General features: G+C 66.1%; 48 protein-coding genes, 3 tRNA genes and 2 pseudogenes (1 of these 53 only partly in view). 36 read left to right on the top strand and 17 right to left on the bottom strand.

The window, feature by feature from the left end; genetic code table 11:
- Positions 1-181: the 3' portion of a DUF305 domain-containing protein gene (locus CKJ84_RS06845; RefSeq protein WP_095536913.1), read on the top strand. 506 nt of this gene lie to the left of the window's left edge; the window shows 181 of its 687 coding nt (coding positions 507-687); the start codon falls outside the window, past its left edge; the stop codon is at positions 179-181.
- Positions 182-697: 516 nt separating this feature from the next.
- Here the strand turns inward: CKJ84_RS06845 and CKJ84_RS06840 are convergent.
- Positions 698-2257, bottom strand: coding sequence for a mechanosensitive ion channel family protein (locus CKJ84_RS06840; protein WP_095546342.1), 1560 nt, complete (start codon positions 2255-2257; stop codon positions 698-700).
- A gap of 314 nt (positions 2258-2571) precedes the next feature.
- On the opposite strand from CKJ84_RS06840, the gene CKJ84_RS06835 reads away from it, so the two are divergent.
- From CKJ84_RS06835 to ilvC, 3 genes are all read left to right on the top strand, one after another.
- Positions 2572-4461: an acetolactate synthase large subunit gene (locus CKJ84_RS06835; RefSeq protein ID WP_095546341.1), complete on the top strand. Its 1890-nt coding sequence runs from the start codon at positions 2572-2574 to the stop codon at positions 4459-4461.
- Positions 4462-4980 (top strand): acetolactate synthase small subunit, encoded by a 519-nt coding sequence (ilvN, locus tag CKJ84_RS06830; protein WP_095276115.1) that lies wholly within the window; start codon positions 4462-4464, stop codon positions 4978-4980. It abuts the gene before it with no gap.
- Positions 4981-5097: 117 nt separating this feature from the next.
- Positions 5098-6111: a ketol-acid reductoisomerase gene (ilvC, locus tag CKJ84_RS06825; protein ID WP_095535015.1), complete on the top strand. Its 1014-nt coding sequence runs from the start codon at positions 5098-5100 to the stop codon at positions 6109-6111.
- A 92-nt stretch (positions 6112-6203) separates the two neighbouring features.
- Here the strand turns inward: ilvC and CKJ84_RS12360 are convergent, their stop codons facing one another.
- The gene (locus CKJ84_RS12360) at positions 6204-6830 is read right to left on the bottom strand and encodes a hypothetical protein (RefSeq protein ID WP_198949246.1); all 627 of its coding nucleotides are present in this window, start codon (positions 6828-6830) and stop codon (positions 6204-6206) included.
- A 303-nt stretch (positions 6831-7133) separates the two neighbouring features.
- Here CKJ84_RS12360 and CKJ84_RS06815 point away from each other — a divergent pair, with 303 nt between their 5' ends.
- The 9 genes from CKJ84_RS06815 to CKJ84_RS06775 all read left to right on the top strand — a co-directional run bounded on the left by CKJ84_RS06815 (position 7134) and on the right by CKJ84_RS06775 (position 18402).
- A complete protein-coding gene (locus tag CKJ84_RS06815; RefSeq protein ID WP_095276120.1) occupies positions 7134-8030 on the top strand; it encodes a cation diffusion facilitator family transporter in 897 nt (298 codons plus the stop codon).
- 20 nt (positions 8031-8050) lie between these two features.
- Positions 8051-9886: a DUF262 domain-containing protein gene (locus CKJ84_RS06810; protein ID WP_095546340.1), complete on the top strand. Its 1836-nt coding sequence runs from the start codon at positions 8051-8053 to the stop codon at positions 9884-9886.
- Complete coding sequence (locus tag CKJ84_RS06805; protein ID WP_095546339.1) at positions 9864-10727, top strand: hypothetical protein; 864 nt, start codon at positions 9864-9866, stop codon at positions 10725-10727. Before CKJ84_RS06810 ends, CKJ84_RS06805 begins: the two co-directional genes overlap by 23 nt.
- Before the next feature lie 87 nt (positions 10728-10814).
- Positions 10815-12398 (top strand): phosphoglycerate dehydrogenase, encoded by a 1584-nt coding sequence (gene serA / locus CKJ84_RS06800; RefSeq protein ID WP_095546338.1) that lies wholly within the window; start codon positions 10815-10817, stop codon positions 12396-12398.
- 114 nt (positions 12399-12512) lie between these two features.
- Entirely contained in the window at positions 12513-13529 is a 1017-nt protein-coding gene (locus CKJ84_RS06795; RefSeq protein WP_095546337.1) for a 3-isopropylmalate dehydrogenase, read from the top strand.
- A 101-nt stretch (positions 13530-13630) separates the two neighbouring features.
- Complete coding sequence (locus CKJ84_RS06790; protein WP_233125525.1) at positions 13631-15088, top strand: cell wall-binding repeat-containing protein; 1458 nt, start codon at positions 13631-13633, stop codon at positions 15086-15088.
- Between the two features lie 41 nt (positions 15089-15129).
- Entirely contained in the window at positions 15130-17001 is a 1872-nt protein-coding gene (locus CKJ84_RS06785; RefSeq protein ID WP_095546335.1) for a DUF294 nucleotidyltransferase-like domain-containing protein, read from the top strand.
- A gap of 1 nt (position 17002) precedes the next feature.
- Positions 17003-17572 carry an exonuclease domain-containing protein gene (locus CKJ84_RS06780; RefSeq protein ID WP_095546334.1) on the top strand — a complete coding sequence of 190 codons (570 nt, stop codon included), beginning with the start codon at positions 17003-17005 and terminating at the stop codon, positions 17570-17572.
- Positions 17573-17610: 38 nt separating this feature from the next.
- Entirely contained in the window at positions 17611-18402 is a 792-nt protein-coding gene (locus CKJ84_RS06775) for a fumarylacetoacetate hydrolase family protein (RefSeq protein ID WP_095535166.1), read from the top strand.
- A gap of 12 nt (positions 18403-18414) precedes the next feature.
- Here the strand turns inward: CKJ84_RS06775 and CKJ84_RS12705 are convergent.
- Positions 18415-19823 (bottom strand): annotated as a pseudogene (locus tag CKJ84_RS12705) (isochorismate synthase MenF).
- 138 nt (positions 19824-19961) lie between these two features.
- Here CKJ84_RS12705 and gltX point away from each other — a divergent pair.
- From gltX to CKJ84_RS06725, 8 genes are all read left to right on the top strand, one after another.
- Positions 19962-21452 carry a glutamate--tRNA ligase gene (gene gltX / locus CKJ84_RS06760; RefSeq protein WP_095536899.1) on the top strand — a complete coding sequence of 497 codons (1491 nt, stop codon included), beginning with the start codon at positions 19962-19964 and terminating at the stop codon, positions 21450-21452.
- A 260-nt stretch (positions 21453-21712) separates the two neighbouring features.
- A tRNA-Gln gene (locus CKJ84_RS06755) sits at positions 21713-21784 on the top strand.
- A 35-nt stretch (positions 21785-21819) separates the two neighbouring features.
- A tRNA-Glu gene (locus CKJ84_RS06750) sits at positions 21820-21892 on the top strand.
- A 157-nt stretch (positions 21893-22049) separates the two neighbouring features.
- Positions 22050-23108, top strand: a complete 1059-nt coding sequence (locus tag CKJ84_RS06745; protein WP_369801170.1) for an ABC transporter substrate-binding protein — start codon at positions 22050-22052, stop codon at positions 23106-23108.
- 13 nt (positions 23109-23121) lie between these two features.
- Positions 23122-24744 (top strand): iron ABC transporter permease, encoded by a 1623-nt coding sequence (locus CKJ84_RS06740; RefSeq protein WP_095536897.1) that lies wholly within the window; start codon positions 23122-23124, stop codon positions 24742-24744.
- Complete coding sequence (locus CKJ84_RS06735) at positions 24741-25817, top strand: ABC transporter ATP-binding protein (RefSeq protein WP_095546330.1); 1077 nt, start codon at positions 24741-24743, stop codon at positions 25815-25817. The genes CKJ84_RS06740 and CKJ84_RS06735 overlap by 4 nt, the downstream gene beginning before the upstream one ends.
- A complete protein-coding gene (gene chrA / locus CKJ84_RS06730; protein ID WP_095546329.1) occupies positions 25814-27004 on the top strand; it encodes a chromate efflux transporter in 1191 nt (396 codons plus the stop codon). Before CKJ84_RS06735 ends, chrA begins: the two co-directional genes overlap by 4 nt.
- An 89-nt stretch (positions 27005-27093) precedes the next feature.
- Positions 27094-27166, top strand: a tRNA-Glu gene (locus CKJ84_RS06725).
- A 231-nt stretch (positions 27167-27397) separates the two neighbouring features.
- Here CKJ84_RS06725 and CKJ84_RS06720 read toward each other — a convergent pair.
- Positions 27398-28624 carry an IS1249 family transposase gene (locus tag CKJ84_RS06720; protein ID WP_095546097.1) on the bottom strand — a complete coding sequence of 409 codons (1227 nt, stop codon included), beginning with the start codon at positions 28622-28624 and terminating at the stop codon, positions 27398-27400.
- 357 nt (positions 28625-28981) lie between these two features.
- Positions 28982-30943 carry a metallophosphoesterase gene (locus CKJ84_RS06715; protein ID WP_158221679.1) on the bottom strand — a complete coding sequence of 654 codons (1962 nt, stop codon included), beginning with the start codon at positions 30941-30943 and terminating at the stop codon, positions 28982-28984.
- A gap of 145 nt (positions 30944-31088) precedes the next feature.
- On the opposite strand from CKJ84_RS06715, the gene CKJ84_RS06710 reads away from it, so the two are divergent.
- Positions 31089-32777, top strand: coding sequence for an alkaline phosphatase (locus tag CKJ84_RS06710; RefSeq protein WP_095546327.1), 1689 nt, complete (start codon positions 31089-31091; stop codon positions 32775-32777).
- Positions 32778-32791: 14 nt separating this feature from the next.
- On the opposite strand, the gene CKJ84_RS06705 is transcribed toward CKJ84_RS06710, so the two are convergent.
- Positions 32792-33505: an IclR family transcriptional regulator gene (locus CKJ84_RS06705; RefSeq protein WP_095546326.1), complete on the bottom strand. Its 714-nt coding sequence runs from the start codon at positions 33503-33505 to the stop codon at positions 32792-32794.
- Between the two features lie 49 nt (positions 33506-33554).
- On the opposite strand from CKJ84_RS06705, the gene leuC reads away from it, so the two are divergent.
- On the top strand, positions 33555-34976 hold the full coding sequence (gene leuC, locus CKJ84_RS06700; protein WP_095546325.1) for a 3-isopropylmalate dehydratase large subunit: 1422 nt from the start codon (positions 33555-33557) through the stop codon (positions 34974-34976).
- 40 nt (positions 34977-35016) lie between these two features.
- On the top strand, positions 35017-35607 hold the full coding sequence (leuD, locus tag CKJ84_RS06695) for a 3-isopropylmalate dehydratase small subunit (protein WP_095546324.1): 591 nt from the start codon (positions 35017-35019) through the stop codon (positions 35605-35607).
- Between the two features lie 5 nt (positions 35608-35612).
- Here leuD and CKJ84_RS06690 read toward each other — a convergent pair whose 3' ends face one another.
- From CKJ84_RS06690 to CKJ84_RS06680, 3 genes are read right to left on the bottom strand one after another with little or no spacing between them, the layout of a single operon-like run.
- A complete protein-coding gene (locus tag CKJ84_RS06690) occupies positions 35613-36068 on the bottom strand; it encodes a YbjN domain-containing protein (protein WP_095546323.1) in 456 nt (151 codons plus the stop codon).
- Entirely contained in the window at positions 36068-36577 is a 510-nt protein-coding gene (locus CKJ84_RS06685; RefSeq protein ID WP_095546322.1) for a YbjN domain-containing protein, read from the bottom strand. Before CKJ84_RS06685 ends, CKJ84_RS06690 begins: the two co-directional genes overlap by 1 nt.
- Before the next feature lie 14 nt (positions 36578-36591).
- Complete coding sequence (locus CKJ84_RS06680; protein WP_095546321.1) at positions 36592-37626, bottom strand: bifunctional NUDIX hydrolase/histidine phosphatase family protein; 1035 nt, start codon at positions 37624-37626, stop codon at positions 36592-36594.
- 141 nt (positions 37627-37767) lie between these two features.
- On the opposite strand from CKJ84_RS06680, the gene CKJ84_RS06675 reads away from it, so the two are divergent.
- Together CKJ84_RS06675 and CKJ84_RS06670 are read left to right on the top strand one after the other, a co-directional pair.
- The gene (locus CKJ84_RS06675; RefSeq protein ID WP_095546320.1) at positions 37768-38763 is read left to right on the top strand and encodes an NAD(P)H-dependent glycerol-3-phosphate dehydrogenase; all 996 of its coding nucleotides are present in this window, start codon (positions 37768-37770) and stop codon (positions 38761-38763) included.
- A 42-nt stretch (positions 38764-38805) separates the two neighbouring features.
- Complete coding sequence (locus tag CKJ84_RS06670; RefSeq protein WP_095546319.1) at positions 38806-39852, top strand: D-alanine--D-alanine ligase family protein; 1047 nt, start codon at positions 38806-38808, stop codon at positions 39850-39852.
- A 2-nt stretch (positions 39853-39854) separates the two neighbouring features.
- Here the strand turns inward: CKJ84_RS06670 and CKJ84_RS06665 are convergent, their stop codons facing one another.
- The gene (locus tag CKJ84_RS06665; protein WP_095546318.1) at positions 39855-40814 is read right to left on the bottom strand and encodes a DUF3515 domain-containing protein; all 960 of its coding nucleotides are present in this window, start codon (positions 40812-40814) and stop codon (positions 39855-39857) included.
- Between the two features lie 35 nt (positions 40815-40849).
- Here CKJ84_RS06665 and CKJ84_RS06660 point away from each other — a divergent pair, with 35 nt between their 5' ends.
- The 7 genes from CKJ84_RS06660 to CKJ84_RS06630 are packed head-to-tail and all read left to right on the top strand — an operon-like array spanning position 40850 to position 48020.
- Positions 40850-41815: a thiamine-phosphate kinase gene (locus tag CKJ84_RS06660; protein ID WP_095546317.1), complete on the top strand. Its 966-nt coding sequence runs from the start codon at positions 40850-40852 to the stop codon at positions 41813-41815.
- Positions 41812-42456 carry a uracil-DNA glycosylase gene (locus tag CKJ84_RS06655; protein WP_095546316.1) on the top strand — a complete coding sequence of 215 codons (645 nt, stop codon included), beginning with the start codon at positions 41812-41814 and terminating at the stop codon, positions 42454-42456. Before CKJ84_RS06660 ends, CKJ84_RS06655 begins: the two co-directional genes overlap by 4 nt.
- Positions 42457-42467: 11 nt before the next feature.
- Positions 42468-44069: a DAK2 domain-containing protein gene (locus CKJ84_RS06650; protein WP_095546315.1), complete on the top strand. Its 1602-nt coding sequence runs from the start codon at positions 42468-42470 to the stop codon at positions 44067-44069.
- A gap of 3 nt (positions 44070-44072) precedes the next feature.
- Entirely contained in the window at positions 44073-46175 is a 2103-nt protein-coding gene (locus CKJ84_RS06645) for an ATP-dependent DNA helicase RecG (protein ID WP_095546314.1), read from the top strand.
- Positions 46176-46207: 32 nt separating this feature from the next.
- The gene (rsmD, locus tag CKJ84_RS06640) at positions 46208-46798 is read left to right on the top strand and encodes a 16S rRNA (guanine(966)-N(2))-methyltransferase RsmD (RefSeq protein WP_095546313.1); all 591 of its coding nucleotides are present in this window, start codon (positions 46208-46210) and stop codon (positions 46796-46798) included.
- Positions 46795-47271, top strand: a complete 477-nt coding sequence (coaD, locus tag CKJ84_RS06635) for a pantetheine-phosphate adenylyltransferase (RefSeq protein WP_095534987.1) — start codon at positions 46795-46797, stop codon at positions 47269-47271. Before rsmD ends, coaD begins: the two co-directional genes overlap by 4 nt.
- Entirely contained in the window at positions 47268-48020 is a 753-nt protein-coding gene (locus CKJ84_RS06630; RefSeq protein ID WP_369801158.1) for a TSUP family transporter, read from the top strand. The genes coaD and CKJ84_RS06630 overlap by 4 nt, the downstream gene beginning before the upstream one ends.
- Before the next feature lie 18 nt (positions 48021-48038).
- On the opposite strand, the gene CKJ84_RS06625 is transcribed toward CKJ84_RS06630, so the two are convergent.
- From CKJ84_RS06625 to CKJ84_RS06610, 4 genes are all read right to left on the bottom strand, one after another.
- Positions 48039-48812: an amino acid ABC transporter ATP-binding protein gene (locus CKJ84_RS06625; RefSeq protein WP_304441709.1), complete on the bottom strand. Its 774-nt coding sequence runs from the start codon at positions 48810-48812 to the stop codon at positions 48039-48041.
- 3 nt (positions 48813-48815) lie between these two features.
- Positions 48816-49763, bottom strand: a complete 948-nt coding sequence (locus CKJ84_RS06620) for an amino acid ABC transporter permease (RefSeq protein WP_095276192.1) — start codon at positions 49761-49763, stop codon at positions 48816-48818.
- A 6-nt stretch (positions 49764-49769) separates the two neighbouring features.
- Positions 49770-50684, bottom strand: coding sequence for an ABC transporter substrate-binding protein (locus CKJ84_RS06615; RefSeq protein ID WP_095546311.1), 915 nt, complete (start codon positions 50682-50684; stop codon positions 49770-49772).
- Positions 50685-50772: 88 nt separating this feature from the next.
- Entirely contained in the window at positions 50773-51324 is a 552-nt protein-coding gene (locus tag CKJ84_RS06610) for a hypothetical protein (protein WP_095546310.1), read from the bottom strand.
- A gap of 160 nt (positions 51325-51484) precedes the next feature.
- On the opposite strand from CKJ84_RS06610, the gene CKJ84_RS06605 reads away from it, so the two are divergent.
- Positions 51485-52537 (top strand): HNH endonuclease signature motif containing protein, encoded by a 1053-nt coding sequence (locus tag CKJ84_RS06605; RefSeq protein ID WP_143340327.1) that lies wholly within the window; start codon positions 51485-51487, stop codon positions 52535-52537.
- A 71-nt stretch (positions 52538-52608) separates the two neighbouring features.
- Here CKJ84_RS06605 and CKJ84_RS06600 read toward each other — a convergent pair whose 3' ends face one another.
- From CKJ84_RS06600 to CKJ84_RS06590, 3 genes and pseudogenes are all read right to left on the bottom strand, one after another.
- Positions 52609-53781: an MFS transporter gene (locus CKJ84_RS06600; protein ID WP_198949245.1), complete on the bottom strand. Its 1173-nt coding sequence runs from the start codon at positions 53779-53781 to the stop codon at positions 52609-52611.
- Between the two features lie 121 nt (positions 53782-53902).
- Entirely contained in the window at positions 53903-54343 is a 441-nt protein-coding gene (locus CKJ84_RS06595) for a MarR family winged helix-turn-helix transcriptional regulator (protein WP_095546308.1), read from the bottom strand.
- A gap of 92 nt (positions 54344-54435) precedes the next feature.
- Positions 54436-56220 (bottom strand): annotated as a pseudogene (locus CKJ84_RS06590) (oleate hydratase).
- A gap of 583 nt (positions 56221-56803) precedes the next feature.
- Between CKJ84_RS06590 and CKJ84_RS06585 the strand changes: the two are divergent.
- Together CKJ84_RS06585 and CKJ84_RS12055 are read left to right on the top strand one after the other, a co-directional pair.
- Complete coding sequence (locus CKJ84_RS06585; protein WP_143340325.1) at positions 56804-57130, top strand: hypothetical protein; 327 nt, start codon at positions 56804-56806, stop codon at positions 57128-57130.
- Complete coding sequence (locus tag CKJ84_RS12055; protein ID WP_143340324.1) at positions 57127-57606, top strand: hypothetical protein; 480 nt, start codon at positions 57127-57129, stop codon at positions 57604-57606. Before CKJ84_RS06585 ends, CKJ84_RS12055 begins: the two co-directional genes overlap by 4 nt.
- Positions 57607-57671 lie beyond the last annotated feature (65 nt).

Below are 57671 nucleotides of genomic sequence, written 5' to 3'. Positions count from 1 at the left end.
CACCGAGGCCGCCCGCCTCTACCTGGAGCAGATGACCGCCCACCACGAAGGTGCGGTCGACATGGCCCGTGACGAGGTTGCTGACGGCCAGAATCCCCATGCGATCACCCTGGCCGAACAAATTATCAACGACCAGGAGGCCGAGATCGCTCAGATGCAGCAGATGCTCACTGACCTATGACAGGTCCCCGTCTTTTTCTGACCCCGAGGACAGGAATCTGAAAAAGAAGGGTAACCGTGACGATTGCCACCTGCTGCGGGCGATGGGTCGTTGTCACTGCAGCGGGTGCACCGGGGTGGATGTTTCTTCTCCTTCTGGTCGCACCACTGAGCAAAGGGGAGAGCTCCTGTGTCCAGACCCTTGGAGGACTACGCATTATTGTCCGATACTCACACGGCCGTAAAACACCCCGGCCGTATCCACCAAGTGCTCGGCACGGTCCTGGTCTCACCCGCGAGAGTTGAGCGCATCAACGCTTGCGCCGGCGGCATCGGCAATGATGGAGATGCCGTTCCTGTCGGCGGTAACAAGCGCGTCAATGTAGTCCATGCCCCACATAATAACCGCAACAAGCACCCCATGACCAGGGAAAACGGCAAAGTGCGAGAAGTATTCCAATATCGCCCCGAAACAGAACCGAGCCCCTGTTTCCAACGTCTAATACAGTTTGGGGCTTTTCAGCGGAGGGCGGTCGTTTTAAGGCTCGGTGGAGAGCGTTGCGGACTCAGTGACCTGTGGGAGTGCAGACTCAGAGGCGGTCGGGCTCTGAAGCGCGTCGCTGCTTCGGACGGTTTCGTCTGAGCTCGAGGTTTCCAAAGGTGTGTGCTCAGTGGACTGTTGGGCCTCAGTGGTGGGCTGGGCTGGGGCAGTAAACTCCGGTTCGGTTTGCTCGTAGGTGGGGGCGACGTCCTCAGCGTCCGGCACGGTCTCGGTCGTCTGCGCGGTGGTGCGGGCGGGAGGTGCGAGGAAGCCGCTGTTTGCCTCGCTTTCTTCGCCCGGTTGCACCATGAAGCCACGGATGAGCAAGAGGACGCCGAAGATCGCCAGCAATACGAGGGTAGACATTCGCATGATGCCGTTGAGTACCCGTTGTGGCGAAGAGAAGAACCAGGTGCGGTGGTCGCTGCCTGTATCGGTGCTGGGGGCGTCGTCAGTGCGCGCGTTGTCGCCGTGGGCAGCGAAGGAAGCGGGGTCAGACCGGGTGGGTGCTGCGGCCGGATCGTCTACAGGGTGTGGAGGGGTCGGGCTGTTCGTCGCTTCGGCGGAGGGCGACGGTGCTGGTGTTTCCGTCGTGTCTGTCGCATCCAGCGCATCGGGTGGACGTACAGTCGAGGGTGCCTTGGGCGTGATGCCGCGGGAGTGATGCGTGTGTGGAGGGGTGACGGGGGCGTCGACAAGCGTCCCGTCGAGCGTTGTTGCGGAGCCGTACTCGTTCCAAAATTCGTCGAGGATGGCGACGCGGATGGCGCGCTCGACCATCCACTGGGCCAGCGGGTCGACGCGCACGAGGAAGCGCATGTCCACGGTCCAGGGCGAGCCGACGGTAGCGGGCGGTGTGATGCCGACGGCGGGGTGGACCTGCAGCTCGTCGCGGACGGTACCGGCGATTTCCGGCTGGGCGAGGGCGCGGCGCGCGGCGCGTTCGGAGCGCGCGATGGCCTCGTCGGCGGAGCGGGATCCGAGCAGCGGGACGGGGATGACCACCATCGCGTTGGACCAGTAGTTGGATTGGTTGATGCACACGCGGGCGGTGGAGTTCGGGATGGAGACGGTCGCCTGCTCGATGGTGCGGATCTGCGTCGCGCGCATGGTGATCTGGATGACTTCGCCCTCGATGTCGACCCCGCTGCCTTGGAACGAGACGTAGTCGCCCACGCCGTATTGCTTTTCGGTGAGGATGAAGAAGCCGGCGAGGAAGTCCGCGATGATGCTCTGCGCGCCGAAGCCGACGGCGGCGGAGACGACGGTGGCGGGGATCGCGGCGCCGGCGAGCGAGAAGCCGATCTGCTGCAGCGCGAAGATGAGCAGGAGGAAGTACGCGACGATTTCGCCGATGTAGACCGCTACGCCGACGAGGGCGAGTCGGCTCTTGCCCTCGTCCACATCGGTCATGCGCGTGACCTGGCGCTCGAAGTAGCGGTTGATAAACCGTCCGGCGCGCGGCACCAGGAGCGCGAGGACGAAGAGGAGGGCGAGGTTGATGCCGGTGTCGGCGATCCAGTGCCACCACTCGAGCAGAATATATGTGAACGGCATAGTCTGTTTGAGTTTAGTCCGGGGCAGGGGGCCTGAACGGTGCCGTCGGTCACACTCGCGCGGCTTCCCAAAAAGTGGGATGTGAATTTTAATCAATGAAATCGGCGCGGTAGTCCGCCCGGCTGTGTAACGTAGCGCACATGATCACACAGCGACTAGTAGTACGAATTCCCTCGCGGCGCTTGCCGTAGCGGGTTCGTTTTCGTACGCCGCTGACACAAGCGCCCTCGACAGCACTCACGAGAAGTGCTCGCCGGGGGCTTTTGTTTTGATCACCCTCACAATCGACACATTGACCCAAGGAGTTTGGAAACGTGGCAGCTTCATCGAATGCGCCGGACAGCAACTCGCAACCGGCGCCGAGCGTCGAGCCGGAGCGAATCACAGGCGCGGACGCGGTCGTGCGAAGTCTTGAGGAGTTGGGCACCCGGTTCGTCTTCGGGTTGCCGGGGGGAGCGGTCCTTCCGCTTTACGACGCCCTGTTTCGGGCCGAGAAGCTGCGCCACGTGCTCGTGCGCCACGAGCAAGGCGCCGGCCACGCGGCGGAGGGGTACGCGGTCGCCTCGGGCCAGGTAGGCGTGTGTCTGGCCACCTCGGGCCCGGGCGCGACGAACCTGGTCACCGCGATCGCTGACGCGTACCTGGACTCCGTCCCGATGATCGCGATTACGGGCCAGGTCGGCTCGCCGCTCATCGGCACCGACGCTTTCCAGGAGGCGGACATTCGCGGCATCACGATGCCGATTACCAAGCACAACCTGATGGTCACCCGCGCCGAGGACATCCCGGCGGCGATCGCCGCCGCGCACCACATCGCGTCGACGGGTCGCCCGGGCCCGGTCCTGGTGGACATTCCGAAGGACCTGCAGGCCGCGGAGATCGAGTTCGCGTGGCCCCCGGTGGTGGACCTGCCCGGCTACAAGCCGAATACCAAGCCGCACAACCGGCAGATCGCGCAGGCGGCGAAGCTGATCGCCGCCTCGGAGCGCCCGGTGCTCTACATCGGCGGCGGCGTGGTGAAGTCGGGCGCGCACGAGGAGCTGCTTGCGTTTGCGGAGCGCACCGGCATCCCGGTGGTGACCACGCTCATGGCGCTGGGCGCGTTCCCGCAGTCGCACCCGCTGTACATGGGTATGCCGGGCATGCACGGATCCGTCCCCGCGGTCGGCGCCCTGCAGGAGGCGGATTTGCTCATCGCCATCGGCACGCGTTTCGACGACCGCGTCACCGGCGACACCAACACCTTCGCCCCCTACGCCAAGGTCATCCACGCCGACATCGACCCGGCCGAGGTGGGCAAGATCCGCGAGGCGGACGTGCCGATCGTCGGCGACGCGAAGAAGGTCCTGTCCCAGCTGTTCGATGCGTTTAGGGACGAGAAGAGGAACGCTGCGCCGTCGATAAGCAATTGGCTCGCGCGCCTCAACGACTTGAAGGAGCACTTCCCACGCGGCTACGATCCACAGTCTGACGGGAAGCTCTCGCCGCAGTACGTCATTGAAACGCTGTCGAAGACGGTGGGGCCGGACGCGATCTACGTCTCGGGCGTGGGGCAGCACCAAATGTGGTCGGCCCAGTTTGTTGACTTTGAACAGCCGCGGCACTGGATCAACTCCGGCGGCCTCGGCACGATGGGCTTCGCGGTGCCCGCGGCCCTCGGCGCGAAGGTCGCCTGCCCGGATAAAGAGGTGTGGGCGATTGACGGCGACGGCTGCTTCCAGATGACCAACCAGGAGCTCACCACCGCCGCGATGGAGGGTTTCCCGTTCAAGGTGGCGCTGATTAACAACGGCAACCTCGGCATGGTCCGCCAGTGGCAGACGCTGTTTTACGACGGCCATTACTCCCACACCAAGCTCGGAGGGGAGGAAGTCTACGTCCCTGACTTTGTGCAGCTGTCGCAGGCGCTCGGCGCGGAGGCGATCCGTGTGACCAAGGAAGAAGATGTCGTGCCGGCGATTCAGAAGGCGCGCGAGATCAACGACCGGCCCGTCGTGGTTGAGTTCATCGTCGGCGAGGACGCGCAGGTGTGGCCGATGATCGCGGCCGGCGCGTCGAATTCCGATATGCAGTACGCCCTGGGCATGCGCCCGTTCTTCGACATGGAGGAGTCCGCAGGGGAGACCCCGGAGGCGATCAACGAGGCCATCGAGGCTGTAGAAGCAACAGGGGCTGCCGTTACCACCACCCAGGAGGCAAAGTAGATGTCTGACCAAACCATTTCTCGCAACACGCTGTCGGTGCTGGTGCTGGACGTCGACGGCATCATCACCCGCGTCACCGCGCTGTTTACCCGTCGCGGCTACAACCTGGTCTCGCTCGTGTCGGCGAAGACGGAGACCGAGGGCATTAACCGCCTGACCATCGTTGTCGACGCGTCAGAGTACGCCATCGAGCAGATCACGAAGCAGCTGCACAAGCTGGTTCAAGTGCTCAAGGTCGCGCGCCTGGAAGACGACTCGATGATCGCGCGCCAGCTCATGCTGGTCAAGGTGGCCACGACGAACCAGAACCGCCCGCAGGTGGTGGACGCGGCGAACATCTTCCGCGCCCACATCGTCGACGTGTCGCCGGAGTCCGTGGTCATCGAGGCCACCGGCTCCCCCCAGAAGCTCAAGGCGTTCCTCGAGTTGATGGAGACTTTTGGCATCAAGGAGCTCGTCCGCTCGGGCAACGTCGCGCTGAGCCGCGGCCCGAAGACGATGGCGCCGACGAAGGGGTAGGCGGTGGCGTAAAGAAGCAATCGCTTGCCGACGCCACAAAATCCCCACACAAACACAAATCTGTGCCATAATATGAAATGGCCGTCCCACATAATAGGAAAGGTGAGTGTTTCACTCATGGCAATTGACGTTCTGTACGACAACGACGCGGACCTGTCCATCATCCAGGGCAAGAAGGTCGCCATCATCGGCTACGGCTCCCAGGGCCACGCCCACGCGCAGAACCTGCGCGAGTCCGGCGTTGAGGTGGTCGTCGGCCTGCGCGAGGGCTCCAAGTCCGCCGCGAAGGCCCAGGAGTCCGGCTTTGAGGTCAAGTCCAACGCGGACGCCGCGGCGTGGGCCGACGTGATCATGCTGTTGGCCCCGGATACCTCGCAGGCAGAAATCTTTAGCAAGGACATCGAGCCGAACCTGAAGGACGGCGACGCGCTGTTCTTCGGCCACGGCCTGAACATCCACTTCAAGCTGATCGATCCGGCCGACACCATCACCGTTGCGATGGTCGCGCCGAAGGGGCCGGGCCACCTGGTCCGCCGCACTTACGTCGACGGCAAGGGCGTGCCCTGCCTGATCGCGGTCGAGCAGGACCCGACCGGCAACGGCAAGGAGCTGGCGCTGTCCTACGCCGCCGCGATCGGCGGCGCACGCGCGGGCGTCATCCCGACCACGTTCGAGGCGGAGACCGTCACCGACCTGTTCGGTGAGCAGGCAGTCCTGTGCGGCGGCCTGGAGGACCTGATCATGAAGGGCTTCGAGGTGCTGACCGAGGCCGGCTACGAGCCGGAGATGGCCTACTTTGAGTGCCTGCACGAGATGAAGCTGATCGTGGACCTCATCTACGAGGGCGGTATCGCCAACATGAACTACTCCGTCTCTGACACCGCAGAGTTCGGCGGCTACCTGTCCGGCCCGCGCGTGATCGACGAGGGTGCGAAGGATCGCATGCGCGACATCCTGAAGGACATCCAGTCCGGCGAGTTTACCAAGCGCCTGGTGGCCAACGTCGAGGGCGGCAACAAGGAGCTCGAGGGCCTGCGCGCGAAGGTTGCAGAGCACCCGATTGAGAAGACCGGTGCGCAGCTTCGCGACATGATGACCTGGGTGAAGAACCCGCTGAACGAGACCGCGTAGACGCACGCGCGACAGCATCCGCACGAAAACACCGCCCCAGCATCCTGGTCAGTCCAGGAGCTGGGGCAGTGTTGTGTTGCGCTGTGGCGAAACTAGTTGGTGGCGCCGGAGATAGCGTCGCCAGCCTTGTCGGCCGCGTCGCCTGCAGCGTCCTTCGCGTCGCCCGCGAGGTCGCCAGCCTTGTCTGTTGCGTCGCCTGCAACCTCGCCAGCCTTGTCGGCCGCGTTGCCAGCGCCGTCCTTCGCGTCACCCGCGAGGTCGCCAGCCTTGTCAGTTGCGTCGCCTGCGGCATTGCCAGCCTTGTCGGTGGCGTCAGCCGCTGCGTCGCCGGCACCCGCGGTAGCGTCCTCGCTCGGGTCAGCGGTGACGGTCTCGCTGGTGGTCTCCGTAGCAACGGTGGAGGTCTCGGTGACGGCAGCGCCGTCCGAGTCGTCGCTGCCGCCGCTGAAGAGGCTGATCAGCAGCCAGACCAGCAGAGCTGCGACGATCAGGCCGAGCAGCCACTTCCACCAGCCACCACCGCCGTTGCCGGCGTCGGCTGCGGTGGTGCCGGAGGTTGCCTTCGTGGTGCCCTCAGTCTTGGACACGGTGGTGGAGCCGGTGCCGCGAACGCCGTCCACAGCGTCGCCAGCCTTGCCCTTTGCGGAGGTGAAAGTCTCGCCGGCCTTGTCCTTTGCGTCGTGTGCGTGGTCGCCGATGTGCTTCGCGGCCTTCTCCACGCGATTCGGATCCTTCGGGTTCGGGTTTGCGGAAGTGATAGTCGAATCCTTTCGTATGTGGCCCCATGCGAGCGGATGAACATTGCGTAAATTGGCTCACTGCTCGAGACCATTGTGCTATTGCGCCTATCAACGGTAGCAAAAGTTGTTGAGGCATCGCGCAAATAGTCAGCAACTTGTACGGTTGTGTGGGGTGGGCAGGGCGTAGCGTCGATAATGAGCCCTGCTCACCGCGTGTTTTTTGAAACCGGGAGCCGTTTTCATTTAATTGTCATTAACTGTGTGGCAGTTTAGGGTTGAGCTATGGCACACGACCACAACCACGATCACGCCCCGTCGAGCGATACTCCGCTGCGCGCGCTCCTCGTTGCGCTCGCCGTCACCGCCACGGTCTTCGTTGCGGAGCTGGTTGGGGGATGGCTCGCCGGGTCCATGGCGCTCATGGCGGACGCGATGCACATGCTTTCCGACGCCGCCGGGCTCATCATCGCCGTTCTCGCGGTGCTCGTGGGGCGGAAACGGGCCTCACGCCACGCAACGTACGGCTACCGGCGCGTGGAGGTGCTCGCGGCGCTGGTCAACGCGGTGCTCGTGCTCGCGATCTCTGTGTGGATTGTCGTTGAGGCGATCCGTCGCCTCCGCGAACCCGCCGACGTGCACGGCGGGACCATGCTTCTCATCGCCGTCATCGGTTTTGCGGCCAACGGCATCTCGGCGTGGGTGCTGCACGGTCACCGCGGCGACTCGATCAACGTCCGCGGCGCGTTCCTTCACGTGCTGGTGGACTTGCTGGGATCGGCCGCGGTTATTGTCGCGGGCATCGTGGTCATGGCAACCGGTGTGGCCGTGGCGGACGCCGTGGCCTCGCTCATCATCGCCGCGCTCGTGCTGCCGCGGGCGTGGCAGCTGATGCGCCAATCTGCTGGCGTGCTCCTCGAACAGGTCCCGGAGGGTTTCCGCACCGCCGAGGTGGAGGAGGCGCTGCGAGCGACCGCGGGGGTTGCAGACATCCATGACCTTCACCTTTGGAGCCTCGACGGCGTGAACGTGTTGGCTACGGTGCACGTGGTCGGCGCGGCGGGTACGGATAGTGGGCCGCTCCTAGATGCAGTACAGCACGCCCTGCGCGAGCTGGGCATCGAGCACTCCACGATCCAGATCGAGCGCCCGGAGCACGAATCGCACGAGCAGGTTTGCTGATTCCGTTCTAAGGTTGGGGCATGGGTTTTACAACGCCAAGCTATTCCTTGAAGGACTTGTTCGCCCGTGCTGAACGTGGCGAATTGCAGTTGCCCGACTTCCAGCGTGAATACATCTGGGATGTTGACAGGATTCGCACCCTGGTCACCTCAGTGCTTCGCGGTTACCCCATCGGTTCTTTCCTTGCCCTGGACACCCGAAACGCGCCCATGCGTTTCCGCCCGCGCCCGCTCGACGGTCTGACGACGGGGGATCGGGAGCCGGGGCTTTTGCTTCTCGACGGCCAACAGCGCCTCACCTCGCTCTTCTACGCCCTCAAGGGGGCCGGCGAGATCCCGACGGTGGACTACCTGGGCCGGCGCATCCGTCGCCGCTTCTTCGTCGACGTGCGCGCCGCGGTGGCCGCCGACCCGATGCCGGTCGAAGCGGTCTTTGCCGTCGACCCGGACGGTCAGGTGCGCTCCCACTTCGGCCCGCAGATCGACGGGGGCATCCACTCCCGCGAGGACATGTTGGCGCACGGCGTCGTGCCCGTTTCAATGCTGCTGTGGAAGGAAGGCAACGACCTCCTCATTGATATGGCCGCCGACACGGACGACCCGGAGATGCGCGCCGCGGTGAAGACCTTCCAGAACGAGGTCCTGCGCTGGCTGCCGGCGTACGACGTGCCTGTGATCCGGATTGACCGTGAAACCTCGCAGATCGGCGTCGGCCAGATCTTCGCGCACGCCAACTCCGCCGGTGTGCAGATGGATGTCTTCGAGCTGCTCACCGCCGTATTCGCCACTGAAGACCCCAACTTCCGCCTGGCCGACCACTTCGCGCACATCGAACGCACGCTGCGCCTGTACCCGGCGCTGGACGGGATCGGGCGCATCGAGTTCCTGCGTGGGCTGTCGCTCCTGATCACCAGCAGGAAGGGCAACGCGGTGGGGCACCGCGGCGACATCCTCAATATCTCGCTGCACGACTACCTGACCCACTGCGACGAGCTGGCCGATGCCTTCGTTGCCGCTGCCGAGTTCCTCGCGGAGCGCTGCATCCTGGCCATCGACCAGGTCCCGTACTCCTCGCAGATCATTCCGCTGGCCGTCATCCTCGCGCGACTGGCCGAGCAGCCCGGACTGCTGGACGAGAAGGAGCCGCGCGACCGACTCAACCGTTGGTACTGGTCCGGCGTGTTCGGCGAGCTCTACGGCGCACACGCGCCGACGATTCGCGCCGGCCTCGACGTCACCGAGGTCACCCCCTGGGTCCGCGGGGACACCGACGAGGTGCCGCGCACCGTGGGCGACGCGCAGTTCCACGAGTCCCGCCTGCAGTCCGCGACGGCGGAGAGCGGCGTGTACCGCGGGCTGTACTCCCTGCTGATGGCCCGCGGAGCGCTCGACTGGCGCACCGGGAAGCCGCTCAACCGCGACACCATCGCCGAGCTGCAGCCGCGCTTCCACACCGTCTTCCCGCGCGAGTTCTGCCTGCAGGCCGGCGCGACCGAGGAGCTGGCTGACTCCGTGCTCAACCGCACCCCGATGGGGCGGCGCACCGACGTGGTGATGGAGAACAACGAGCCGAAGCGTTACCTGCCGCGCCTGCAGTCGAAGTCCCTGATGGACGACGCAGAGTTCGACGCAATGCTGGAGGGCCACGAGATCCGCCCGGCCGACCTGTTGAACTCGGACTGGAACAGCTTTATCCATGACCGCCGCGACCGTTTCGTGGGCATCATCGAGTACGCGCTGGACAAGCCGGTCGTCCGCGACCTGGACGGAGCCCTCGGGGCCCTCGGTACGCGCACGGTGGACGCCTGCAGCACCAATCACGCAGACGGGGAGAATGGCAGCGAAGCAGAAAGCTAGCCGGGGCCTCGCCGCGGCGATGTGCTGCGTGGCGCTCGCCGTCGGCGGGTGCGCGGGCGAGGACACAAGTACCCCGTTGGACCAGGCCCGGGCCGCGAATCAGTCGCGGCACGTCTCCACTGCGTTTGATGATCACCCGGTTGTGCTCGATGACACGAACGGGCTTGTCAGCTCCGAGTACTTCTTCAACACGTCCGAGACGTTGGTGGTGTCGGATTCCAGCGTGGAGGCGCAGCTGCGGGCGGCGTCGATTGCCGCGTACGCGCACGCGCCGATGCTGGTCTACGACGAAGATCACCACGGGCAGATCACGCAGGAAGTGAAGCGTCTGAAAACGTTTACGCTGCTCACGGTGGGCGATGTGGCGATCGCGCCGGCGTCCGGGAGCGTGCGCGTCTACCGCGATCCGGGCGGGATCGACGCGCTGGGCAAGATGACCTCGGTACGGTTCCACGAACGGCCCGTGCACGACCCGGCGGACGCGCAGGAGGTGATCGCCGACCTGGATACGTCGGTGCCGACGTGGCTGCACGCCAATTGGGCGGAGCCGCAGGTGATGCCGAACGCGGTGACGAAGCCGTTCCCGGTCCATTCGCGCCGCGATGCGGATATGGCGCCGCAGGTGGTGGCCACGCGGGCGTCGTCAATTGCTTCGATTGCAAACGCCCGGGCGTTCGGCGCGCGGGTCACGATGGTGGACAACCCGGACCCCCGCGAATCCGAGGACACGCTGCTGGCGATGGCGGGCCTGGCGGACGCACCGCTCATCGCGCTCGGGACGCAATTCGAGCCGGCGAGCGACATTCCGGAGCGAATTATGCAGGCGGAAGAAAAATATTAGCGCGGATGGCAGACAAGCGTGCCTGCGGACATTAAAGTTACCCCCGTACCTATTCCTTTATTGAAATACCGCAGGAGACGATCCCCAGTGTCCAAACCGGTCGTGCTGATCGCAGACAAGCTGTCCCAATCAACCGTCGAAGCGCTTGGAGACTCCGTGGAGGTGCGCTGGGTCGACGGTCCGAACCGCGACGAGCTGCTCGCCGCGGTGCCTGAAGCGAACGCACTGCTCGTGCGCTCCGCCACCACCGTGGACCGCGAGGTGATCCAGGCGGCGCCGAACCTGAAGATCATCGGCCGCGCCGGCGTTGGGCTGGACAACGTAGACATTGACGCCGCGACCGAGCGCGGTGTCATGGTGGCCAACGCGCCGACCTCCAACATCCACTCCGCGTGCGAGCACGCGATCGCGCTGCTGCTGTCCACCGCGCGCCAAATCCCGGCGGCGGACAAGACGCTGCGCGACGGCGAGTGGAAGCGCTCGTCGTTCAAGGGCGTTGAGGTCTTTGGCAAGACCGTCGGCATCGTCGGCTTCGGCCACATCGGCCAGCTTTTTGCGCAGCGCCTCAGCGCGTTCGAGACCACCGTCATCGCCTACGACCCGTACGCGAATCCGGCGCGCGCCGCGCAGCTCGGCGTTGAGCTCGTGGAGCTGGAGGAGCTCATGGGACGCGCCGACTTCGTCACCATCCACCTGCCGAAGACGAAGGAGACCGCAGGCATGTTCAATGCGGACCTGCTGTCGAAGGCGAAGGAGGGGCAGATCCTCATTAACGCGGCCCGCGGTGGCCTGGTCGATGAGCAGGCGCTTGCCGACGCCATCGTGAACGGCCCCATCCGCGGTGCCGGATTCGACGTGTACGCCACCGAGCCGTGCACCGATTCGCCGCTGTTTGCCCTGGACGAGGTCGTCGTCACCCCGCACCTTGGCGCGTCCACGGTGGAAGCACAGGACCGCGCGGGAACGGACGTTGCGGACTCGGTGCTCAAGGCCCTGGCCGGCGAGTTCGTCGCCGACGCGGTGAACATCACCGGCGGCCGCGTGGGCGAGGAGGTCGCTCGCTGGCTGGAGCTGTCGCGCAAGCTTGGCCTGATCGCCGGCGAGCTGCTGGACGGCGCGCCGACGTCGCTGAAGGTGACCGCGCGCGGCGAGCTGTCCACGGAACAGATTGATTCGCTGGGGCTGTCCGCTGTGCGCGGCCTGTTCTCCGGCATCATTGATGAGCCGGTGACGTTTGTGAACGCGCCGCAGATCGCGCAGTCGCGCGGGCTGGAGTACTCGGTGGAGACGCAGACGGAGGCGCGGGCGCACCGCAGCGCGCTGGAGGTCCAGGTGGTCTCTGCGGCGGGCAACGCCGTGACGGTCACGGGCGCGCTCACCGGCCTCGAGGGCGTGGAGAAGATCGTGCGCATCAACGGCCGCGGCGTGGACATGCGCGCGCAGGGGCGCAACCTGTTCTTCCAGTACACGGACGCGCCCGGTGCGCTGGGCACGGTGGGCAGCAAACTGGGGAACAAGGGCATCAATATCGAGGCCGCCGCGCTCACGCAGGCGTCCAAGGGCGATGGCGCAATCCTGATTCTGCGCGTCGAGGCCGAGGTGCCGGAGGCCCTGGTCAACGAGATTGCACAGGAGCTCGGCGCCTCCGCGCTGCAGATCGACCTGGACTAGGTCGTTCCGGGCTGGACTCGGTCCTGAATCCTTTTCCGCGCAGCGCCGATTTTTCGCCGGCGGAGCTGCTACGCTATCCCGAAAGTCCAATATGTGGGAAAGGAATCTCAGAAAATGAAACTGGCTGTGATTGCTGGCGACGGCATCGGGACCGAAGTCATGGCGGAGGGCCTCAAGGTGCTCCGCGCTGTCCGCAACGACGTGGAGACCACCGAGTACGACCTTGGCGCGCGCCGCTACCTCCGCAACGGCGAGTTGCTCACGGACGCGGACCTGGACAGCCTGAAATCGCACGACGCGATCCTGCTCGGGGCGGTTGGCGACCCAGCCAACGTCCCCGCGGGCGTGCTGGAGCGCGGTCTGTTGCTGCCGCTGCGGTTCAAGCTTGACCACTACGTCAATCTGCGCCCGTCGCGGTTGTTCCCAACATCGAGGAGCCCGCTGGCCAACCCCGGCGACGTGGACTTCGTCGTCGTGCGCGAGGGCACCGAGGGGCTCTACGCCGGCAACGGTGGCACGCTGCGCCAGGGCACCGACCACGAGGTGGCCTCCGAGGTGAGCCAGAACACCTACTTCGGCGTGGAGCGCGTGGTGCGCTACGCCTTCGAGCTGGCCATGACGCGTCGCAAGAAGCTCACCCTGGTGCACAAGACGAATGTGCTGGTGAACGCGGGCGGGTTGTGGCAGCGTGTCGTCGATAAGCTTGCTTCGGAGTTTCCCGAGGTCGACGTGGACTACAACCACATCGACGCCGCCACGATCTACATGGTGGATGATCCGTCGCGCTATGACGTGATCGTGACCGACAACCTGTTCGGCGACATCCTGACGGACCTTGCGGGCGCCATCACGGGCGGCGTGGGGCAGGCGTGTTCCGGCAACATCAACGCCGCGGGCGAGTTCCCCTCCATGTTCGAGCCGGTGCACGGTTCGGCGCCGGACATCGCGGGGCAGGGGATAGCGGACCCGACCGCGATGATTCTTTCCGTGGCGATGATGCTGCGCTTCCTCGGCGATGAGGAGAACGCCACGCGGATTGAGCGCGCGGTTGAGGATGAGGTGGCTGCTCGCGACGGCGGCGCGGTGCGCACCGAGGAGGTCGGAACCCGGATCGCGGCAGCACTGCAGTAATCTGTCAAGCAGCTTTAGACAGATGAAAGGTGCACTCCCGTATGAGCGTTCCCGCGATGTCCGCCAGCACGAACCGAGCCGGTAGGAAGGTAATTGGGGCGGTGGGGCTGGCCGTAGTGCTGGCCTCCAGCCTCGCCCTGACCGCGTGCGGTGAGGGCGGCATCGGCGCGGCATCCTCGCCGCAGCCCGACAAGCTGGAGACGCATGGTGCCGAGGCGATTGACGACGCCGACGGCTCCGGCGTCGAAGTGTCGCGCCGGCTTTTTGACGCCGCCGACACCGCCGTGGTGTCCGGCCCGAAGCGTGAGGACCAGCTGAAGGCGGCGGCGCTCGCCGTGGACAAGGGGGCGCCGATGCTCGTGCGCTACCCGGCGACGGGCGACGCGGTGAGCGCGGAGCTGGAACGGCTCGGCGCCGACGAGGTCATCGAGGTCGGTGCGGGCGCGCAGGACACCGCCGACGACGCCACCGAGCCCGTGCAGAGCGACGCGCCGGAACAGGACATCGCCGCGATCGCCGCGCTCGATGCGCCGAACAAGGGCGAGCGCGAGCTCCCGCCGATGCTCGCCACCGCCGAGACCTCGCGCGCGGCGGCCGCGACGGCGCGCGCCGCAGGCGCTCACGTGCAGGTGGTGGCGTACCCGGATCCGCGTGTGACGTCGGAAAGCATGCGTACGGTCTCCGACCAGGACACGCTCGCGCTTGGCTTGCAGTGGGGCGGCACCGATGCGTTTGCGCACCGCGTGGAGCTGGCGGGCAACGGCGAGTTGCCGGGCGGCGGTGGCCTGGTCTTCCCGGGGCGCAGGATGATCGCGCTCTACGGCCACTCGTTCGCCCCCGAGCTGGGAGTGATGGGCGAGCAGCCGCCGCAAGAGGCTGCCGCGATGGCCAAGGACTACGCCAGCAAGTACCAGCCGTTGGCCGGGGAACCGGTCATTCCGGCGTTTGAGATCATCGTGACCGTGGCGTCCAACTCGCCGGGCGAGGACGGTGACTACTCCAACGAGGCGCCCGTGGAATCTGTCGTGCCGTACATCGACGCGATCACGGAGGCGGGCGGCTACGCCGTACTGGACCTGCAGCCGGGCCAGGGCGACTTCCTCCACCAGGTACAGATGTACGAGGAGCTGCTGAAGCGACCGAACGTCGGCCTTGCACTCGACGCCGAGTGGAAGCTCAACCCGGGCGAGGCGCCGCTGTCCCGCGTGGGCTCCGCCACCGCCGAGGAGATCAACGTTGTCGCCGATTGGCTCGCGGACCTCACGCGCGACAACAACTTGCCGCAGAAGGCGTTTGTGCTGCACCAATTCCAGGTACAGATGTTCCCCGACCGGCAGAACATCCGCACCGATCGCGACGAGCTCGCGTACGTGCTGCACGCCGACGGGCACGGCGACCCGGGGCAGAAGTTTGATACCTGGAACGTGCTGCGGGAGGGCCTGAACCCGCGCTTCTTCATGGCGTGGAAGAACTTCCTGGACGAGGACGCCCCGACCTTCAGCCCGGAGCAGACGTTCAACGACGTCCAGCCCCGCCCGTGGTTTGTGAGCTACCAGTAAAGCCGCTGATATTGTGCGCTGCCCCACGCTAGTGTTGGGGCATGAGCGTCGAACTTGAAGAAGTCGCAGGTTTCCTCGGCCAGCACGAGCCGTTCTCGCACCTGCCGGAGGAAGTGCTCGCCGGCCTGCCTGCGCAAATGACAGTGACGTACGTCCGTAGGGGCGAGACGATCGTGGCGCCCGGGCAGGTTAACGACGCACTCCACATCATCCGCTCCGGCGCGGTAGACATCGTCTCCGGGGACGGCGTGCTGCTGGACCGCCGCGATGCCGGCAAGAATTTCGGCTACTCCACGCTGGTCGGCGCGCGGGAATCGCAGTACGGCATGGTCGCGGTGGAAGACAGTTTGCTCCTGCTGCTCCCGCGCGCGTCGTTTAGCGAGCTCCTTGCCAGCTACCCGGACCTTGGGCGATTCTTTCAGTCCGCCTCGCGCCGTGTGCGCGCTGCTGCGGAGGAGATCCGGAGGTCGAGCTCCGCGGAGGTGCTGCGCACCGAGCTGGGCCAGCTGCTCCGCGACCGCAAGCTTGCCACCGTCCACCCCGGCACCTCGATTGCGGAGGCCGCCGCCGAGATGGACCGGCAGGGCGTGACGTGCCTGATCGTCGCCGATGCAACGGGGACGCAGCGGCCCGGCATCCTGACGGACCGCGACTTGCGCTCCCGCGTCGTGGCGCGCTGCGCGGACCCCCGCCGGCCGGTGCGCGAGGTGATGACCGCGCCGGTGCGCACGATCGGCGCGGACGCCCTCGTGTTCGAGGCGATGTTGCTCATGGGCGAACTCGGCGTGCACCACCTTCCGGTCACCGGCGCGGGCGGGATCGTCGGCGTGGTGACCTCCAGCGACATTATGCGCCTGCTCCAGGCGGACCCGATCTACCTCGCCGCCGATGTGGAGCGCAGTAGCCGCGCCGACCTCGACGGCGCTTTTCGCCGCGCCGCCGAGGTGTCGGCGCGATTCTTCGAGCGCGGGGCCACCGCCGCCGAGTCGCAGCGTCTGCTCACCTCGATCACTGACGCCATGGCGCGGCGTCTGTGCGTCCTGGCCATCGAGGAGCTCGGCCCGCCGCCGGTCCCGTTCGCGTTCGTCGCCGTGGGCTCGCAGGCGCGCGGCGAGATGGGGCCGGCCTCGGACCAGGACAACGCGTTGGTGTTGGGCAACGCGTACGACCCGGAGGCGCACGGCGAGTACTTCGCCGCCCTCGGGAGGTTTGTTTGCCAGGGGCTCAGCGAGGCGGGGCAGGCGCTGTGCCCGGGCGAGATGATGGCGTCCAACGCGGCGTGGCGGATGACGCAGGCACAGTGGGAGCGCACCTTCCACCGCTGGGTGACCGCGCCCGACCCCGACGCCTTGCTGCACGCGCAGGTCTTCTTCGACTTCCGCACCGTGTTCGCCTCGGACGACGCGGCGCGGGAGGTGGCCCGGGAGGTGCGCGAGTCCGCACTCGCGTCCGCGCACGGCTCGCGGCGGCTCCACACCCATTTGGCGGCGTTGGCCACGTTCCGCGAGCCGCCGATCGGGTTCTTCCGCGGGCTCGTCGTCGAGCGCGGTGGCGAGTACGCCTCCACCCTGGACGTGAAGCGCGGCGGGACCGCGGCGGTCGTCCAGATGGCGCGCCTGTACGCCATCGTCGCGGGGGTTGGGGAGGTGGCGACGAGGGAGCGCGTGCGGGCGTCGATAGGCACTGCCCTCTCCGAGAAGGGGGCGCGCGAGCTTCTCGACGCCTCCGACTACCTCTCCGACCTGGTCCTTCGCCACCAGGCGCGGCAGCTGCGCGCGGGCGAGCGGCCCGACTACCACATCGACCCGCGCGAGCTCACCGAGCGCGACCGCGCCGCGCTGCGCGACAGCTTCCGCGTGATCAAGTCGCTGCAAAACGCGCTGGCCAGCAAGTACCCGGTCCAGGCGGTGTGACATGTTTGGGTTCACGCGAGCATCCCGCAGGACGCTTGTCGACGCCGCGCTCCTGGCCGTCGACGTCGAGACCACCGGCCTGCGCCCCGGGCGCGACCAACTGGTGGCCGTCGGTTGGGTGCCGCTTGACGGGCGGGTGATCGACCTCTCGCGAGCCGAATACCACGTGCTCGCTGGCGCGCAGGTGGGCGATTCCGCCACGGTGCACGGCGTCACCGACGACGACGTCGCACGCCTGGGCGAGGACCCGGCCGAGGTGTGGGCGGCGTTCGCGCGCGCGATCGATGGACGAAAGCTGCTGGCGCACTTCTCCCAGATGGAGACCGGGTTTCTGGGGTGCCTGGGCGAGCAGGTCACCGGCACAAAGTGGGTCCTGCACGACAGCGAAGTGGTGGATACGATGGCGCTGGAGCGGCGTCACATGGAGCGGATGGGCACGTACCCGCGCGGGGAGGATTTGCGGTTGGCGCGGGTGCGGCAGCGGTACAATCTGCCGCGGTACTCAAGCCACAGCGCGCTGACGGACGCGCTGGCGTGTGCGGAACTTTACCTTGCCCTGTCTGGTGAGTGATGTATCACTGCACTATGTAATTCGGTATGCTCGTCGGCATGCGTTTTGGACGAATTGCAACACCCGAAGGGATGACCTTCGCGGTCATCGATGACGAGGGGAAGGTGGCCAAGGCAATCGCCGGCACCCCCTACACGGACCCCGAGTACACGGGCAAGGAATACAAGCTGGAAGACGTGCGCCTGCTCGCGCCGACGCTGCCGAGCAAGATCGTGGCGGTCGGCCGTAACTACGCGGACCACGTCGCCGAGGTGTTTAAAGAATCTGCCGAGCACCTGCCGCCCACCATCTTTATCAAGCCGCCGACAGCCGTGGTGGGCCCCGGTGCGCCGATCCGCATCCCGGACTTTGCCACCGGCGTGGAATTTGAGGGTGAGCTCGCCGTCGTCATCGGTGTGCCGTGCAAGAACGTCAAAGCGAAGGACTGGAAGTCAGTGGTACGCGGCGTGACCATCATCAATGACGTCTCCTCGCGCGACCTCCAGTTCGCGGACGGACAGTGGGCCCGCGCCAAGGGCATCGACACCTTCGCGCCGCTTGGCCCCTGGATTGAGACGGACCTGGATAAGTTCGACTTCACGGACCTGCCCATCAAGGCCCACCTCACGCACGACGGCACCACGGAGACGAAGCAGGATTCCAACTCGAAGCAGATGATCATGAGCATCGGTGAGATGATCGAGTGGGTCACCCAGTCGTTCACGCTGCTGCCGGGCGACGTCATGGCCACCGGCTCCCCGGCGGGCACCGCGGAGATGGTGCCGGGTGACTTCATCGAGGTTGAGATCCCCGGGATCGGCTCGCTGGGCAACCCGGTCGCGAAGGCGTAGCGGCAGGCGGACCTAGAGCCCGAGCGCGCGCATGATGGTGCGCAGCTTTGCGCTCGTCTCGTCTAGCTCCGCCTGCGGGTCGGAGTCGATGACGAGCCCGCCGCCGGCCCAGGTGCGGGCGGTGGCGCCAGCGGCGTCGACCTCGGCGCAGCGGATGGCCACCATGTACTCACCGTCGCCGTTCGCGTCGGTGTAGCCGACCGCACCGCCGTAGAAACCGCGGTCGGTCTCCGCGGTGGTGATCAGCGCCTCCGCCGCGTCGGAGGGGGTCCCACACACGGCCGGAGTGGGGTAGAGGCGCAGCGCCAAGTCCAGCGCGCTCGGCGCTGGGTCCTTGAGTTCGCCGCGGATCGGGGTGGCAAGGTGCCACATCTCGCTTGTCTTCTCCAACTCCGGGCGGTCGGGGATGTCCAGGCGCGAGCACAGCGGTGCGAGTACGCGGCGGATGTGTTCAACCACGTAGGCGTGCTCACCCAGGTCCTTCGCCGAGTTGTACAGGGCTGCGGCCGCCGCCTCGTCGGCGTCGCGGTCGTGCGGGATGCGCGCGGCAGAGCCGGCCAGCGGGCGCGAGGACACCTCCGAACCGCGCCGCTTCACCAGCACCTCGGGGGCGGAACCGACAACGAAGTGGCCGGTGCGGCCGGAGGGGGTGGGGTCCGCCATGAAGCCGACGCGGGTGTACAACCGGCCCATCAGGCGCGCGCCGCCGAGCCGGCGCTCAACCCGTCAACCACGTAGGCGTGCTCACCCAGGTCCTTCGCCGAGTTGTACAGGGCTGCGGCCGCCGCCTCGTCGGCGTCGCGGTCGTGCGGGATGCGCGCGGCAGAGCCGGCCAGCGGGCGCGAGGACACCTCCGAACCGCGCCGCTTCACCAGCACCTCGGGGGAGGAACCGACAAAGAAGTGGCCGGTGCGGCCGGAGGGGGTGAGGTCCGCAATGAAGCCGTCGCGGGTGTACGACAGGTCAATCAGGCGCGCGGCGACGAGCCGGGGATCAACCGGCGGGTCGAAGGCAATATCGACGGCGCGCGCCAAGACCACCTTGTTCAGTTTGGAGGATTCGATCGTGCCGATCGCGGCCTCGATGCGGCGCAGGTGCTCCTGCGGCGAGGGGTCGAAGCTGGTCACCGACGCGCTGAGCTGGGCGCCCGGGCCCACTCGGTAGTAGGGGTGGGGCTCGAGCGTGCCGGACTCGCGCACAATCTTTTCCGGGGCGGTGAGCGCGGCGGGGCAGTCCTGGTCGAACGGCAGGGCGCCGACGAGCATGTCCACGTCGCCCGCTTCGAGCGCGTCGATTGCGTCCCACGCGTCGGAGAACCGGCGCGCGGCTCCTTGGGTGCGCACAGAGCCGCCCGGGCGTGAGAGCAGGAAGTCGGGTGCGCTCGCGGGGCGGAGGGAGTTGGACGCGGGGGTATGCGGCATAAGGGAAGACTTTAGCAACCGCAATGTGTGCGGCAACTCTTGGGGATTTGGCGCTCGTGGTCGGGGGCGTGGGGAGGGGCGTCGAGAAGCAATTGCCTGCTAATTGACGCTGTTTGCGTCCGCGCTACTATTTACCCCATGACTGATTCTGCAATGCGCGTACGTTTCTGCCCATCGCCAACCGGCACCCCGCACGTCGGTATGGTGCGCACCGCCTTGTTCAACTGGGCGCAGGCGCGGCACAGCGGCGGCACGTTTGTCTTCCGCATCGAGGACACCGACGCCGCCCGCGACTCTGAAGAGTCCTACCAGGCCATTATCGAGTCGCTCGAGTGGCTCGGCCTGAACTGGGACGAGGGCATCAACGTCGGCGGCCCGCACGAGCCATACCGCCAGTCGCAGCGCATGGACATTTACAAAGATGTGCTGGACAAGCTCATCGAGGCCGGAGAAGTCTACCCCGCGTACTCCACCAACGAGGAGGTGCAGGAGCGGCATAAGGCCGCCGGCCGCGACCCGCAGCTGGGGTACGACAACTTTGACCGCGACCTGACCCAGGAGCAGATCGACACGTTCGAGGCCGAGGGCCGCAAGCCCGTGTGGCGCCTGCGCATGCCGGATCAGGACTGGACCTGGAACGACCTGGTCCGCGGCGAAGTCACGTTCAAGTCGAACACACAGCCCGACTTTGTGGTCGCCCGCTCAAACGGCGCCCCGCTGTACACGCTGGTCAACCCGGTCGACGACGCGCTGATGGGCATCACCCATGTGCTGCGCGGCGAGGACCTGCTGTCCTCCACCCCTCGACAGATCGCGCTTTACGCGGCACTGCAGCGCATCGGCGTCGCGGAGTTCACGCCCGAGTTCGGCCACCTGCCGTTCGTGATGGGGCAGGGCAACAAGAAGCTGTCCAAGCGCGACCCGGAGTCCAACCTGTTCAACCACCGCGACGCCGGCATCATCCCCGAGGGCATGATCAACTACCTCGCGCTGCTCGGCTGGTCGCTGTCCGCGGACCAGGACATCTTCTCCGTCGACGAGATGGTCAAGGCCTTCGACGTGCACGACGTGCTGGGCAACCCCGCGCGCTTTGACCAGAAGAAGCTCGAGGCCATCAACGCCGACCACATCCGCCAGCTGGACTCGGAGGACTTCCGCGATCGCCTGCGCGCCTACCTCACGGAGTACACCGATTTCCCGGCCGACTACCCGGCCGACAAGTTCGCGCTGGCCGCGGAGCTCGTGCAGACGCGCATCAAGATGCTTGGCGACGCCTACGGGCTCCTCAAGTTCCTTGTCACCCCGGACGCCGAGCTGCAGCTGAACGAGAAGGCCGCGAAGAAGAACCTCAAGGAGGACGCGGTCCAGGCGCTCGACGAGGGCATCGCCGCCCTCGAGGCGATCGACGAGTCCGCGTGGGCCACCGACGCCATCGACGAGGCGCTCAACGAGGCCCTGATCCAGAAGCTGGAGCTCAAGCCCCGCAAGGCCTTCGGCGCCCTGCGCGTGGGCATCTCCGGCGAGCAGGTCTCCCCGCCGCTGTTCGAGTCCATGGAGCTGCTGGGCAAGGAGTCCACGCTGACCCGCCTGCGCGCCGCGCGCGAGGTCACACCGTTCACCGCCGCATAGGCGCCCATCGCTTCACGACGCCCGCGTGCCAGGCCCACCGCCTGTCACGCGGGTTTCGTTGTTGTGCAGGGTTGAGCGCAGGACGGGAGAGGGCCCGCAAAAGCACACTTACAACGGCGTGATTTAAGACGACGAAAATGCGCATTGACCAGGCGATTTGGTATGTATAGCGCGTTCTGGTTATAGTAATCATCGTTGTTCAGAGCGAACACGGAAAACAACTTCACAGAGAGTTTACTCCGGTAAGCACTGAAAAACGATGGCCTATGGTGTAATTGGCAACACAGCGGTTTCTGGTACCGCCATTCTTGGTTCGAGTCCAGGTAGGCCAGCAACAGAACTTCACATTGTTGTTCTGTGTCCTTAAGCCCCGTTCGTCTAGTGGCCTAGGACGTCGCCCTCTCACGGCGGTAACACGGGTTCAAATCCCGTACGGGGTACAAGATACTGAGGCGGTCAGCGAGTTTGCTGGCCGCCTCAGTTTTTTGCGTTTGGGGCGGGGGAGTGGCGTCGAGAAGCAATAGTGCGTTCGCGCTGCGAAGTACCCGGGTCCTTGCTACGGTATTGGTCGTTAAAAATGGCCGAGTGCGAGGAACGATTGACATGCGCATGACTGCGAAAACCACCCTGACCGCCCTGTTTGCCACGGGATCCGTGGCGGCGCTGCTGGTTGGCTGCTCCGAACCTTCCGCTGAGGATTCCACCGAGAACGGGTCCACGGCCGCGGCCGATGGCGGCGAGACCACGATCACCGTGTACACCTCCGAGCCGGAAGAGAAGGTGGACGAGATCAACCAGGCCTTTGAGAAGGCCAACCCGGACGTGAACGTGGAGGTCTACCGCGCTGGCACCGGCGACCTCACCGCGCGCCTTGAGGCGGAGAAGACCGCGGGCAGCATCGAGGCCGACATCTTCTGGGCCGCCGACGCGCCGACCTTTGAGACGTACAAGGAGGCGGGCGACCTGGCTGAGCTGAAGGACGTGGACACCTCCAAGGTGATCGAGGAGGCGCAGGACGCCGACAACATGTACGTGGGTACCCGCATCATCCCGACGGTGATTGCCTACAACACCGGCGTGTACGACCAGGGCAACGCGCCCGCCTCCTGGCAGGCGCTGACCGACCCGGAGTATCAGGGCAAGATCGTCATGCCGGACCCATCCGTGTCTGGCGCCGCCGCGTACAACGCGACCGTGTGGAAGGGCAACGAGGCGCTGGGCGACGAGTGGATCACCAAGCTGGGCGCAAACCAGCCGATGATTGCCAAGTCCAACGGCCCGACCTCGCAGGAGATCGCGGGCGGCGGCCACCCGGTGGGCGTTGTGGTGGACTACCTGGTGCGCGACCTGGCGGATGCGGGGTCCCCGATCGCGACGTCCTACCCGGAGGAGGGCGCGCCGTTTATCACCGAGCCCATCGCCGTGTTCAAGGACTCCGATGCGCAAGACGCTGCGCAGCGCTACATCAACTTCGTGCTCTCTGAGGAGGGCCAGAAGCTGGCGGTGGAGCAGAACTACCTGCCGGTGATTGATTCGGTGGGCACACCTGGCGACGCACCGAGCCTCAAGGACATCCCGCTGATGGAGGCCGACCTCAAGTCGGTGACCAACGACCGCGAGGAAGCGGTCTCGTTCTTCCAGAACGCGGTGAAGTAGCCCGACTAATACCGTGCCCACTCCCACCTCTCGCCGTATCACCGGCGTCGGCCTCGCGCGCCTCGGCGTGTGGCTGGTCGTCGCCGCGCTGTTTCTCACTCCGCTCGCGCTCGTCGTGTCGCTCGCGCTCGGCGGCAACCAGATTCCGCTCCTGCTGGAGCAAGGCCTTGGAAAGGCGACGCTGAACTCGGCGGTGACCACGTTGGCGTCGTCAGCCTTTGCGGTCCTCCTCGGCGGGGCAGTGGCGCTGCTGCTCGAGCGGACAGACGTGTACGGCAAAGGCGCGCTGCGGATCCTGCTGTTGTCGCCGCTGCTCGTCCCGCCGTTTGTTGGTGCGATCTCTTGGCTGCAGCTGTTTGGCAACAACCAGGGCCTCAACGCTGTGTTCGGCCGCGAAATCTGGAACCTCTACGGTGCGGACGGCGTGATCTTTCTCATGACGCTGCACTCGTACCCGCTGGTATACGTCATCGTCGCGGCGGCGCTGCGTTCCATCCCCGCCGACTTGGAGCTCGCCGCGCGGATCAGTGGCGCCGGCAACGCCCGCGTGCTGCGGACGGTCACGCTGCCGCTGCTCGGCCCCGCGTTCCTCAGCGCGTTTACGCTGACCGCGGTGTCGAACCTGGCCGACTTTGGAATCCCGTCGATCTTGGGCTCGCCTGTCCGCTTCGAAACGCTGGCCACCATGGTCTACCGCATGATGGAGTCAGGCATCGTGGCCAACCCGCTGCAGGTGGTCTCCACCATCGGCACGGTGCTGCTTGTCCTCGGGATCGTGGCGGTGGTCGCGGACTACGTCGTCTCCGCCCGGGCCGCGAACACCACCCACACTGGCGCGTCGATGCCGCTGCCGCTGGGGAAGTCGCGGGCGGCGGTGTCCGTCGTCGCCTGGATCGTCGCGCTGGCGCTCACCCTCGGGCCGCTCATCGGCCTGACGTACCGCGCGCTGCTTCCCGCACCGGGCGTGCCATTTACGCTGGAAAACATCTCGCTGTCGAACTTCCAGTCCACCCTGGAGAACCCGCGTGTGATCGAGGGCTTCACTAATTCGGTCACCCTCGCGCTGGGTGCTGCGCTGCTGTGCGGCCTGCTTGGTTGGGCAGTCGGGTTGTTGGTCACCCGCACACGGGCGCGCTCGAACACCGCCCTGACGCTGATCGTGCTGCTCCCGACGGCGCTGCCCGGCCTGATCATCGGCGTCGGATGGGTCATCTACGGCCGCTACACCGACCTGTACAACACCCGGTGGGTGATCCTCCTGGCGTACGTGTGCGCGTTCACCGCGCTCGTGCTGCAGGCGGTGCGTGCCCCGCTGGCGTCCATGCCAGCCGCGGTGGAGGAGGCGGCGCGAATCTCCGGTGCTGGCCGGCTCCGCGCCATGCTTGATACGACCGGCCGCATGGCCATCCCCGCGGTCGTCTCCGGCGCGGTGCTGGTTGCGGTGACCGCGGTGCGGGAACTCACCGTCTCCATTCTGCTCATCGCGCCCGGCACGACCACGATCGGTGTGCAGCTGTTTAACCTGCAGCAATCCGGCAACTACAACCAGGCGTCGGCGCTGGCGCTCATGTTCGCCGTCATTGGCATCGTCGCGCTCGCCCTGACCATCCGCAACCCAGAAAGGAGCGCCAAGTGAGCGAAATCCAGCTTGAGCACTTGACAGTGGCGTTTCCCGACGGCACCGTCGGCCTCAACAACCTCGACGCGGCCGTGCAGAGCGGCGAGTTCCTCGCGCTCGTCGGCCCCTCCGGCTCGGGAAAGACGACACTGCTGCGCACCCTCGCCGGCTTCCTCAGCCCCACCTCCGGCACGATCCGCATCGGTGGCCGCGACGTGTCCGCCGTGCCGCCGGAGCACCGCAACATGGGCATGGTCTTCCAGCAGCACGCGGTCTGGCCGCACATGACGGTGGAGGCCAACGTGGCCTACCCTCTCAAGCAGGCCAAGGTGCCCGCGTCGCAGCGCCGCAGCAGGGTCGAAGAGGTGCTCGAGCTCGTCGGCCTGGCGGGGTACGGCGCGCGCAAACCGGACTCGCTGTCGGGCGGCCAGCGCCAGCGCGTCGCCCTCGCCCGTGCCATCGTCGCGCGGCCGAGCGTTTTGCTTCTCGACGAAGCCCTGTCCGCCCTCGACGAACCCCTCCGCGACGGCCTGCGGCGCGAGCTCGTGGCGCTGACACGCACGCACAACCTCACCACCGTCCACGTCACCCACGACCGGAAGGAAGCGCTGGCGATCGCCGACCGCATCGCGGTCCTTCGCGACGGCGTCATCGAACAGATCGCTGCCCCGGCGGACCTGCTCGCGCGGCCGGCGTCGGCGTGGGTGGCGTCGTTTATGGGCGACGCCACCGTGCTGCCAGGGCGGATCAATGGGGGACGGGTGGTCGTCGATAGCCTTCCCGAGCTGTCCTGGCCCGCCGAGCTCTCGGGCACCGCCGCGGCGGACGGCACCGAAGTCGAGGTGGCGGTCCGGCCATCCATGGTCCACCTCGACGGCGCCGGGCACGACGGCGCGACAGCGACGGCGATGACGATGATCGTGACATCCGCGCTCTACGAGCGCGACGGCTACTCGGTCTCGCTGCGCGCGGGCGACCACGAGTTCCGTGCCTTCGCCCCCGGCAGCGCACGCCCGGAGATCGACACTGCCGCGGTGGTCCGCATCGACCCACCGCTGGTCTTCGCGTCAACGCCAAAGGAGCAGGAGTGAGCCAGCGCGGCAGCGTCGCCGAGGTATTCGGCGTCTTCCTCAAACTCGGCTGCACCTCTTTCGGCGGCCCCGTTGCGCACCTCGGCTACTTCCGCGACGAGTTCGTCGAGCGCCGGAAGTGGCTCTCGGACTCCGAGTACGCCGACCTCGTCGCGCTCTGCCAATTCCTCCCTGGCCCCGCCTCCAGCCAGGTCGGCATGGCGCTCGGCCTCCGCCGGGCCGGGTACCTGGGCATGGCGGCGGCGTGGGCGGCCTTCACGTTGCCGTCGGCAATCGCCCTGGTGTGCTTCGCTCTGGGGCTCGCCACGCTTGACGACGCCACCCACGCCGGCTGGCTCACCGGGATGAAAGCCGCCGCCGTGGCAGTGGTTGCGCACGCGGTGATTGGGATGGCGGGTTCGCTGGTGACAGACGCGTCGCGCGCGCTGATTGCGGTGTCCGCGATGGTGCTGGTCCTACTCGTGCCGAGCCCCTGGGTCCAGGTGGCCGCGATCCTCGTCGGCGCGGCGGCCGGGTTCGGTTTGCTGCGCGGGGAGGGCGGCACGGTCGATGATGTGTCGCGCGACCGCGCCATGCAGCAGCAGTCCAAAGGCGTGGGCGTGACGTGCCTGGCGCTGTTCGCCGGGCTGCTGGTCGCGCTGCCGTTGATTGCTCGGGGCGGCGACGTCGGCCTCGGCATCGTGGATACCTTCTACCGCGCTGGCGCCCTCGTCTTCGGCGGCGGGCACGTGGTGCTGCCGCTGCTGGAACAGGCCGTGGTGCCGAACGGGCTCGTGGGCGAGGACGTCTTCCTCGCCGGCTACGGTGCCGCGCAGGCGGTGCCCGGGCCGCTGTTCACGTTTGCCTCGTTCCTGGGCGCGAGCGCACACGGCATCCATTGGGCGCTGGGGGCGGTCCTGGCCACGGTGGCGATCTTTCTGCCCGCTGCGCTCCTCGTGGCGGGGGCGATGCCGTTTTGGGACCAGCTGCGTGCCCACCCGGCGAGCCGCAGTGTGCTCGCCGGCGCGAACGCCGCGGTAGTGGGAATCCTGGCGGCGGCGCTGTACACGCCGGTGTTTACGTCGGGGATTAGCGGGCCCGCGACGATGGCGCTCGCCGCCGTCGCGTTCGTTGCGCTGCGGTCATGGAAGGCCCCGGCGTGGGCCGTTGTGATCGGCGCGGCGCTAGTCGGGTTTATCGCCTTGTGATCCGCGCGAGAAATGCGTGACGAGCTGGCGATTTGCTAAGTGGTAGGGTCTGCCTTTATTGTTTACAAAGTCGTAAGGACAGCGAACGAGCCCCGTTCGTCTAGTGGCCTAGGACGTCGCCCTCTCACGGCGGTAACACGGGTTCAAATCCCGTACGGGGTACAACGTAGCCGGACCGTTTTTCACCACAGCGTGGAAGCCGGTCCGGCTTTTGTCGTGTGGGCCGTAACTGGCCCGGCGTGCCGGCGGGGTGCAGTTTGGACTGTTTGACGAAGACAGGTTGACGGGGTTAAGCGACAAAATGTGTGCTTTTCTCGGCGTGTCGACTTAAGCGACAAAATGTGTGCTTTTTTGGGGGTGGGATGGGTGGTTTTTGGGTGTGTTGTGCTGGGGTTATGTTCGTCCTGCCCAGCCGTGTCGGATGGCCCAGGAGGGGTTGAAGTCGGTGTCGATGCCGGTGTCGTAGACTTTCGGCCGGCCGTCGGGTGAGTTGGCTTGGTCGCGTTGGCGCATGTGTGCCTGGCGGGCGCGTGCGTAGCCGACGTGGCCGAAGTTTTGCTCGATTGCTAGTGCCAGCGGGTCATCGTGGTGCTGGGTGTGCAGGTAGAGCCACCAGTCCATGATGATTCGTTGGTGTTCGTCAAATGTGCCGCGGTGGGCTCGGGCAAGGTGTTTAAGTTGTGCGTTGACCCCACCTTCCAGGCTGTTTGTGGTGGTTTTCAGTCCGGTTGCGGTGTCGTTTGGTGGGGTGAGCCAGACGAAGAGGTGGCCTTGTTGGTAGAGGCGTTCGAATCGGCGGTAGGCTCTGCGGGCTCTGGGGTGGGTGTACCACCATTGCTGGTTGTCGCGAACGTGTTTTGGGATCTCTTTGTCGCTGACTTGGTCGCGGTAGGTGCGGTCTTTGAGCCAATCGCCGTAGAGGTCATGGAAACGGTTGAGGCGAAGTGCCCAGTCAATTGCCTGTTCACGGGTGGTGATGTGGGTCAGTTGGTTGCCGAGGCGAAGGAGTGCTTTGTGGGCGGTCAGTGTTGGTTGGCGTGTGGTGTCTTTGATGGTGTCGCGTCGCACGTGGACGAGGCAGCGTTGGATAGAGGCGTTTGGCCAGCATTGTTTGATGGCTTTGTGCGCGCCACCGGAGCCGTCTGTGGTGACGACGAGGGGTTCGGCGATCAGGTCGAAGAGTTTGGCGTAGTCATAGGCGGTTTCTCGTGTGCACCAGTGCCAGGCGACGACGTGATCGCTGGTTGCGGCGACAAGCAGGCATTTTTTGTGGAAGTAGGTGCCGTCTATAAAAAGTTGGTCGTAGACGCGGTACGGGTCTGGTTTGCACGGGACGATGATGAACCAGAAGTAGGTAAACCAGCGGATAAGTGTGCGCCTGGAGACGTTGTGGGCTGCAGCGACAGCATCGAGGGGGCGCTGGCCGGTAATCCAGTCGATGAAGATGGCAAACCGGTATGCGTTGGTCTTTGCCGCGTTGGGGTTGGTGAAGGTGTGTCCGCAGTGTGTGCAGCGCCATCGCTGTGTTCCGCTGGAGGTGGTGCCCATTTTTATGGTGGTGTGCTGGCATGCCGGGCACAGGGGTCTGTTGTGTTTTCTCTTTCTGTGTTGAGTTGGCATGCAGGCTGGTTTAACAGCCAGTGCCAGTAGCACATCTCATGGCTGGAGTGGTGGACCTTCATGTTGCAAGCCAGGAATCCCGATTCGACGAGCACTTTCCCGCCGTAGCCGGAGGTAAGACCGGGAATCTATAGCTCAAAAAGCACACATTTTGTCGCTTAACCCGGTTGACGAGATCACGGAGTTTTTTCCAGCGTCTTCGTCACGGGGTTCTCGTCAACTGGGCACCGTCGGGGCGGCTCCGGATTCACACACCCCTGCCTGGACGTCGCCGATTCCGGGCGCTTCATACACAATGCGCCGCCCCTGGCCCCTCGTGGAGGCAGGCGGCGGCGCAAAGCGGCAATGGCCGTTGAGCTAGATGTTGAAGTAGTTGCGGATCTGCTGCACCAGGTCGGGGTACTGGTGGGCGAAGATGCCGGCGATGACGGCGAGCAGGGAAGCGAACAGGCCGAGCGCGAGCAGGACGGCGCCGGCGACGCTGCTGCCGCTCGATGCGCCTTCGGTGTCGTCGCTCGGCTTCTCGCTTGGCTGCTGGTCCGGCTTCTCGCTTGGCTGCTGGTCCGGCTTCTCAGTGGGCTCGGCGGTGGTGGTCACCGTGGCGTGTGCGGTGGTGGCGACGGTTTTCTCTACCGTCTCCTTGACGGTTTCTTTCGCGGTGGAGGACACCTCCTCCGTGCGCGTGATGGTGGTGGGCACCAGCTTGGTGGTGGTTTTCTCCACCTCCTCGCGCACGGTCGTCGGGACCGCAGTAGTCACCGTGGTCGGGGCCGGGGAGCCCTTGATGATCGTGGTCGGGACCTCGGTGGTCTTGTCCACCGTCTGCGTCGTGGTGACCGGCTTTTCCACGGTGGTGGTAACCATGCTGGTCTTCGGCTCCTGCCGCACGGTGGTCGTTGCCGTCGTCGTCTCGGCCGGGCTGGTCTTGCCCGTGGTCGGCGTCGACTGCGCGGAGGTCGCGGAGGTCGTGGCCTCGGACGGCTTGGCCGGGGTGGTGGTCTCCTCCGGCTTCGCCGCGTCCTTCTTCTGCAGCGTGACTTGATCGACCGTGTACGGGGTGTTGATGTTGTAAGTGGTCAGCTTCAGGGACTCCGGGGAGACATCGATGCTGGTGTAGTCCGGGTTGTAGTCCTGGCGCCAGCGGGCCGTGGACTTGTGCACAAGGTCCGTCGCGCGCTCCTCGCGGATGCGCGGGTGCTTCTCCTTGTTCTCGTCCTGGAAGTCGTAGTACTTGCCACCGGTCGCGGTGGTGGAGGTGACGTAGAGGACCTGGTTCTCGTCCGGGATGAGTACGTCCCCGGCCTTCGCCGCGCCTTCAGGGACGACGGGGTCGGCGCCGTTCATGAGGTGGGTGCGGGTGTAGATGTGGTCGTGGCCGCTGAGGACGAGGTCCACGCCGGCGCTGGACAGCTCTGGGGTGAGCTCGTTGCGCATACGCACGACGTCATTGTCGGTGTAGTGGGTGCCCTGGGAGAATGGCGCCTGGTGAATGCCGGCGATCACCCAGTCCGCGTCCTTGCCCTGCTCGGCGATGGTCTTCTTTACAAACTCCGCGTGCTTCTGAATGTCTTCGCTGGAGCTGCGGTTGCCGTCCAGGCCGATGAACAGCACGTTGTTGTAGGTGAAGAAGTAGTCGGTGGTATCGGCGTCCTCGTTGGGGAGGTAGAAGCCGTCGTCGAAGATGCTGGCCGGGGCGTAGGTCTCGTGGTTGCCGCGCAGCACGGCGAGGCGGTACTCCTTGAGCTTCTCCGGAGCCAGGAACGCCTTCATCTGCTGGTTCGGCGCACCCCAGCCCTCGATCTGGTCGCCCAGATGCATGATGAATGCGGAATCCGGGTGCTCAGAGGTGGCGGTAGTGACTGCCTTGTCCCAGGCGACGGCCTGCTCATCGATCTTGGTGTCCACACCGATCTGCGCGTCTGCGAACGCGAGGAAGTTCCAGGAATCCGACTCCTCGCCGGTGGTGAAGGTCGCCTCATCGGTCCAACCGATCTTGTCGCTGCCAATGCGGTAGGTGTACTCAGTCTCCGGCTCGAGGTTGGTCATCAGCGCCTCGCGGGGGCCCTTTTCCGACGTCACGCTCTGCTTCGACGACGGATCGTCGCTTTTCCAGTACTCGAGGTACTGCTCGCCGAGTCGCGCGGACTGCCAAGCGACGTTCGCCTGGGTCTCGTCAGCGCCGATACCGAGGGCGACGCGGTCGACCGCATTGGTCGCGGCGTGCGCCGTGGGCACTGCGACGGGAGCGGCGAAGAGGGACACTGCAAGTGCGGCTGCGAGTGCGCCGCGGCGGGCGGGGGAACGGTGAGGGGTACGCATGAAGGCCATGGTCCTTTACCTAATCTGAAGATTCTGAACAGGCGGTTACGTGCAAAGCAGCGGAAAGCTGAAATTTAAGTGAACAGTAACTTACTTTGCGCTGTTCGTCTTGCGGAGGCATGAGCGTTGGGTAAAAGTAGCGGTCATGAGCTCAGAGTTTCGTGTGAATCGTCGCGTCGTCCTGCAGGCGGCCGCAGCGTCCGCTGCCGCCGCTGCTGTGGGGGCCACCGGGGCGTACGCCGCCCGCACCGGTACCGTCTCCACCCCGGAAACACCCACCACTGCGGACCAGTGGGGCCTGCCGTTCCTGCACGGTGTCGCGTCCGGTGACCCGCTGCCGGACCGGGTCGTGCTCTGGACGCGCGTCACCCCGTCGCGCGAGGCGCTACCGGGTTCTGGTCTGGGCGAAGATGTGGAGCTGGAGTGGCAGCTGGACACCTCTGAGGACTTCAAGAAGCCGAAGACGGGCTCCGTCATGGCGGTGGCGTCCTCGGACCACACCGTGCACGTGGACCCGACCGGACTGAAGCCGGGGACGGAGTACTTCTACCGATTTGTCGTGAAAAGCGGCGAGCACGAGGGAGCGATCTCTCCGGTCGGGCGCGCGCTGACGGCGCCGAAGGAGGACGCGGACCTGGACCAGCTCAACCTGGCTATCGCCTCCTGCGCCAACTGGGAATCCGGGTACTTCCAGGCGTATGCGGACATGGCCGAGCGCGGACGTAGTGGCGAGATCGACCACGTGGTCTTCTTGGGCGACTACATCTACGAGTACCCCACGGGCGAGTACGCGGGCAAGAGCGGTGTCGCTCGTATGCACCACCCGGAGTGGGAGATCACCACGCTGGAGGACTACCGCCAGCGCTACGGGCGCTACCGTACGGACCTCAACCTGCAGGCGGCGCACGCGGCCTGCCCGTGGATCGTGGTGTGGGACGACCACGAGGTGGCCAACAACAACTGGCGCGAAGGCGCGGAGAACCACACGGACGGCCGCGAGGAAGGGCAGTTTGATGAGCGTCGCGACGCCGCGATGCAGGCCTATTATGAGTGGCTTCCGGTCCGCGCGGAATCCCTGTCGGGCGAGCGCCGCATCTACCGCCGCTTCAACTTTGGCAAGCTTGCGCAGCTGACCATGATGGACCTGCGCACCTACCGCGACGAGGAGTCCGGCAGCGACCAATTCGACGATCCAGATCGCACGATGCTGGGTAGCGAGCAATTCAATTGGCTCGCCGAGCAGCTGCAGGAATCCAACGCTCGCTGGGACGTGCTGGGCAACTCGGTGATGATTTCTCCGATGCGCTTTGTCACCATCGCGGACAACGACAAGGCGAATGAAGCCGTTGGGTTCATTAGGGAGCGCTCCACCGGTATCGCGGTCAATTCGGACCAGTGGGACGGCTACGCTGCCGAGCGCAACCGTCTGCTTACGATGCTGGACGAGCAGGAGAGCAATGTCTTGTTCCTCACCGGCGACATCCACTCCGAGTGGGCGAACTCCATCTCCTCGACCTACGGCGAGATCGGCTGCGAGATGGTCACCACCTCCATCTCGGCGCCCAACGTGGACGAGATTCTCACCAGCGCGTTTGGCACCTACCACGAGGAGGACAACTCCACCTCGCTGCTGGTGGAGAAGGTCATTCGTGACAACAACCCGTGGGTCAAGCACATCGATTTTGACGGTCACGGGTACGGGGTCGCCAGCATCCACCACGACTACGTCGACATGCTCTACTACCGCGTGTCCGACGTCGAAGACCCGGACGCCACCGTGTCGCTCGCGCACGAGCAGCAGTGGCGCATTGGCGAGGGCTTCGTCGAGGCCTAACTTAGAGGCCTAACTTAGAGGGCGGCCTCGAGCCGGCCGCGGGCGCTTAGGAGCTCCGCGCCCCACTTGTCGGCGGGGCTGGGGGAGAACCGCTCCGCCGGGCCGGAGATAGAGAGCACCGCGATGACCGAGCCGTCGGGGTCGCGCACCGGCGTCGAGACGGATGCGAGGCCGACCTCGCGCTCGGCGACGGATTCTGCCAAGCCCGTCTCGCGCACGGAGTCCAGTTCGGAGGTGGGGAACGGGGTGGCGTCGATAAGCGCATGTGCGGCGTAGACTCGCGCGGCCGAACCCGCAGAGAGCGAGAGCTGCGAGCCGACCGGCACGGTGTAGGTCAGGCCGGCCGCGGGTTCCTCGGCGGCGATGCACGTGCGGGTGTCGCCGGTGAGCTCGTAGAGCTGGACCGCCTCGCCGGTCGTGGCGACGAGTTCGCGCATGATGGGCGACGCCGCACTGAGCAGCTGCGGCGGCGTGCCCGAAGAGAACGACTCGAGCGCGGGGCCCACCGTCCAGGCTCCCGTGTCGGTGCGCGCGAGGATGTTGTGGACCTCGAGCGCGGTGGCAATGCGGTGGGTGGTGGCCCTGGGCAGCCCCGTGTCCTCGATGAGTTGCGCGAGGGTCTTGTCGCCCCGCGCGACTGAGCGGACGATCGCTACGGAACGGTCGAGCACTTTGATGCCGGAGTCTTCGCTATACTGTCTCACGTAATGGATAGTAGCATCTCGCATTTTGGGAAGCAGCGCTTCTCGACGGTGCGTTGACCCAAGGAGAATCACCATGGAGCAACAGCCCCTGACGCTGGCCGAAAAAGTGTGGAACGACCACGTCGTTTCCGCAGGCAAGGGCGACGAGCCCGACCTTATCTACATCGACTTCCAGCTGCTCCACGAGGTCACCTCCCCGCAAGCGTTTGACGGACTGCGCATGGCCGGGCGCACCATGCGCCACCCCGAACTGCACCTGGCCACCGAGGACCACAACGTGCCCACTGAAGGCATCGTGAACGGCAACCTGCTTGAGATCGCCGAGCCGACGTCGCGCATCCAGGTGGAGACGCTGCGCAAGAACTGCGAGGAATTCGGCGTGACGCTACACCCGATGGGTGACGTCAAGCAGGGCATCGTCCACACGGTCGGCCCGCAGCTGGGAATCACCCAGCCCGGCATGACGATTGTGTGCGGCGACTCGCACACCTCGACGCACGGCGCGTTCGGCTCCATCGCCATGGGCATTGGCACCAGCGAGGTCGAGCACGTGATGGCGACGCAGACCCTGTCGCTCAAGCCGTTTAGGACGATGGCCGTTGAGGTCACCGGCGAGCTCGCCGAGGGCGTGAGCGCGAAGGACCTGATTCTGGCCATCATCGCCAAGATCGGCACCGGTGGCGGGCAGGGCCACATCATCGAGTACCGCGGCGAGGCGATCCGCAAGCTGTCGATGGAAGCGCGCATGACCATCTGCAACATGTCCATCGAGGCGGGCGCGCGTGCGGGCATGGTCGCCCCGGACGAGACGACGTTCGAATACGTCAAGGGCCGCGAGTACGCGCCGAAGGGCGCCGACTGGGACGCGGCCGTCGAGTACTGGAAGACGCTTCCCACGGACGAGGGTGCCACCTTTGACACCGTCGTCGAGATCGACGGCTCGGCGCTCACCCCGTTTGTTACCTGGGGCACGAACCCCGGCCAGGGCCTCCCGCTGGGTGAAAACGTGCCGGACCCGGAGGGCTTCACCGACGACAGCTCGAAGCAGGCCGCCGAGAAGGCGCTCGCGTACATGGACCTCACCCCGGGCACGCCGCTGCGGGACATCGTCATCGACACCGTCTTCCTCGGCTCCTGCACCAACGCGCGCATCGAGGACCTGCGTGCCGCCGCCGAGGTCGTGCGCGGCCGACGCATTGCCGACGGCACCCGCATGCTCGTCGTGCCGTCGTCCACGCTGGTCAAGCAGCAGGCCGAAGAGGAGGGGCTGGACGCGGTCTTCACCGAGTTCGGCGCGGAGTGGCGCACCGCCGGCTGCTCGATGTGCCTGGGGATGAACCCGGACCAGCTGGCGCCGGGGGAGCGGTCGGCGTCGACAAGCAACCGCAACTTTGAGGGCCGCCAGGGCCCCGGCGGGCGCACCCACCTGGTCTCGCCGCTGGTGGCCGCCGCAACTGCGGTGACCGGGCACCTGGCCAGCCCCGCGGACCTCTAAGCCCACAAGCACTCACACACGACAACGAGGAGTACACATCATGGAGAAGTTCACCACCCACACCGGCGTTGGGGTGCCGCTGACCAGGTCAAACGTTGATACGGACCAGATTATCCCCGCCCGCTACCTCAAGCGAGTTTCCCGCACGGGCTTCGAGGACGGCCTGTTTTCCAACTGGCGCGAGAACCAGCGGGACTTCGTACTGAACCAGGAAGACTTCGCGGCAGGCTCGGTGCTGTTCGCCGGCCCCGACTTCGGCACCGGATCCTCGCGCGAGCACGCCGTGTGGGCGCTCATAGACTACGGCTTCAAAGTCGTCTTCAGCCCCCGGTTTGCTGACATCTTCCGCGGCAACGCCGGCAACGCCGGCCTGCTCGCTGGCATCATGAGCGAGTCCGACATCGAGCTGATCTGGAAGCAGCTGGAGCAGACGCCGGGTCTGGAAGCCTCGGTCTCGCTCGCTGACCGCACGGTCACCGTCGGCGAAAACACCTACACCTTCGACATCGACGACTACACCCGCTGGCGCCTGATGGAAGGGCTGGATGACATCGGGCTGACGCTTCGCGACGAGCCCGCGATCCAGGCCTTCGAAGCGAAGCGCCCCGCGTTCAAGCCGGCGGTGCGCTAGTCGCGCTACTCCGGCAGGTTTTCCAGCGCCTCCGGGGCGAACTCCTTGAGAAACGCCTTGGAGGTGTTCACCAGGCCGAGCACGCCGCGGTCCACGAAGTCGCGGAACTGCTCGTCGGTGTGCTTCCAGTGGCACGGCAGCGCGTAGGTCACGCCCAGCGCGGCGAGGTCGCGTTCCGGGTCCTCCAGCGCCACCGCAGTGGGAAAGGAGCGCACGTTGTTGAACTCCTCGCACCAGGTCAATACCTCGTCGAAGCGGGATGCGGTGACCTCGCTGACGCCGACGGTGGTAAACAGCACGATCGAGTTCGACGTGTACGAGATTTCCATCGAGATGCCCGCGAACCCGGTCTGGAACGAATCCGGGTTCTCGGAGTCGGTGTAGGTCCAGCCCTGCTGCTGGAAGTACTCGCGCACGCGGTCCAGGTCGGTGTTGCGGTAACCGGTTGTGTGGTCGGCCATTACTGTGCCCCCTCGTCGGATGCGTCGGATGCGTCAGATTCAGTGCTGGATGCAGTGCTGGATTCGGCGGAACGCTCGCGCGCGATGTCGTCGCGAAGCTCGCTGAGCTCCTCGTTGAGCGCATCGGTGGCGTAGCGCAGCATGGAGAAGTAGAAGTCCAGCATGCGCTTGAGCTGCTCGTCCTCCGCGCCGCCGTTGGGGAAGAACGGGGAATCGACGAAGGCCAGCATGGCGTCGTCTTCCCACGGGGTGGGGTGAATGCGCAGGCGGGGCAGGGAGCGGTTGACGGTGTTTACGCAGCGTCGCAAAGCGCGCTTGTCTTCCTCGGTGCGGGCGGTGCCCAGCCACCGGGCGACGATGTTGAACATGTCGCCGTCGAAGCGGAAGAAGCACACCGCGCTGGGGAACGCGGTGACCGTCATGTCGTCCGACTCGCTGCGGTAGTGCTTGAGGCCCAGCTCGTCGAGTGTGGCCTCGACGCGCTCCTGCGTAATCGGGGCGAAAGCCATAGTTGTCCTTTCTGCTACTTCACCGGTAGCGCCGAAGGCAGGTAATCCGCACCCGAGAGCTGGCCCTTGTGGAACGTCAGCGACCACACCGAGCCCTTTTTCGCGTTGATTTCCGTATCAATCGGCAGCGTACCGCTTGCTGCCAACCACGCTATCAGCCCCGGGATGGCCTCGCCTTGGCTGCAAATCACGCTCGTGCCCTCGGCGTTGATCACGTCCTCGAACGCGCGTTTCGCGCCGACCATATCGCCCAGCCAGGCCTGGTCCCCGAAGCGAGGGTCGACGGTGACGTCCAGGCCCAGTTCGTCCGCAAGCGGCTCGACGGTGGCCTGGCAGCGGTCCGGCTCCGCCGAGAAGATGCGGGTGGGTGCAAAGGGGGAGAGCATCGGCACCAGCATTTCCGCCTGGCGGCGACCCTTCTTGTCCAGCGGGCGCAGATTGTCATCCCCGGACCACTTCGCGCGCTCGTGCGCGCGAGCATGGCGCACGAGGAGGATGCGGGTATCCGCGGAGCGCGAGAAGCGCTTCTGTGCCTTCTCTAGCACCTGGCGGTCCAGGTTGTAGCTCATCAGCGGTTTCGCCTCGGGGATGGGCAGCCAGCGGATCTCGTCCACCTCGTCGTTCGGGGTGAACTCGCCACCGGTGACCTCGCCCGTCCAGTAGTAGACCACCTTTGTGGTGTGCTTCACCGGGTAGATGGTCTTGCCCAGCAGCTTGCCCAGGCGCACCTCGTAGCCGGTCTCCTCGCGGATCTCGCGCACCGCGGTGACCACCAGGGACTCGCCGGGGTCGAGCTTGCCCTTGGCCAGGGACCAGTCGTCGTAGTGCGGGCGGTGGATGCACGCCACCTCGATGGATTCCGGTTGGGTGCGGTCGCCGCGCCACAGCACCGCGCCCGCGGCCAGGGTGGTGCGGGGGAACTCGTCCAGCGGGCGCTTCGGGATCTCCTGGTGGCGCCCGGTGAGGAACATCTCCCCGGCGATGTCCTTGTGCTGCTCGTGCAGTTTCCCCTTGCGCGGCGCGCCCGCGCGCGATTTCTTGTCAGCCATACCCGCTATTTTTGCGCACGCTGTGCTCGCGCGCCAATGCGCCCGCTGCGCCCGCGTGCCGCGCACGGCGTGCAAAACTCTTGATAGGCTGACAAAGTTTGTTGAGGCACAGCGAGGAAGAATGAGGAAGGCAGCAACGCAATGATGAATGTGGCAGTGCTCGGCGCCGGGTCGTGGGGCACCACGCTGGCAAAGGTCTTCGCCGACGCCGGCAACGCGGTAGACCTCTGGGCGCGCCGCCCGGAGCTCGCCCGCACGATAGAGACCACACGCGAAAACCCCGACTATTTGCCGGGCATCACGCTTCCCGACGCCGTGCGCCCCACCTCCGACGCCGCAGCCGCACTCGGCGCGGACATCGTCGTCTTCGCGGTGCCGAGCCAGACGATGCGCGACAACCTCACCGGGTGGGCGCAGCATTTGCGCACCGATTCGACGCTGCTGTCCATCTCCAAGGGCATCGAATCGGACACGCACCTGCGTATGTCTCAGATCATCGGCGAGGTCACCGGCGCGACCGAGGACCGCATCGCCGTGCTCTCCGGCCCGAACCTGGCCAGAGAGGTCGCGCTCGAGCAGCCGGCCGCCACCGTCATCGCCTGCTCCGACCTCAACCGCGCGAAGCTGGTGCAGGCCGCCTGCGCGACGAACTACCTGCGCCCGTACACCAACGAGGACGTCGTCGGCTGCGAGATCGGCGGGGCGACCAAGAACGTCATCGCGCTCGCCTGCGGCATGGCCTCCGGCCAGGGCCTCGGCGAAAATACCTTGGCCTCGCTGATCACGCGCGGCCTCGCGGAAATCACCCGCCTCGGCACGGAGCTGGGCGCGGACGCCCGCACGTTCTCCGGGTTGGCCGGCCTGGGCGACCTCGTCGCCACGTGCTCGTCTCCGCTGTCCCGCAACCGCACGTTCGGCGCCGCGCTGGGCAAGGGGGCCACGATCGAGGAGGCGAAGGCTGCGACGAAGGGGCAGGTCGCGGAGGGCGTCGTGTCGTCGAGAAGCATCTTCCAGCTCGCGCAGGAGCGGGGCGTGGACATGCCGCTGACCCAGGCGGTGTACGCCGTGTGCCACAAGGGCGTGAAGGTGCCGGAGACGATTGCAGCGTTGATGGGGCGGAGCAAGAAGTCGGAGTAGCTGGGAAGCTGGCGGAGCAGCTGGCTGGTGTAGTCTCGATCTGTGATTCGTATAGCCGTCATTTACGGTGGCCAGTCCACCGAGCACTCGATTTCCTGCATCTCGGCCGGCGCAGTCATGGCGCACCTCTCGTCCGAGCGCTACGAGATTTACCCCGTGGGCATTACGCGCAGCGGCGCCTGGGTGGAGGGCGCGCTCGACCCGGTCGCGGGCGCCACGCTGCCGGAGGTATCCGGGAAGCGCGAGGTGGCGCTCTCGCTCAACCCGGACCGGCGCGGCGTGTTCGTCGACGCGGCAAGCGGCGAGGCCCTGGCTCAGGTCGACGTTGTCTTCCCGGTCCTGCACGGCAAGTTCGGCGAGGACGGCACCATCCAGGGCCTCCTCGAGATGGCCGGCGTGCCCTACGTCGGCCCCGGCGTCCTCGCCTCCGCGTGCGGCATGGACAAGGAGTACACGAAGAAGCTCGTACGGGCGGAGGGGGTCGCTGTCGCCGAGGAGGTGGTGCTGCGCGCAGGGCAGACGCTTGACGACGCCCAGCGTGCCCGCCTCGGACTGCCCGTCTTTGTCAAACCTGCCTCGGGTGGTTCGTCGATTGGCGTGTCCAAGGTGGAGTCATGGGAGGCCCTCGACGAGGCGATCGCGCTCGCCCACGAATCGGACGGCAAGGTCCTCGTCGAGTCGGAGCTGCACGGTGACGAGGTAGAAGTCGGCGTCATCGAGCACCCGGACGGGCGCATCGAAGCGAGCGTGCCCGCCAAGCTCAACGGCACCGAGGATTCCGCCGAAGGCTTCTACGGGTTCGAGACGAAGTACCTGGACAACGAGGTCACCGCGACCATTCCCGCGCCCTACGGCGAGGCAACGATCGCGGAGCTCAAGCGGCTCGCGCTGCGCTGCTTCGAGGCGCTGGACTGCAAGTCCCTGGCCCGCATCGACTTCTTCGTTACCAAGGACGGCCCGGTGCTCAATGAGATCAACACCATGCCCGGGTTCACCCCGATTTCCATGTACCCCCAGGTGTGGCAGGCCAGCGGTCTGGCGTACCCAGACCTGCTGGACCTGTTGGTCACCACCGCGCTGAAGCGGTAGCGCTAGCCCTGCTCCGGCAGCTGTTCGGCGATGAGTGCGGAGAGGTTCGTGATCGCCTCGCTGCCCGCCGATTGCGGCAGCGACACCGCCACGCCCGTCGCACGACCCAGCGCGTACCAGGTCGAGGCGGTCGTCCCGTTCGCCAGTGTCGTGTCCTCGAACCAGGGGACGTCATCCACCTGTGAGAGCTGCGCCCCCGCGGCGTAGCTTGCCGGGCCCGCGACACCGCAGCGCACCACGATCGGCTCCTTGCCGTCCGCGATCCAGCCGATGACGTGGGCGGACTCGGGGACGTCGCGAGGCGCGCTGCGGCGGTAGCCTTCGGCAATCGAGTCGGGGGCGGCGTCCGTGAGCGCGCGGCACGAGTCCGCCGCGCCTGACTCGTCGGCAGCGAGCTGCGTCAGCGGCGCCGGCGCGTAGGCGTGTTGCTGCGCCGGCAGCCCGGAGAGGTCCAAGCCGTCGAGCGGGGTGTCATCGCGCCCGAGGGATGCCCCGTCGGCGGTGACGGCCACGGCGGGCTCGCGGTCCACGGTGTACCAGGTGGACATGGTGGAGCCGGGGGTGGCGTCGTCGACGCGCAGCCAGCGGGCGCCCGCGGCCTCGAAGGTTAGGGGCTCGACGTACGCGGTGTACTGCTGCGGCATGGCCACCCCGCAACGCAGGGTCACCCGCTCGGTGGAGGAGGACTGCCACGCGGCAGCGCCCTCGGGCGCGGGGTCCGCAAGTGCTGCGCGGCGGTGGGAGAGGAGGCGGTTAGGGAGGGCGTCGATAAGCGTGCTGCACTCCTGAGACCCGGCCTGCGGCGAGTCGAGCTGGGACATCGCTACCGGCTGGTTCGCGGCCTGGGTGGCCACGAAGCGCGCCCCGCCGAGCACCGCCACAACGAAGACGACGGCGAGCCCAAGGCTGACGTACGCCGCTGTTCTATTAACCTGTGATTCGTTCGCCGGGGAAGCACTCATGGCGCCACAGTCTAACGAAAGGCGGTATAGCAACCGTGATCCGAACCGGGTTTCCCACCGTCGGGCCCACGCTGACATCCGTGGGCGAACACGCGGTGATCGACGCCATCGTGCGCGCCTCGCCATCGCCCATCAACGGCGACGACGCCGCCGTGCTCACCCCCTCGACCCCGAACTCGCGGGTTGTGGCCGCCACCGACATGCTCGTGGAGGGGCGCCACTTCCGCGCCGACCTCACCACGCCGGAATTCGTGGGGCGCAAGGCCGTCGTCCAAAACTTCGCCGACATTGAGGCGATGGGCGCGCGCCCGATCGCCGCACTGCTGGCCATCGCCGCGCCGCCGGACCTGCCGCTCGCCGTGATCGAGGGGGTGGCGCGCGGCGTGGGCCAGGCGACCGCGGACTATTCCACCGAACTCGTCGGCGGCGACGTGACGCAGTCGGACCAGCTCGTGGTCTCCGTCGCCGCGATCGGCTCGCTCGGCGGGAACCGCGATCCGCTCTCGCTGGACCACGCGCGGCCCGGGCAGCGCGTCGTGGCCCACGGCGACATCGGCTACTCCGCCGCCGGGTTCGCGCTGCTCAACGCCGGGGTGCGGATCCCGGAAGCGCTCGAGCCGCTCGTCCACGCGCACCAGGTCCCGCGCCTGACCCCCGGCCGCGGCGTGGTTGCGCGCGCCGCCGGCGCCACCGCGATGACGGACAACTCCGACGGACTGATCCGCGACCTGTCCCAGATTGCCACGCACTCCAAGGTGGGCATCGACCTGTCCAGCCTGGCCATCGCGCCCGACGATCTGCTGCGCAAAGCCGGCGAGCTCCTCGGACAGGACCCCTGGGAGTGGGTGCTCACCGGCGGCGAGGACCACACGCTCCTGGGCACCTGCGACGGCTCCGCGCCCGTCGGCTTCCGCTCGATCGGGAGGGTCACACGCACAGGGCAGGTGCTTATCGACGCCACCGCGCCCCACTACACCAACGGATGGGAGAGCTTCGGATGAATCTACCCGTACACGAGACCTGGCAGGCACCGCTCGCGGGAGTGGAGGACCGCATCCACGCCATGGGAGACTTCCTCCGCGGCGAGGACGCCTACCTGCCGCGCGGTAACGACATCCTGCGCGCGTTTGCGGACCCGTTCGACGCGGTGCGCGTCCTCATCGTCGGGCAGGACCCGTACCCTACGCCTGGCCACCCGATGGGCCTGGCGTTTTCCACCCAGCCGGGCGTGAAGCCGCCGCGCAGCCTGGTCAACATCTACAAGGAGCTGCAGGAGGATCTCGGCGTCGCCCCGCGCGCCGACGGCGACCTGTCGTCCTGGTCCGCCCAGGGCATCCTGCTGCTCAACCGCGTGCTCACGGTCCGGCCCGGTGCGCCCGCCTCGCACCGCGGGAAGGGCTGGGAAGCGGTGACCGAGGCGGCGATCCGCGCGCTCGCGGCCCGCGACCAGCCCCTCGTGGCAATCCTCTGGGGCCGCGACGCGCAGTCGGCGGCGCGCTTCCTTGGTGATACGCCGCGCATCGAGTCCCCGCACCCGTCCCCGCTTTCCGCCAACCGAGGGTTCTTCGGCTCCCGCCCGTTTAGCCGGGCCAACCAGGCGCTTCAAGACCAAGGTGGGCAGCCGGTGGACTGGGGCCTGTAAGATAACCGCTCATGGTGACTCCTCGTGGCTTCGACGGTGACCGCCTGCGCTCATGGGCCAGGCGCGCCGCCAGCGAACTCGAACGCCGCAGGGTGGAGATCAACGAGCTCAACGTGTTCCCGGTTCCCGACGCGGACACCGGCTCCAACATGGCGCACACCATGCACGCCGCCGTGGAAGCGACCGAGCAGATCGGCGCGGACGCCACGGCCGCCGAGGTCGCCGAAGCCCTCGCCCAGGGCGCGGTGCGGGGCGCACGCGGCAACTCCGGCGTCGTGCTCTCCCAGGTCATGCGCGGCCTGGCGCAGTCCATGACGGAGGAGACCTCCGGTGGGGCCATCGTCGCCGACGCGCTCGCCGCCGCGGTGCGGTTTGCGGACCGGGCGATCGCCGAGCCCGTCGAGGGCACAGTGATCACCGTGCTGCGGGCCGCCGCCGTCGCCGCAGAGGAGGCGGCTGCCGGCACCACCGCGAACACGCTCAGCGACGTCGCCGCCGCCGCAACCGGGGCGGCGCAGCAGGCGCTGGCGAACACGCCGTCGCAGCTCGAGGCCCTGCGCCAAGCCGGAGTCGTCGACGCGGGCGCGACGGGGCTGGTCATCCTCCTCGAAGCCCTCGTGGCCGAGGTGGCGGATGGCGCTGCGCAAAACGCGCCGGGGGCAAGCGAGCCGGGGGAGGGGGCGCCCAGAAGCACTGGCTCGGCGGCGCACTCGCACGGTGCCGCGGGAAACCTTGAGGTCATGTTCTACTTCCGCGGCGAGGTCGGCGCACTCGGGAGGCTCGAAGACGCGCTGGTCGGGCTGGGAGACAGCCTCGTCGTCGCGCGCGCCGGCGAGGACGAGGGAACCGTCCATATCCATACCGAGCGCGCCGGCGAGGTGATCGAGCAGGCCTTCGGCGCAGGGCAGGTCAGTAACCTGCGGCTGGAGATCCTGCCCGCGGAGCCGGTGACGCGCGCGCCGAAGCGAGTGATCATCGCGGTCACGCCGCCCGGTTCGCTCACCGAGCTGTACGGTCAGGCCGGCGCCGTGACCATTGCCCCCGGCCCTGATGTGGTGGCGGACATCCTCGCAGCGATCCGCCGCTCCCGCGCCCAGGAGGTGATCCTGCTGCCAAACGGGCTGCTGGACAGCCGGAACCTGGTCGCGGTCGAGCGCGCGACGCGGGCCTTCGAGCAGACGATCACGCTGCTCGCCACCGTGCGGCTGGTCTCCGGGATCGCCGCGCTGACCGTCCACGACGCGAACCAGCCCCTGGCGACCGCCGCGTTCACCATGTCCGAGGCCGCGGGCGAGATGCGCACGGCCGTCGCGCACCGCGCCGAAAAGGCGGGGCTTATCCAGGGTGGCCCCGTGGGCAAGGGCGACATCATCGTTACTGCTCACGGAGAGACCGTGCTCATCGCGGACACGCCGGCGGAGGCGCTCGAGGGTGCGTGCCGGCGCCTGCTCGATCACGGCGGCGAGCAGGTCACGGTGCTCTACGACCCCACCTACCTGCACGCCGAAGAGTTGGACGCGCTCGCGGTGCGGTTCGCCGAGACGCTCGGCGTTGAGGCGGTGGCGTACCCCGCGGACGGCCTCGGCGCGGTCGCCGAGATTGGGGTGGAGTAGCCCATGCTTGGGTTTGCAGACTCGCGTCCGCTGAACCTGGTCATCCCGCTCAAACAGGCGCGCGCGATTGCGAAGCACCTGGACATCACGACCTGCGGCGAGCTCCTGCAGTACTACCCGCGCCGCTACCTCCAGTACGGCAAGGGCGCAGACTTGACCGGCATGGAGGAGGGCTCCACCGCGACGATCATCGGCACCGTCGTGAGCACGACCCTGATCCCGAACCGCAAGACCCCGAAGCGCCCCATCTTCCGCATCGAGGTCGACGACGGCCGCCAAACCATCCCCGCCACCTTCTTCGGCTCCGCCTACGCGCAACGCATGCTCCGCGAGGGTCGCCGCGTGATGCTCAACGGCAAGCTCAATTTTTTTCGCGGTCGCCCCCAGCTCCAGCACCCGGACTTCGTGCTTCTCGACGGCACGTCCCAGGCCACCGGCTCACTGAAACAACTCATGCACTTCGGGTCGTTGGAGCACATCCTTTCCGGGCGCGACTGGCTGCCCATCTACCCGGCGAAAAAGGGGATCAACACCTGGACGATTATGGGCGCGGTCCACATGGTCCTGCACTCGCTGCCGACCATCGAGGAACCGCTCGGGTTCACTCCGATCGGGATGCTGCCGCTGAACTCGGCGGTCCGCCAGATCCACGAGCCCGGCCCAGAGGGTCCCGGCAAGGCGCTGCACCGGCTGAAGTACGACGAGGCGCTGTCCGTCGCGCTGGCCATGGGGGTGCGCCGTGCGGACCTCTCGCATCGCCGCGCGGAGGCCCTGCCGCGGGTGGCGGACCGGGATCAGGCGAGGCTGCTGGGCCAGCTGCCGTTCGCGCTCACGGAGGGTCAATCGGCGGTGTTCGGGGAGATCAGCGCGGACATGGCCTCCGTGCGGCCGATGAGCCGGCTGTTGCAGGGAGAGGTCGGCTCCGGCAAGACGATCATCGCGCTGATCGCCATGCTGCAGGCGGTGGACAACGGCGCGCAGGCCGCGCTTCTCGCGCCGACGGAGGTGCTGGCGATGCAGCACGCGCGCTCGCTTACAGAGACGCTGCTGCGCGCCGGCGTTCCCGCGCGCGTCGTCGCGCTCACCGGCTCCATGGGGGCCGCGCAGAAGCAGGAGGCGCTGCTCAAGATCGTCTCCGGCGAGGCGGACATAGTCGTGGGCACGCATGCGCTGATCCAGGACACGGTGGACTTTTTCAACCTCGGGCTGGTCGTGGTGGATGAGCAGCACCGGTTCGGGGTGGAGCAGCGCGACACGCTGCGGGCGAAGGCGGGGGAGCGCACCCCGCACCTGCTCGTCATGACTGCGACCCCCATCCCGCGCACCATCGCTATCACCGTGTTCGGCGACCTGAGCGTGTCCACGCTCAAAGAGCTGCCGGGCGGGCGCAAGCCGATTCGCTCCTCGGTCGTGCCGGAGTTTCGGCCGTCCTGGGTAGCGCGCGCGTGGGAGAAGATCCGCGAAGAGATAGCGGCGGGCCACCAGGCGTACATTGTCTGCCCCAGGATCGAGAGCGAGGGCGGCGTGCACGAGGTGGCCGAGTACCTCGCCGACGCGGAGTTCCCGGACAGCACGGTCGCCGTCCTCCACGGCCGGATGAAGGGCGAAGAGAAGGACGCCGTGATGGCGGATTTCGCCGCGGGCGCCACGGACGTGCTCGTGTCCACCACGGTGATCGAGGTCGGCGTGGACGTGCCCAATGCCACGGTGATGATGGTGCGCGAGTCCGAACACTTCGGCGTCTCCCAGCTGCACCAGCTGCGCGGGCGCGTCGGCCGTGGCGGGTTCGAGTCGTGGTGCCTCTTCCATACACTGGCGGACCAGGGCTCCCCGTCGTTTACCCGCGTGCAGCAGGTCGCGGCCACCACGGACGGCTTCAAACTCGCGGAGCTTGATCTGCTCAACCGCCGCGAGGGCGACGTGCTGGGTAAGGAGCAATCGGGCCTGCACCGCACCCTGCGGCTGATCAATCTTGTGGACGACCGAGCACTCGTCGAGCGCGCCTACCGGGACGCGGGCAGCATCGTCGCCGACAACCTGGAGTTCGCGCGCAGCGCCACCGCGGACTTTGTCGCCGAAGACTTCGAATACCTAGACAAAAGCTAAACCCGCGCTACCTGCCCGCTACAGTGTGTGGCATGAACCGCATTATTTCCGGAGACGCCCGCGGCAGGAAGATCAAGGTCCCGCCCGAGGGCACGAGGCCGACATCCGACCGCGCCCGCGAGGGCCTGTTTTCGTCCCTCCAGGTCCGCTTCGGGTTCACGGGGGCGAACGTGCTCGACCTGTTCGCCGGTTCCGGCGCGCTTGGCCTCGAGGCAGCGTCGCGCGGCGCGCAGCAGGTGGTGCTGGTGGAAAATGACCCGCGTGCGGTCGCCGTCATCGAGCACAACGCCGAGGTCGTCGGCCACGCGGACGTCCGCATCGAGCCAGTCAAGGCTTCCACCTACGTTGCGCGCGCCCCGCGCAAGCACTTCCACATGGTGCTCGCAGACCCGCCGTACGCGCTCGATGACGCCACCGTCGCCGAGATGGTCCGCGCGCTCGAGCCATTGCTTATCGACGGAGCCGTGGTCGTCGTCGAGCGCCACCGCGACAGCCCCGAGACCGATTGGCCGGCGAACTTCACCCCGACGGGCCAGAAGCTGAAGAAGCGCACCTACGGCATTGCCCGCATGGACATGGCCGTCTACGCGGACCCCGAGACCAACGAAAGCGAGGAGCAATGACCACCGCTGTCTGCCCCGGGTCCTTCGACCCGATCACGAACGGGCACCTCGACATCGTGCGCCGCGCCTCGCACAGCTTTGACGAGGTCATCGTGCTTGTCACCGGCAACCCGTCGAAGAAGTCGGGCCTGTTTAGCGTGGACGAGCGCATGGCGCTCATCAGCGAGGTGACCGCGGACATCCCGGGCGTGCGCGTGGACTCCTGGGGAGGCCTGCTCGTCGACTACACCAACGAGCACCGCGTGACCGCCCTGGTCAAGGGCCTGCGCTCCTCGCTGGACTACGACTACGAGCTGCCCATGGCGCAGATGAACCGCCGCTTGTCCGGCATCGACACCTACTTCCTCATGACGGACGAGAAGTACGGCTACGTCTCCTCCTCCCTGTGCAAAGAGGTGGCCAAATACGGCGGCGACGTCACCGGGCTGGTGCCGCACACGGTTCGCGAGGCCATGCGGGAGAAGTTCCAGTGATCTGGCTCGCCGTCGGCGTGTTCGTTGCCATCGCTGCCGGCGCCATCTCCCAGCGCGTCTCCGGCATGGGGCTCGGTCTCATCGCCGCGCCCGCGCTCTCGCTCATGCTGGGGCCGGTCGTGGGCATCATCCTCATCAACGTCCTCGCCACGATCAACGCGGTGCTGAACACGTGGTCCATGCGCGCGGACGTCGATTGGGGCAAGTTCGCACCGATTGCGGCGGCGCTCGTCGTCGGCGCGGTGCCGGGTGCGTTCCTCATCCGCGCGGTGTCGCCCTCGGCGCTGCTCGTGGTCGTCGGCATCGTGCTCCTCATCGCGCTGAGCGTGGTGACCCTGGGTAAGCGCTACGTGCCGCCTATCGAAGGCGCGCTGCCCGCGGCCGTCTCCGGCGCCGTCGGCGGGTTCATGAACACGCTCGCTGGCGTGGCAGGGCCCGCCATCACGGTGTACTCGCAGGCGGCGCGCTGGCCGCAGCGCACCTACGCGGCCACCCTGCAGCCCATCTTCATGGTCTCCGGCGCGGTCTCGTTCCTGATCAAGGAGCTCACCGGGGCTGCGAACCTGGCGACCATCCCGGCGGCGTTCTGGGGAGCGGCGGCCGCGGGGCTCATCGTCGGCCAGGTTGCGGGCACGAAATTAGCCCCGCACATCCCGAGCGCCAAGGCGCACACCGTGGCGCTCTCGCTCGCGTTTTTCGGCGGGTTTACCGCGCTCGTGCGCGGGCTGGTCGGGATGTTCGGGGCGTAAAGGGCGCTAGAACGAGCGTTAGAACAGCGTCGAAACGAAGGCCTTGGTGCGCTCCTCGCGCGGGTTGTCCAGGACCTCGGCGGGCGTGCCGTACTCGATGACCTGGCCGTTCGCCATGAACGCAACGTGGTCGGCCACTTCGTGGGCAAACGCCATCTCGTGGGTGACCACCATCATCGTCATGCCCTCGGCGGCGAGGTCCTTCATCACGCGCAGCACTTCGCCGACGAGCTCGGGGTCGAGGGCGGACGTGGGCTCGTCGAAAAGCATGAGCTTCGGCTCCATGGCCACGGCGCGCGCGATCGCGACGCGCTGCTGCTGGCCGCCCGAGAGCTGGATGGGGAAGGCGTCGGCCTTCGCGGCGAGGCCGACCATCTCAAGCAGTTTCATCGCGCGCGCCTTCGCCTTCGCCGGGTCCTCGCCCTTGACGTGGATCGGCGCCTCGATGATGTTTTCCAGCACCGTGCGGTGGCCGAAGAGGTTGAAGTTCTGGAACACCATGCCGATGTCGCGGCGCTGCTTGGCCGCATCCTTCTCGCTCATCTCGTAGAGCACGCCGTCGCGCTCGCGGTAGCCGATCAGGTCGCCGTCGACGTACAGGCGGCCCGCGCTGACCTTTTCCAGGTGATTGACGCAGCGCAGGAACGTCGATTTGCCGGACCCCGACGGGCCGATGAGGCAGGTGACGCTGCCCGGCATGACATCCAGGTTGATGCCTTTGAGCACGTCCAACTGGCCGAACGACTTCCACACGTCCACGGCCTGGATCATCGGTGTTGCTTTGACCGTCATGGCTTAGCGTCCCTTCTTTTTGTCCGGTGCGGTGATGATTTCCACGTTGGAGGGGATGGTGCCCTCCGCGTCGGCCAAGCTGGCGAGCTGGCGGGCGGTGAGCTGGCGGGTCGCACCGCGCTCGAAGTAGCGCTCCAGGTAGTACTGGGCGACCATGAGCAGCGAGGTGATGACGAGGTACCAGGTCGCCGCGACGAGCAGCAGCGGCACCGGCTGGAACAGGGCCGCCGCGATGTCCATGGAGCGGCCGTACAGCTCGAGCGAGTAGGGGACCGCGACCACCAGCGACGAGGTCTTGAGCAGCGAGATGAACTCGTTGCCCGTCGGCGGGATGATGATGCGCATCGCCTGCGGGAGCACCGTGCGCGTCATCGTTTGGCGCCAGCTCATGCCGAGTGCCTTCGACGCCTCGACCTGGCCCTCCGGCACCGAGGACACGCCCGAGCGGACGATCTCCGCCATGTACGCGGCCTCGTTCAACCCGAGGCCCACGACCGCCAGCGCGAACGCGGAAGAGGTGAACGGCTCGAGCGGGATCTCGGTGAAGCCGAGGTTGATCGAGTCATAAATCGCGCCGATCAGTCCCCAGAACATCAGCTGCACGTAGACCGGCGTGCCACGGAAGACCCAGAGGAAGAGCCAGGCGACCGCGTTGAACACCGGGTTCGGGCTCATGCGCATGACCGCGAGCAGGATGCCGCCGACGACGCCGATGATCATGCCCAGCAGCGTGATCGCGAGCGTGTGCAGGCCGGCGATGGCGATGCGGGTGTCAAAGAGGTACTGGAAGTAGGTGTCCCACCCGTAGGCGTCGTTACGCGCGGCGCCGATGATGAACCAGGCGACGAGCGCGACCAGGATCGCGGCGAGCACCCAGCGGCCGGGGTGGCGAAGCGGCTTCGCCTCGATGCGCTCCGGCTTGCTCCGCCGGCTGTTTACCTTGTTGCTCATCTGGTGTTACCCCAGCCCTTCTATCGGTTGTTCGTTCAGGAGTGCGTGCTCGAGCAGCCCACTATCGACGTTCCACTGCTCCAGGATGCGGGCGTATTCCCCAGTGTCGATCAGGTGCTGCATGGCCAGCGCCATGACGGGGCCCAGCTCCGAGTCCTTCGGTACGGCGATTCCGTACGGCGCCGCGTCAAACATCTCGCCGACGAGCTCGAGGTCGCCCCCCGAGCGCTCCACAGCCCACGCGGTGACGGGGGAGTCGGCGCTGTACGCGTCCGCGCGGCCGACGAGCGCGGCCAGCGCCGCGTTATCGGCGGTGTCGAAGGAGAGGACGGTGATCGGCTCCTTGCCCGCCTCGACGCAGGCGTCGGACTTGGGGCGCACGTCGTCGGTTTCGGAGACGGTCGTGCGCTGCACAGAAACGGTGAGCCCGCAGGCGTCGTTGGGGTCGACGGCGCTGTCAGTCTGCCGCGCCCACTGGATGCCGGCGTACAGGAAGTCGACGAAGTCGAACGATTCGCGACGCTCAGGGTTGTCAGTGAATCCGGACATGCCGGCGTCGAGGCTGCCGGCTTGCACCGCGGGGAGGATCATGGAGAAGTCCATGTCTTGCGGGTCGTATTCCAGGCCCATCACGCCCGCGAGCGCGCGTCCGATGTCCATTTCGAACCCGATGAGTTCGCCCTCGGAGTTTTTAAACTCGAACGGGGCGAATGGCGGGTTGGCGCCGATGGAAAGCTTGCCGTCCGCGGCGACCTGCTCAGGCACAAGGGCCGCGATCTCGGGGACTTCTTCCGGGACGATCGGCTCCCAGCCATCGGGCGTACCGTCCTCGGTGTTAGTCACGCAGCCGGTCAGCAGGGTCGCTGCGGCGAGGCAGGCCCCGAGGACGCCTGCCCGGCGTGCGGTGAATGTTGCGTGCATGGAACTTCCAGAAGCGTAGAAATATACTGTGCACTGTATATTACTCGCAACGGTGTCGGCGGGGAAGTCGCCATGCCGTGCGGCAAAGCTACTGCTGCGCCATGCGGATGCCGCGCATCACCAGCTCCACGAGCTGGCCGATCACCAGCAGGCCCAGCATGACCGGGATGACGGACGACGCCGCGCGGCTCGAGCCCGCGGAGCTCTGCGCAAAGTCGCCGGTAAAGAAGCCGGACGACATCATCGACGAGCCCTGCACCTCCTGCTTCGCCAGCTCCCACGGGTTCGCGGTATCCGGCACCGACGAGTTCTTCGCCCACGCCTGCACGACGTCCTTGCCGTCGCCCTCCTCCATGTCCTTGGTCCAATCCAGGAACATCTCGGAGCTCGACACCTTCTTCACCGGGTTCTTGTCCGGATCCAGGTGCATGGGATCCTTCTCTTCGTCGTAGTCCAGCGGCTTCAGGCCGGGCGAGGGGTCGCCGGGCTTGTTGCCCTTGGGGCGAGTGCTTGACGACGCCCCATCGCCCCCGTTTTCGCCCGCCTCCGCAGCGGCGGCGGCCGAGACGAGGGGACTGAACTGGACAGTGGATACAGCGAGTGCGGCAGCGATGGTGCCGGCGAGAATGGTCTGGCGCATGCGAACATCCTAACCAAGCGGGTGGACCATTGTCCCATCGGCGAGGCGCGCGGAAAACCCTTAACCAGTATTAGACGCAGGGAACGGGCCCGCGGTTCCCTTCGGTGGGTGTTTTGGGAGTCTTCTCACAAGTGCTTGTTTGCGCTGGTCACGGGCCCGTATGGTGCTGGGTATGGATGTGATTGCAGACCTTGTGGCCCACGACCGCGCCGGCGTTGACTACGTCGCCGCGGCCGTTGGCGTGTCTGCAGATTCGCTTATCGACGCCGGCGTGGCCCCCGACCGCGCCGCCCAGCTAGTCGTTGCCGCCCGCATGTTGTACGCGCCGACGTCGCACTCGCGCTACCAGGCCCGTGCGGTGGCAGGTGCTCGTGAGTGCGGGCATCGGGTGGATACGTTGGCCTATATTGCGCGTGCGTCGCGCTCGATTACAGATGCGACGAACCGGTGGCGGTTTATTGAAACGCTGTGTGCCACCAGTGGTGATTTGGCGTGTGTGCGCCGTGTTGCTGGGCAGTTGAAGCGGGAGTTGTCGCCGGCGCCTGCGCGCACGCCTGGGGTGCGGGTGCGCCAGCATGGGGATGGGATGGCAACGCTTCGTGTGACAGGGCCGGCCCTTGCGGTGCAAGGTGTCTACGATGCGGCGAAAGATGATGTTGCTGGTTGGTTGGCCAATGATTGCCCGAAGGCGGACTACACGGTGCGTGTAACTGCGAATTTGGATCTTGGTGATTACGTGAAGATCATCTCGGGTGCCGGCGACGATGTTGAGGTGCATTTTGCCAGCGGGGTGATTTGTTCTGGTGAGGAGTTTGTGCGGATGCAGCTCGAGGAACTGGGTGCGATCATTTTGGTGGGGGCGGCTGATGGGCCGGTGAATGCGTATGATGTGCGGTTTGCGCATCGGAAGCATCGGGAGATGATGTTGGCGGATTCGCTTACGTGTACGTGGAAGGATTGTGATGTGCCGGCGTCACAGTGCGATGCGCATCATATGGTGGAGCATCAGCATGGGGGTGAGACTGAGGTGGGGAATTTGGGGTGGTTGTGTCGGTATCACAATTATCAGGCCGGTAGGCCGTCGCGTGGGCGGACGCAGCGTCGGGATGGGCGGATTGTGTGGGTCTCGCCGTCGGGTCGGGTCACACCGACTGGGGCGGATCACGCCGCGCGGGCGCCGTTTCGTACCCCGGACCCGCCGGATGACGGGTAGCGTGCCGTCCGCTTTCGAGTTAGCGCCAGTGCCCCTGGCGCCAACACGCATGCGCTGGGGCGGTGGCGTCGTTAAGCGAGGCGGCCCAGGTTGCGCTTGCCCACGAGCAGGATTGCGAGGGAGAGGACCAGCGACGCCGCGCCGAACCAGTACGGGACGCCCGCGCCGAGCGCGGCGGCAAGCGGGCCGGAGACCGCGGGGGCGATGGCGCCGCCGAGGAAGCGCAGTCCGGAGTACGTGGAGGAGGCGACGTTGCGGGGGAGGTGGGTGGCTTCCATGACGGCCTCGGTGAGCACGGTGTTGAAGACGCCGATGAAGATGCCGGCGATGATGACCAGGGTGACGACCGCCGTGAGGTGCAGCGCGGCGAAACCGAGGCAGGCGAGTAGGACGCCGAAGCCGCCGAGGATCAGGTTCAGCACGGGGAAGAGGCCGAGCCATTGCACGAGGCGGGGTGCGAGGAACACTGAGGAGATGGCGAGTGTGAGGCCCCAGCCGAAGAAGACGAATCCCAGCTCGATGGCGCCGAAGTCTTTGCCTGCGAGCGAGGCGGCCTCCTCGATTGGGTACGGGGAGTATGCCAGAAGCGTGAAGAAGCCGAAGTTGTAGAAGAACGCGACCAGTCCGAGCGTGAGCAGTGCCGGTTCCTTGAGCGCGACGAAGCCTGCGCTGAATTCGACGGGGGCGGGTTTGTTGGAGTTGCGCTTGAGGAGCGTCGCGATTGCGAGAAAGCCGATGGCCATGAGGACGGCGGTGCCGTAGAAGGGGGCTCGCCAAGAGATCTCGCCGAGGAGTCCACCGGCCAGCGGGCCGACGGCGAGGCCGATGCCCATCGCCGCTTCGTAGAGGATGATGGCTTGACCGGCGCTGCCTGCGGCGGCGCCCACGATCGCCGCGAGCGCGGTGGAGATGAACAGGGCGTTGCCCAAGCCCCAGCCGGCGCGGAACCCGATGATGGCGTCGACGGAGCCGGCGGCGCCGGACAGAAACGCGAAGACGACGATGAGTGCGAGTCCAATCAAGAGTGTGACCTTGACTCCGATTCGCGAGGAGATGAAGGCGCTGAAAAACATTGCGAGCGCCGTGATGAGCAGGTAGCTGGTGAACAGCAGCATCGTCTGCGTGGGGGACGCGTCGAGTTCGCGGCTGATTGCAGGCAGAATCGGATCGACCAAGCCGATGCCCATAAACGAGACCGTGCAGGCGAACGCGAGGGCCCACACAGCGATTGGTTGCTTCAGCATTGAATGCGGTTCGGCGTCTTCCAAACCAGCGTTGGACATGAAAACCTCCTTGTTTTTGGGCATGACAAATGTGGTGGGGTCGACTGGATTGCCGACCTCAGTAAGTAGGGATGCAGATGCGCTAGCGCTTCTCGGAGAGTTCCTCGGTGATCTGCTGGAGCAGTTCGGAGGCGCGGTGAAGCACGGCGATGTCGTCGTCGCTCAGCGTGTCCAGCACAGGCAGAATCTGGGCGGCGGAGTCGTTGCGGTACTTCAGGAGAATGTCGCGGCCCTTGTCGGTGATCATGAGGTCCGCGGCGCGCGCGTCTTCGGGCGAGGGGTGGCGGGTGATGAAGCCGCCGTCGACAAGCTTCTTGATTGCCTGACTCATGGACGGCTGTGTGATACCCTCACGACGTGCGAGTTCTCCGGCGCGAAGTCCGGGCTCGCGATTGAGTGCGGACATCGCGCGTAGCGAGACGTACGAGAGTTGCACCGGGGTTGCTTGATATGCGGTCCGTGCGAAGCGGCTGCTGGCCCACACGAGGTTATTGGCGAGCTGTGCTTGTTCGTCAATCTGCATAGCGTAAATATATACTATGCCTATGTAAGTTGCAATCCGGGGCCCGCGCCAAGCCGCGGTGCAGCGCGCGGCCTGGCAGGTGGAGGACGCGGCTAATTGCGCGGTTTGAGCAGGCCCGACTCCTGGAGCAGCTCGCCGATCTCGTTGTCCTCGATCTTGTCCAGGAAGTGCTTTCGCATGAAGCGGCCCGCCTTGGTGTCGCGGCCGGAGCCAAGCGGCTCGCCGTCGCGGAGTTGGACGGTGGCGTCGAGAAGCGCGCGGACGTCGAAGGTCGAATTGAAGACCTCGGGCACACCGCGCTCGACATTCATGAGCGTGTAAACGGCCTCCATTGGAGTGCGGACCGAGTACTCGGTGGTGAAGATGCAGTCCCGCTGCGCGGACTCGGCGAATTGGCCGATGAATGCGAAGTTTTTCGCACCTTCCGGGACGACGTCAGGGCGGTCGCCGGCCTGGCGCGGCATGAAGAATGCCGTAACGTACGGCATCATCACTGGGACGGCCTTCGCGCCGGTGGCGGCGAGCTCGTCGATCTGGTCAACCGGGACGCCGAGGTGGTAGAGCCACTCGCGGGTGATTTCCTCGCCCGTGGACTCCTCGATGGTTTTACCTGTGTAGTCACCAGGCTTGTCCGAGTAGAGCGCGTAGACCCACACCACGATCTGGTCATCTGGCTGGTTCTTGAAGTGTGGCTGGCGGTTCACGGTCCACGAAAGCAGCCAGCTCGAGTCGCGCGCGGTAACGATGCCGCCCGTGACCACCTTGCCGGAGAAGGGGTCGCGCTTGGCAATCTTCTCGATGTAGCGCGGGATGCGCTCATCGAGCGTGGTCACGGTACACGACTCCCACTTCGTCTCCGGGATGTGGCTGCCAAACACGTCCGGGCGGCCGAACGAGGGGTCCTTCGCCGCGATCTTGCGCCACAGGTCCCACGCCGGGGCAGGTCCCTCGTTGAGCTTGGCCGCGCGGTGGTGGTTGCCGTTGTCGGAGTTTTCCACCAGTGAGCCGATGGTGAGAAACGCGAGGTCGTTCTCCGTGAGCGCGACGCCGCCGTCCTCGCCGTCCTTCTCCCAGTGGATGTACGTGGCCTGCTTCTCGCCGTTGGCGATGCGGAAGTCGACGTCCGTGACCCGCGTACCGTACTCGAACTGCACGCCGTTGTCCTGCAGGTATTTGGTCAGCGGGAGGACGAGGGACTCGTACTGGTTGTACTTGGTGAATTCCAGGGCGGAGAAGTCGGGCAGGCCGCCGATGTGGTGGATGAAACGGTGGACGTAGAGCTTCATTTCCAGCGCGGAGTGCCACTCCTCGAACGCGAACATGGTGCGCCAGTACATCCAGAAGTTGGACTCCAGGAAGTCTTCGCTGAACCACTCGTTGATGCGCACGTTTTCCACCTCGTCGCGGGTGGCCAAGAAGAGCTTGATCAGTTCCTTCTGCGCCTTGCGGGTAAGTGTGAACTTGCCGTCCGTGTGTGCGTCCTGGCCGCGGTTGACGGTCGCGCGCTGGAGGGAGTAGTTCGGGTCGTCGAGGTTGAGCTAGTAGAACTCGTCAAGGACGCTCGCGCCTTCGATTTCCAGCGAGGGGACGGAGCGGAAGAGGTCCCACAGCGTTTCGAAGTGGTTTTCCATCTCGCGGCCGCCGCGGATGACAAAGCCGTCCTCCGGTTCTTTGATGCCGTCGAGCGCGCCGCCGGCGATGTTCGCCTGCTCGAGGATGTGGATGTTTTCGCCCGGCACCTGTGCGTCGCGGATGAGGAAGGCTGCGGCGGACAGCCCGGCGAGTCCGGAGCCGAGGATCCAGGCGGTCTTTTCGTCAGCACCTTCGGGCTTGCGGGGGCGGGCAAAGGCTTCGTAGTTGCCGTTTGTGTAGCGCATGGTGGATCTCCTTCGGAAGCGGTTGTTGCTACAACTGCTTAGGCTAGACCTCTGCAAAACCGCAGCGCTAGGGATTGACGCGAACTCGCGCACAAATGAGGGTGGCTGCAATCCCCGTCACGTCCTGGACGTGGAGAAACGGAAATGTATCGCAAAATGGAGTGCGGATTGCGAGTTGCTCGTGCGGGGCTAGGAGGCGGGAAGCAGCCCAAGAACGGTGGGTGGCAGGCGCACGAAGAACGCCCCGCGGCTGGCTGGTGGGCCGGCGGCGGGGCGTCGAAAAGCGTGCCCCAAGTGAGGCTCGAACTCACGTACTGGCTGTTTCTGTCGCCTGTCATATCCGCAGGTAATGGCATCCTTTTGCGGTATCTGCGACACTGTAAACCTGCTCCGTACGTCATTTGTATGGCACCGGGTTTGGGGGTAGCTGTCGAAACTGTACGCGCCAACTGGCCTTCTGGGACGTGCCGTTAGTTTCTCTACGTCACTATCTCGAATCGGAGAAGCCTTCAAAAAGTTCGCGGATCTGCACTAATGGGACGGGTATAATAGAAATGTATCTCTAATAGAAGAAGGTTATTAAATGGCTTCACGCAAAACCACCCAGTCAGGCCGCTTCACACGCGGTTATGTCACAACGCGGAGCAATAGAGACGGAACCGTTGTAGACGTGGAAGTCTTCCACCCTGATGGTTCTTTTGTTCCGGCCCCTCGAATCCGTGGCTATAAGGATCATGGTGGGCTTTTTGGAGGCAATCAGTGGGGCTATCCGCGCGCTCAAGCTCTGCAATATCTGCGATGGCTCAACGGCGGTATGCCTCGGGATTTTGAACCGGAGTTCCTTTTGGCAGATACAGACCGGTTTCTTCTGTCCACTTACCGAACGGCTATGGCATTGTTAGGGCCGTGATGGTCTGGAGCGACCCCAAAAAATCAGATCCCCTGCAGTTTGGCCCGGTGCGATCTGAAGCGATTCTTTCCCAAACGGGTGAAGTGGAGAGCAAAACTTGGGGCGAGGATCTCGTCGAATACGTGAACCTGCTGGCGGTCCGGTCACTTCGTCACGGAGGAGTTGACCCTGAGACCCTGTGCAATCTTTTGGACACTTACGCGAATGAAATTCGCATCGCCTATCATATAGAAGCAGAAGAGAGAACCTATAGTGACGCCATTATCCTGAAGTTCTGGAGAAACGACGATGGCCTCTTGCGCTACTCAGTGCAAACGTCACAAACTTTCCCCGTGAACATCCTTCCGCTCGCCCAACGCTTGGGAGAACTAACCGTGAATCTAAGCGAAAAGAGCACCCCTTCAGCACCATTGCCCGCCATCGATCCCGAGGTCTCGTCGCTTCGAGTGGCCCCTCGCCATTTTCCTTCCGTGTAGGGCTTGAAATATCGGTTGCAGCAAGCGTCCATTCAGTCGATAATCCTTTTTGGCCCCAAGGACCT

It is taken from the genome of Corynebacterium sp. NML 120412 (genome assembly GCF_002285155.1).
Lineage (GTDB): Bacteria > Actinomycetota > Actinomycetes > Mycobacteriales > Mycobacteriaceae > Corynebacterium > Corynebacterium gottingense.
Note: the sequence above shows the minus strand (reverse complement) of the source record. Positions and strands in the feature narration are given on the sequence as shown.

Excerpts from the sequence above, each read along its gene's own strand:
- CKJ84_RS06645 (WP_095546314.1), top strand. The coding sequence starts at position 44,073 with ATGCTTGGGTTTGCAGACTCGCGTCCGCTGAACCTGGTCATCCCGCTC.
- CKJ84_RS06715 (WP_158221679.1), bottom strand. The coding sequence starts at position 30,943 with ATGCGTACCCCTCACCGTTCCCCCGCCCGCCGCGGCGCACTCGCAGCC.
- CKJ84_RS06650 (WP_095546315.1), top strand. The coding sequence starts at position 42,468 with ATGGTGACTCCTCGTGGCTTCGACGGTGACCGCCTGCGCTCATGGGCC.
- CKJ84_RS06780 (WP_095546334.1), top strand. The coding sequence starts at position 17,003 with ATGTTTGGGTTCACGCGAGCATCCCGCAGGACGCTTGTCGACGCCGCG.
- gltX (WP_095536899.1), top strand. The coding sequence starts at position 19,962 with ATGACTGATTCTGCAATGCGCGTACGTTTCTGCCCATCGCCAACCGGC.
- ilvC (WP_095535015.1), top strand. The coding sequence starts at position 5,098 with ATGGCAATTGACGTTCTGTACGACAACGACGCGGACCTGTCCATCATC.
- CKJ84_RS06620 (WP_095276192.1), bottom strand. The coding sequence starts at position 49,763 with ATGAGCAACAAGGTAAACAGCCGGCGGAGCAAGCCGGAGCGCATCGAG.
- CKJ84_RS06680 (WP_095546321.1), bottom strand. The coding sequence starts at position 37,626 with ATGGCTGACAAGAAATCGCGCGCGGGCGCGCCGCGCAAGGGGAAACTG.
- CKJ84_RS06600 (WP_198949245.1), bottom strand. The coding sequence starts at position 53,781 with ATGCTGAAGCAACCAATCGCTGTGTGGGCCCTCGCGTTCGCCTGCACG.
- leuD (WP_095546324.1), top strand. The coding sequence starts at position 35,017 with ATGGAGAAGTTCACCACCCACACCGGCGTTGGGGTGCCGCTGACCAGG.
- CKJ84_RS06810 (WP_095546340.1), top strand. The coding sequence starts at position 8,051 with ATGGGTTTTACAACGCCAAGCTATTCCTTGAAGGACTTGTTCGCCCGT.
- CKJ84_RS06710 (WP_095546327.1), top strand. The coding sequence starts at position 31,089 with ATGAGCTCAGAGTTTCGTGTGAATCGTCGCGTCGTCCTGCAGGCGGCC.
- ilvN (WP_095276115.1), top strand. The coding sequence starts at position 4,462 with ATGTCTGACCAAACCATTTCTCGCAACACGCTGTCGGTGCTGGTGCTG.
- CKJ84_RS06665 (WP_095546318.1), bottom strand. The coding sequence starts at position 40,814 with ATGAGTGCTTCCCCGGCGAACGAATCACAGGTTAATAGAACAGCGGCG.
- CKJ84_RS06775 (WP_095535166.1), top strand. The coding sequence starts at position 17,611 with ATGCGTTTTGGACGAATTGCAACACCCGAAGGGATGACCTTCGCGGTC.
- leuC (WP_095546325.1), top strand. The coding sequence starts at position 33,555 with ATGGAGCAACAGCCCCTGACGCTGGCCGAAAAAGTGTGGAACGACCAC.
- coaD (WP_095534987.1), top strand. The coding sequence starts at position 46,795 with ATGACCACCGCTGTCTGCCCCGGGTCCTTCGACCCGATCACGAACGGG.
- CKJ84_RS06595 (WP_095546308.1), bottom strand. The coding sequence starts at position 54,343 with ATGCAGATTGACGAACAAGCACAGCTCGCCAATAACCTCGTGTGGGCC.
- CKJ84_RS06840 (WP_095546342.1), bottom strand. The coding sequence starts at position 2,257 with ATGCCGTTCACATATATTCTGCTCGAGTGGTGGCACTGGATCGCCGAC.
- rsmD (WP_095546313.1), top strand. The coding sequence starts at position 46,208 with ATGAACCGCATTATTTCCGGAGACGCCCGCGGCAGGAAGATCAAGGTC.
- CKJ84_RS06805 (WP_095546339.1), top strand. The coding sequence starts at position 9,864 with ATGGCAGCGAAGCAGAAAGCTAGCCGGGGCCTCGCCGCGGCGATGTGC.
- CKJ84_RS06675 (WP_095546320.1), top strand. The coding sequence starts at position 37,768 with ATGATGAATGTGGCAGTGCTCGGCGCCGGGTCGTGGGGCACCACGCTG.
- CKJ84_RS06605 (WP_143340327.1), top strand. The coding sequence starts at position 51,485 with ATGGTGCTGGGTATGGATGTGATTGCAGACCTTGTGGCCCACGACCGC.
- CKJ84_RS06615 (WP_095546311.1), bottom strand. The coding sequence starts at position 50,684 with ATGCACGCAACATTCACCGCACGCCGGGCAGGCGTCCTCGGGGCCTGC.
- CKJ84_RS06610 (WP_095546310.1), bottom strand. The coding sequence starts at position 51,324 with ATGCGCCAGACCATTCTCGCCGGCACCATCGCTGCCGCACTCGCTGTA.
- CKJ84_RS06785 (WP_095546335.1), top strand. The coding sequence starts at position 15,130 with ATGAGCGTCGAACTTGAAGAAGTCGCAGGTTTCCTCGGCCAGCACGAG.
- CKJ84_RS06585 (WP_143340325.1), top strand. The coding sequence starts at position 56,804 with ATGGCTTCACGCAAAACCACCCAGTCAGGCCGCTTCACACGCGGTTAT.
- CKJ84_RS06625 (WP_304441709.1), bottom strand. The coding sequence starts at position 48,812 with ATGACGGTCAAAGCAACACCGATGATCCAGGCCGTGGACGTGTGGAAG.
- CKJ84_RS06795 (WP_095546337.1), top strand. The coding sequence starts at position 12,513 with ATGAAACTGGCTGTGATTGCTGGCGACGGCATCGGGACCGAAGTCATG.
- CKJ84_RS06655 (WP_095546316.1), top strand. The coding sequence starts at position 41,812 with ATGAATCTACCCGTACACGAGACCTGGCAGGCACCGCTCGCGGGAGTG.
- CKJ84_RS06685 (WP_095546322.1), bottom strand. The coding sequence starts at position 36,577 with ATGGCTTTCGCCCCGATTACGCAGGAGCGCGTCGAGGCCACACTCGAC.
- CKJ84_RS06815 (WP_095276120.1), top strand. The coding sequence starts at position 7,134 with ATGGCACACGACCACAACCACGATCACGCCCCGTCGAGCGATACTCCG.
- CKJ84_RS06705 (WP_095546326.1), bottom strand. The coding sequence starts at position 33,505 with ATGCGAGATGCTACTATCCATTACGTGAGACAGTATAGCGAAGACTCC.
- CKJ84_RS06690 (WP_095546323.1), bottom strand. The coding sequence starts at position 36,068 with ATGGCCGACCACACAACCGGTTACCGCAACACCGACCTGGACCGCGTG.
- CKJ84_RS06720 (WP_095546097.1), bottom strand. The coding sequence starts at position 28,624 with ATGCCAACTCAACACAGAAAGAGAAAACACAACAGACCCCTGTGCCCG.